The organism is Shewanella sp. 10B (genome assembly GCF_023475885.1).
Lineage (GTDB): Bacteria > Pseudomonadota > Gammaproteobacteria > Enterobacterales > Shewanellaceae > Shewanella > Shewanella mangrovisoli.
On sequence record NZ_JAMDJO010000002.1, the window covers coordinates 519,043 to 576,713 of the forward strand.

The 57,671-nt window shown below is 47.5% G+C and carries 51 protein-coding genes (2 of these 51 only partly in view); 28 read left to right on the top strand and 23 right to left on the bottom strand.

Annotation, left to right across the window (positions count from 1 at the left end; translation table 11 throughout):
- The 6 genes from M0415_RS09725 to M0415_RS09750 all read left to right on the top strand — a co-directional run.
- Positions 1 to 1,216, top strand: the 3' portion of a protein-coding gene (locus tag M0415_RS09725) for a polyamine aminopropyltransferase (protein WP_249554028.1). Its footprint begins 518 nt before the window's first position; only the last 1,216 of its 1,734 coding nucleotides appear in the window; its start codon lies beyond the left edge, outside the window; it ends in the stop codon at positions 1,214 to 1,216.
- A 78-nt stretch (positions 1,217 to 1,294) separates the two neighbouring features.
- Positions 1,295 to 1,708 (top strand): YjfI family protein, encoded by a 414-nt coding sequence (locus M0415_RS09730; protein WP_007645549.1) that lies wholly within the window; start codon positions 1,295 to 1,297, stop codon positions 1,706 to 1,708.
- Positions 1,709 to 1,720: 12 nt separating this feature from the next.
- Positions 1,721 to 2,410, top strand: coding sequence for a PspA/IM30 family protein (locus M0415_RS09735; RefSeq protein ID WP_011715973.1), 690 nt, complete (start codon positions 1,721 to 1,723; stop codon positions 2,408 to 2,410).
- A 145-nt stretch (positions 2,411 to 2,555) separates the two neighbouring features.
- Entirely contained in the window at positions 2,556 to 3,209 is a 654-nt protein-coding gene (locus M0415_RS09740; RefSeq protein ID WP_249554026.1) for a DUF4178 domain-containing protein, read from the top strand.
- Positions 3,210 to 3,315: 106 nt separating this feature from the next.
- Positions 3,316 to 3,645, top strand: coding sequence for a hypothetical protein (locus M0415_RS09745; RefSeq protein ID WP_011715971.1), 330 nt, complete (start codon positions 3,316 to 3,318; stop codon positions 3,643 to 3,645).
- 133 nt (positions 3,646 to 3,778) lie between these two features.
- Positions 3,779 to 4,603 carry an ion transporter gene (locus tag M0415_RS09750; RefSeq protein ID WP_249554024.1) on the top strand — a complete coding sequence of 275 codons (825 nt, stop codon included), beginning with the start codon at positions 3,779 to 3,781 and terminating at the stop codon, positions 4,601 to 4,603.
- A gap of 49 nt (positions 4,604 to 4,652) precedes the next feature.
- Here M0415_RS09750 and M0415_RS09755 read toward each other — a convergent pair whose 3' ends face one another.
- Positions 4,653 to 6,164, bottom strand: coding sequence for a CYTH domain-containing protein (locus tag M0415_RS09755; protein ID WP_249554022.1), 1,512 nt, complete (start codon positions 6,162 to 6,164; stop codon positions 4,653 to 4,655).
- Positions 6,165 to 6,395: 231 nt separating this feature from the next.
- Between M0415_RS09755 and M0415_RS09760 the strand changes: the two genes are divergently transcribed.
- The 4 genes from M0415_RS09760 (at position 6,396) to putA (ending at position 12,587) form a co-directional block, all read left to right on the top strand.
- On the top strand, positions 6,396 to 7,076 hold the full coding sequence (locus M0415_RS09760) for a TIGR00153 family protein (RefSeq protein ID WP_011623862.1): 681 nt from the start codon (positions 6,396 to 6,398) through the stop codon (positions 7,074 to 7,076).
- Positions 7,077 to 7,101: 25 nt separating this feature from the next.
- Entirely contained in the window at positions 7,102 to 8,391 is a 1,290-nt protein-coding gene (locus M0415_RS09765; protein WP_086902064.1) for an inorganic phosphate transporter, read from the top strand.
- A 194-nt stretch (positions 8,392 to 8,585) separates the two neighbouring features.
- Positions 8,586 to 9,134: a TIGR04211 family SH3 domain-containing protein gene (locus M0415_RS09770; RefSeq protein WP_164717988.1), complete on the top strand. Its 549-nt coding sequence runs from the start codon at positions 8,586 to 8,588 to the stop codon at positions 9,132 to 9,134.
- A gap of 258 nt (positions 9,135 to 9,392) precedes the next feature.
- Positions 9,393 to 12,587 carry a bifunctional proline dehydrogenase/L-glutamate gamma-semialdehyde dehydrogenase PutA gene (gene putA / locus M0415_RS09775; RefSeq protein ID WP_249554020.1) on the top strand — a complete coding sequence of 1,065 codons (3,195 nt, stop codon included), beginning with the start codon at positions 9,393 to 9,395 and terminating at the stop codon, positions 12,585 to 12,587.
- Between the two features lie 58 nt (positions 12,588 to 12,645).
- Here putA and M0415_RS09780 read toward each other — a convergent pair whose 3' ends face one another.
- From M0415_RS09780 to M0415_RS09790, 3 genes are read right to left on the bottom strand one after another with little or no spacing between them, the layout of a single operon-like run.
- Positions 12,646 to 13,503: a hypothetical protein gene (locus M0415_RS09780; RefSeq protein ID WP_249554018.1), complete on the bottom strand. Its 858-nt coding sequence runs from the start codon at positions 13,501 to 13,503 to the stop codon at positions 12,646 to 12,648.
- Positions 13,503 to 15,101 carry a hypothetical protein gene (locus M0415_RS09785; RefSeq protein ID WP_249554016.1) on the bottom strand — a complete coding sequence of 533 codons (1,599 nt, stop codon included), beginning with the start codon at positions 15,099 to 15,101 and terminating at the stop codon, positions 13,503 to 13,505. Before M0415_RS09785 ends, M0415_RS09780 begins: the two co-directional genes overlap by 1 nt.
- Positions 15,102 to 15,123: 22 nt before the next feature.
- Complete coding sequence (locus M0415_RS09790) at positions 15,124 to 16,671, bottom strand: OmpA family protein (protein WP_249554014.1); 1,548 nt, start codon at positions 16,669 to 16,671, stop codon at positions 15,124 to 15,126.
- A 354-nt stretch (positions 16,672 to 17,025) separates the two neighbouring features.
- On the opposite strand from M0415_RS09790, the gene M0415_RS09795 reads away from it, so the two are divergent.
- Together M0415_RS09795 and M0415_RS09800 are read left to right on the top strand one after the other, a co-directional pair.
- A complete protein-coding gene (locus M0415_RS09795) occupies positions 17,026 to 17,760 on the top strand; it encodes a DUF599 domain-containing protein (protein ID WP_088211014.1) in 735 nt (244 codons plus the stop codon).
- 96 nt (positions 17,761 to 17,856) lie between these two features.
- Positions 17,857 to 18,036, top strand: a complete 180-nt coding sequence (locus M0415_RS09800) for a helix-turn-helix domain-containing protein (RefSeq protein WP_011623867.1) — start codon at positions 17,857 to 17,859, stop codon at positions 18,034 to 18,036.
- 51 nt (positions 18,037 to 18,087) lie between these two features.
- Here M0415_RS09800 and cyaB read toward each other — a convergent pair whose 3' ends face one another.
- Genes cyaB through cydD form a run of 3 tightly spaced genes read right to left on the bottom strand, consistent with a single transcriptional unit; the run spans position 18,088 to position 22,431 of the window.
- Complete coding sequence (cyaB, locus tag M0415_RS09805; RefSeq protein ID WP_249554012.1) at positions 18,088 to 18,687, bottom strand: class IV adenylate cyclase; 600 nt, start codon at positions 18,685 to 18,687, stop codon at positions 18,088 to 18,090.
- Positions 18,688 to 18,739: 52 nt separating this feature from the next.
- Complete coding sequence (gene cydC, locus M0415_RS09810; RefSeq protein ID WP_249554010.1) at positions 18,740 to 20,491, bottom strand: heme ABC transporter ATP-binding protein/permease CydC; 1,752 nt, start codon at positions 20,489 to 20,491, stop codon at positions 18,740 to 18,742.
- A complete protein-coding gene (gene cydD, locus M0415_RS09815) occupies positions 20,488 to 22,431 on the bottom strand; it encodes a heme ABC transporter permease/ATP-binding protein CydD (protein ID WP_249554008.1) in 1,944 nt (647 codons plus the stop codon). The genes cydC and cydD overlap by 4 nt, the downstream gene beginning before the upstream one ends.
- 386 nt (positions 22,432 to 22,817) lie before the next feature.
- Between cydD and M0415_RS09820 the strand changes: the two genes are divergently transcribed.
- Positions 22,818 to 23,336, top strand: a complete 519-nt coding sequence (locus M0415_RS09820; protein ID WP_023268465.1) for a type II secretion system protein — start codon at positions 22,818 to 22,820, stop codon at positions 23,334 to 23,336.
- A gap of 83 nt (positions 23,337 to 23,419) precedes the next feature.
- On the opposite strand, the gene M0415_RS09825 is transcribed toward M0415_RS09820, so the two are convergent.
- On the bottom strand, positions 23,420 to 24,469 hold the full coding sequence (locus M0415_RS09825; RefSeq protein ID WP_249554006.1) for a DUF3626 domain-containing protein: 1,050 nt from the start codon (positions 24,467 to 24,469) through the stop codon (positions 23,420 to 23,422).
- 405 nt (positions 24,470 to 24,874) lie between these two features.
- Here M0415_RS09825 and M0415_RS09830 point away from each other — a divergent pair, with 405 nt between their 5' ends.
- Positions 24,875 to 26,536 (top strand): DEAD/DEAH box helicase, encoded by a 1,662-nt coding sequence (locus M0415_RS09830; protein ID WP_249554004.1) that lies wholly within the window; start codon positions 24,875 to 24,877, stop codon positions 26,534 to 26,536.
- A 129-nt stretch (positions 26,537 to 26,665) separates the two neighbouring features.
- Here the strand turns inward: M0415_RS09830 and M0415_RS09835 are convergent, their stop codons facing one another.
- Positions 26,666 to 28,366 carry a methyl-accepting chemotaxis protein gene (locus M0415_RS09835; RefSeq protein WP_249554002.1) on the bottom strand — a complete coding sequence of 567 codons (1,701 nt, stop codon included), beginning with the start codon at positions 28,364 to 28,366 and terminating at the stop codon, positions 26,666 to 26,668.
- 269 nt (positions 28,367 to 28,635) lie between these two features.
- On the opposite strand from M0415_RS09835, the gene M0415_RS09840 reads away from it, so the two are divergent.
- The 4 genes from M0415_RS09840 to M0415_RS09855 all read left to right on the top strand — a co-directional run bounded on the left by M0415_RS09840 (position 28,636) and on the right by M0415_RS09855 (position 32,900).
- Positions 28,636 to 29,883, top strand: a complete 1,248-nt coding sequence (locus M0415_RS09840; protein ID WP_249554000.1) for an aminotransferase class V-fold PLP-dependent enzyme — start codon at positions 28,636 to 28,638, stop codon at positions 29,881 to 29,883.
- A 67-nt stretch (positions 29,884 to 29,950) separates the two neighbouring features.
- Positions 29,951 to 30,394, top strand: a complete 444-nt coding sequence (locus tag M0415_RS09845) for a SufE family protein (protein WP_249553998.1) — start codon at positions 29,951 to 29,953, stop codon at positions 30,392 to 30,394.
- A 110-nt stretch (positions 30,395 to 30,504) separates the two neighbouring features.
- On the top strand, positions 30,505 to 31,668 hold the full coding sequence (locus M0415_RS09850; protein ID WP_249553996.1) for a membrane dipeptidase: 1,164 nt from the start codon (positions 30,505 to 30,507) through the stop codon (positions 31,666 to 31,668).
- 59 nt (positions 31,669 to 31,727) lie between these two features.
- Positions 31,728 to 32,900: an AAA family ATPase gene (locus M0415_RS09855; protein WP_011623877.1), complete on the top strand. Its 1,173-nt coding sequence runs from the start codon at positions 31,728 to 31,730 to the stop codon at positions 32,898 to 32,900.
- Positions 32,901 to 32,924: 24 nt separating this feature from the next.
- Here M0415_RS09855 and M0415_RS09860 read toward each other — a convergent pair whose 3' ends face one another.
- On the bottom strand, positions 32,925 to 33,254 hold the full coding sequence (locus tag M0415_RS09860; RefSeq protein ID WP_249553994.1) for a cupin domain-containing protein: 330 nt from the start codon (positions 33,252 to 33,254) through the stop codon (positions 32,925 to 32,927).
- A gap of 146 nt (positions 33,255 to 33,400) precedes the next feature.
- Here M0415_RS09860 and M0415_RS09865 point away from each other — a divergent pair, with 146 nt between their 5' ends.
- On the top strand, positions 33,401 to 35,668 hold the full coding sequence (locus tag M0415_RS09865) for a toxin-antitoxin system YwqK family antitoxin (protein WP_249553992.1): 2,268 nt from the start codon (positions 33,401 to 33,403) through the stop codon (positions 35,666 to 35,668).
- Positions 35,669 to 35,674: 6 nt separating this feature from the next.
- Here M0415_RS09865 and M0415_RS09870 read toward each other — a convergent pair whose 3' ends face one another.
- The 3 genes from M0415_RS09870 to M0415_RS09880 form a co-directional block, all read right to left on the bottom strand.
- The gene (locus M0415_RS09870) at positions 35,675 to 36,427 is read right to left on the bottom strand and encodes a CPBP family glutamic-type intramembrane protease (RefSeq protein WP_249553990.1); all 753 of its coding nucleotides are present in this window, start codon (positions 36,425 to 36,427) and stop codon (positions 35,675 to 35,677) included.
- Positions 36,428 to 36,452: 25 nt separating this feature from the next.
- Complete coding sequence (locus tag M0415_RS09875) at positions 36,453 to 36,827, bottom strand: PH domain-containing protein (protein ID WP_220057378.1); 375 nt, start codon at positions 36,825 to 36,827, stop codon at positions 36,453 to 36,455.
- Between the two features lie 141 nt (positions 36,828 to 36,968).
- A complete protein-coding gene (locus M0415_RS09880) occupies positions 36,969 to 38,885 on the bottom strand; it encodes a peptidase U32 family protein (protein WP_249553983.1) in 1,917 nt (638 codons plus the stop codon).
- A 187-nt stretch (positions 38,886 to 39,072) separates the two neighbouring features.
- On the opposite strand from M0415_RS09880, the gene rluA reads away from it, so the two are divergent.
- The 3 genes from rluA (at position 39,073) to M0415_RS09895 (ending at position 44,133) form a co-directional block, all read left to right on the top strand.
- Positions 39,073 to 39,750 carry a bifunctional tRNA pseudouridine(32) synthase/23S rRNA pseudouridine(746) synthase RluA gene (gene rluA, locus M0415_RS09885; RefSeq protein ID WP_249553977.1) on the top strand — a complete coding sequence of 226 codons (678 nt, stop codon included), beginning with the start codon at positions 39,073 to 39,075 and terminating at the stop codon, positions 39,748 to 39,750.
- A gap of 95 nt (positions 39,751 to 39,845) precedes the next feature.
- Positions 39,846 to 40,307, top strand: a complete 462-nt coding sequence (gene asnC, locus M0415_RS09890) for a transcriptional regulator AsnC (protein WP_011073571.1) — start codon at positions 39,846 to 39,848, stop codon at positions 40,305 to 40,307.
- Positions 40,308 to 40,515: 208 nt separating this feature from the next.
- A complete protein-coding gene (locus tag M0415_RS09895; RefSeq protein ID WP_249553975.1) occupies positions 40,516 to 44,133 on the top strand; it encodes a S8 family serine peptidase in 3,618 nt (1,205 codons plus the stop codon).
- An 88-nt stretch (positions 44,134 to 44,221) separates the two neighbouring features.
- On the opposite strand, the gene M0415_RS09900 is transcribed toward M0415_RS09895, so the two are convergent.
- From M0415_RS09900 to M0415_RS09940, 9 genes are all read right to left on the bottom strand, one after another.
- Positions 44,222 to 44,992: an ABC transporter permease gene (locus tag M0415_RS09900; protein WP_133178503.1), complete on the bottom strand. Its 771-nt coding sequence runs from the start codon at positions 44,990 to 44,992 to the stop codon at positions 44,222 to 44,224.
- Entirely contained in the window at positions 44,989 to 45,927 is a 939-nt protein-coding gene (locus tag M0415_RS09905; protein WP_249553973.1) for an ABC transporter ATP-binding protein, read from the bottom strand. The genes M0415_RS09900 and M0415_RS09905 overlap by 4 nt, the downstream gene beginning before the upstream one ends.
- A 251-nt stretch (positions 45,928 to 46,178) precedes the next feature.
- Positions 46,179 to 46,709, bottom strand: a complete 531-nt coding sequence (gene hpt, locus M0415_RS09910) for a hypoxanthine phosphoribosyltransferase (RefSeq protein ID WP_011623888.1) — start codon at positions 46,707 to 46,709, stop codon at positions 46,179 to 46,181.
- A 7-nt stretch (positions 46,710 to 46,716) separates the two neighbouring features.
- On the bottom strand, positions 46,717 to 47,376 hold the full coding sequence (locus tag M0415_RS09915; RefSeq protein WP_249553971.1) for a flavin prenyltransferase UbiX: 660 nt from the start codon (positions 47,374 to 47,376) through the stop codon (positions 46,717 to 46,719).
- A gap of 1 nt (position 47,377) precedes the next feature.
- Complete coding sequence (gene mpl / locus M0415_RS09920; protein ID WP_249553968.1) at positions 47,378 to 48,775, bottom strand: UDP-N-acetylmuramate:L-alanyl-gamma-D-glutamyl-meso-diaminopimelate ligase; 1,398 nt, start codon at positions 48,773 to 48,775, stop codon at positions 47,378 to 47,380.
- A 168-nt stretch (positions 48,776 to 48,943) separates the two neighbouring features.
- Entirely contained in the window at positions 48,944 to 49,579 is a 636-nt protein-coding gene (locus M0415_RS09925; RefSeq protein ID WP_249553966.1) for a hypothetical protein, read from the bottom strand.
- 197 nt (positions 49,580 to 49,776) lie between these two features.
- Positions 49,777 to 50,640, bottom strand: a complete 864-nt coding sequence (locus M0415_RS09930) for a sterol desaturase family protein (protein ID WP_249553964.1) — start codon at positions 50,638 to 50,640, stop codon at positions 49,777 to 49,779.
- Between the two features lie 44 nt (positions 50,641 to 50,684).
- Positions 50,685 to 51,716, bottom strand: a complete 1,032-nt coding sequence (locus M0415_RS09935; protein ID WP_249553962.1) for a DUF2804 domain-containing protein — start codon at positions 51,714 to 51,716, stop codon at positions 50,685 to 50,687.
- A gap of 267 nt (positions 51,717 to 51,983) precedes the next feature.
- Positions 51,984 to 52,547, bottom strand: coding sequence for a porin family protein (locus M0415_RS09940; RefSeq protein ID WP_249553960.1), 564 nt, complete (start codon positions 52,545 to 52,547; stop codon positions 51,984 to 51,986).
- Between the two features lie 136 nt (positions 52,548 to 52,683).
- Here M0415_RS09940 and M0415_RS09945 point away from each other — a divergent pair, with 136 nt between their 5' ends.
- From M0415_RS09945 to M0415_RS09960, 4 genes are all read left to right on the top strand, one after another.
- Positions 52,684 to 53,250, top strand: coding sequence for a YajG family lipoprotein (locus M0415_RS09945; protein WP_041412552.1), 567 nt, complete (start codon positions 52,684 to 52,686; stop codon positions 53,248 to 53,250).
- 33 nt (positions 53,251 to 53,283) lie between these two features.
- On the top strand, positions 53,284 to 53,871 hold the full coding sequence (locus M0415_RS09950) for a peptidylprolyl isomerase (RefSeq protein WP_011625277.1): 588 nt from the start codon (positions 53,284 to 53,286) through the stop codon (positions 53,869 to 53,871).
- A gap of 69 nt (positions 53,872 to 53,940) precedes the next feature.
- Positions 53,941 to 54,261: a hypothetical protein gene (locus tag M0415_RS09955; protein ID WP_011715936.1), complete on the top strand. Its 321-nt coding sequence runs from the start codon at positions 53,941 to 53,943 to the stop codon at positions 54,259 to 54,261.
- A gap of 151 nt (positions 54,262 to 54,412) precedes the next feature.
- Positions 54,413 to 55,804: an AmpG family muropeptide MFS transporter gene (locus tag M0415_RS09960; protein WP_249553958.1), complete on the top strand. Its 1,392-nt coding sequence runs from the start codon at positions 54,413 to 54,415 to the stop codon at positions 55,802 to 55,804.
- Between the two features lie 97 nt (positions 55,805 to 55,901).
- Here the strand turns inward: M0415_RS09960 and M0415_RS09965 are convergent, their stop codons facing one another.
- A complete protein-coding gene (locus tag M0415_RS09965; protein ID WP_011715934.1) occupies positions 55,902 to 56,387 on the bottom strand; it encodes a YajQ family cyclic di-GMP-binding protein in 486 nt (161 codons plus the stop codon).
- A gap of 162 nt (positions 56,388 to 56,549) precedes the next feature.
- On the opposite strand from M0415_RS09965, the gene M0415_RS09970 reads away from it, so the two are divergent.
- Together M0415_RS09970 and M0415_RS09975 are read left to right on the top strand one after the other, a co-directional pair.
- On the top strand, positions 56,550 to 56,912 hold the full coding sequence (locus M0415_RS09970; protein WP_011623900.1) for a VanZ family protein: 363 nt from the start codon (positions 56,550 to 56,552) through the stop codon (positions 56,910 to 56,912).
- A protein-coding gene (locus M0415_RS09975) for a ketopantoate reductase family protein (protein ID WP_249553956.1) crosses the window boundary here: on the top strand, positions 56,912 to 57,671 show its 5' portion. The gene runs 224 nt beyond the window's last position; 760 of the gene's 984 nt are visible here — the first part of the coding sequence; its start codon is at positions 56,912 to 56,914; the stop codon falls past the right edge of the window. Before M0415_RS09970 ends, M0415_RS09975 begins: the two co-directional genes overlap by 1 nt.

The following is a 57,671-nucleotide window of genomic DNA, read 5'->3' on the forward strand; positions in this document are numbered from 1 at the left end:
GTCTGATGAACACTTACTGCATAATGCCGGTACTATTTATGGCGCCGACTATATTGGCGCAGGGATTGGTGCGGCCATTTGGGTCGGCTTTATGCTGGCCATCGATATTCAACTCGCCGCCGCGCTGACCGCTAGCTTTAACTTGCTCGCCGGCTTTGTGTTTATCTGGCGTTTTTGGCCCAAGATCCAAAGGGCGAAATTATTGCTCGCGGGGCATTTTGTGGTCACGGGCGTATTATTATTGCTCGCCATTCAAGGGCCGAGTTGGGAGCAACAGTTCAACAATCTGCTCTATAAAGACAAAGTGGTTTACGCTAAGGCCACGCGCTTTCAACAACTCACCTTTACCGAACGCTTACGCGGCAATGGCCTCTCCCCCATATACTCTTTGTATATCAATGGCCGACTACAGTTTTCGAGTATCGATGAACACATCTACCATGCGTTTTTAGTTCACCCAACGCTTGCAGCCAGCGCTCGCCACAACAATGTATTAATCATTGGCGGTGGTGATGGGTTGGGCCTAAAGCAAGTGCTGCGTTGGGAGCCTGAGCAAGTGACCTTACTCGATCTTGATGCCGCATTGGTGCAACTCTTTAAAACGCCCGATACGGATATGCCTAAGCGCCTAAGCCAAGCCCTGTTAGCTCTCAATGGCAATGCCTTTAACGATCCTCGCGTTAACGTGATCCACGACGACGCCTTTAATGGTGTCGATAAACTGATTGCCGCAGGGGATAAATACGATGCCATTATTGTGGATCTGCCCGATCCTAGCCACCCCGATTTAAATAAGCTCTATTCGGATTATTTCTATCGCAAGCTCAAGGAACTAATGAGCAGTGACGGCGCTCTGACTGTACAGTCAACCTCGCCCTATCACGCGCAAAAGGCCTTTATCTCGGTAGCCAAAACCTTGGCCTTAGCGGGGTTTGACGTAAAACAGTATCACCATAACGTCCCAAGCTTTGGAGAATGGGGCTGGAGCATTGCCACCCTATCGGGAAAGGATGCTCAGCATCGCCTTGGCGAGCTGACAGCACTACCGATAGCGGATGACTGGTTAACCTTAGGTTTAGTCAAAGGCGCCTTTGAATTTCCTGCCAATTTTTATCAGGACGCCGCCAGTATTAAGCCTAACGAACTCGGTTCGTTACAGTTGTACCATTATCATCAACAGGCATGGTCCGAAACCCAAGGACTGGATCTTTTTTAACGGATAAAGATAGTGCTTGACATATTATGTCTCGGTGCTATCTTTGAACACAGACATAATATGTCAATAAGGACAAATATGAATATCCATACTCTTGCTAATCACCTCAACAGCCTTGGCAATAACAGCCAGACCGGCTTCCAATTCGATTGTTATCCAATTGATGGTGAAGTCGAAGTGTTGCAAGTGAATGTGGTCGGCCGTGAAGAAATCCCGGTATTCGTATCGGTGACGGACAACCAAATTCTCTGCATCAGCTACCTGTGGGGCGAGAACGAAGTAAACCAAGAACGTCGCAGCGAAATGTTTGAAACCATGCTCGAATTAAACATTCCAATGCCATTGTCAGCCTTTGCCAAAATCGATGACAAATACGTGGTTTACGGCGCACTGTCTCTGCAATCTAGCATGCTCGAAATCGAGCAAGAGTTAGCAGTCTTATCCGATAACTGCTTAGAAGTTATCGATGAAATGGTCGACTATCTGAAATAAGGAGCCACAATCATGGGCATTCTGAACAAAATTTTAACAGCGTTTCGCGGTGGTGCCACCGAAGTTGGCCAAAGCATCGTAGACGCAAACTCGACTCGTATTTTCGAACAGGAAATCCGTGATGCCGAGAAACACTTAACCAACGCCAAGCGCGAACTGACCGATGTGATGGCGAAAGAAATGCAAGCCAGCCGTGAAGTTGACCGCTTAAAGCGCTCAATTGCCGAACATGAAGGCTATGCAACGCAAGCTTTAGATAAAGGCAATGAAGCCTTAGCCATTGAAGTGGCTGAAAAAATTGCTCAATTAGAGCAAGAGTTAGCTGAGCAGCAAACTGCTAATGATAGCTTCAGCGCCCATGCAGTACGCTTGAAAGATTTAGTGAAGAAGACCGAGCGTCAACTGTCTGATTATCAACGTCAGTTAAGCATGGTTAAAACCACTGAAAGCGTACAAAAGGCGACGGCGACCATTACCGACTCTTTTGCCTCAAGCAACTCTAAGCTGCTGAATGCCAAAGATTCATTAGAGCGTATCAAGGCGCGTCAACAACAGTTTGACGACAGATTGAAAGCCGCTGAAACCTTAGCCGAAGAAGGCAGCGATAAATCATTGCAGGCCAAATTAGCCGAAGCAGGCATTGGTGAGCAAAAATCGAATGCCAACGCCGTGCTCGAACGTATCAAGGCACGTAAAAGCTAATTCATGATTGACCAAACGCCGAGCACCGATGGGACCATCACCCCCTATTGTGCTCGGCTTTTTTGTTTTTTGTTTTAGACACGCGAATATGTCCAATCACCCATAGCGTGAGCTTTGGCATTGTGCGCACTGTTTAGGAGCGAATATGGGATTTTTTAACAGTATTTTTGGTAAAAAGGCGCCGCCAGCGCGTGAACTCAATCATCCCTCTGCGCTCAAGATCGGCGATATGATCTCCATCGACAATAGTTTTGCTCTGCCGCCACAATTGCGCGGTCAACAACTGAAAGTCGAAGCGGTGAATACCTATGAGTTTGAACGCAATCAGCAAACCGAGTGGGTGCTAAAAGGGCATGGTAGCGAGACGCTATTTTTGAGTCTTGAAGAAGACGATGAAACTTACCTCGCCTTCTCCCTTAAAATTACCCGCGCACAGGTGGAACAGTTATTCGATTTAGAGCAATTCAGCACTCTGTTCGATGAACCAGGCCACGCCGAACTCACCACCCAAGAGTTATCGCCACAGCTAGCCGAGCAGCTCGAACAATGGCTGGGTAAGCAATATCATCAAGTAACCTTTGCGCTGTTTGGCTATTTTCACCGTGAAGACTACCGCGGCCTAAAACCACCGCAGGATGCCAATGGTGCAACCGGCGAGCCCTTCGAATATTATTTACTGCTCGATGATGACGAAAGCCGCGCGGTAGAAGTCGAAGTGTACGAGGGAGGCGATACCGATGTAGTACTGACCTTATACCGCCCCTTGTCGGACATTCGCGACTACTGGCCCGGTCAGTAAGCTTTAGCATACGATAAAGTGCGCGACTCGCACTTTATCGCTTAAGCCATTACAATCCCAATAAATTCGCTCGAAATGTACGGTTGATAGCAACAGGTAACGCCTAATGAGTAAAACGAAACACCCTCTCCCAGAGCAATGGCAAAAGAACCAGCAAGCCGCAAAAGCGACGCAAGTGGCCTTCGATCTCGATGAAAAGTTTCAATATTCTATTCGTAAAGCCGCGCTCGATGCGGGTGTCAGCCCTTCCGATCAGATCCGTACCATTTTGGGCTTAAGTGTTTCAAAACGTCCGACGCGTCCCCGCTTAACCGTCTCACTCAACGCCGAAGATTATGTACAACTCGCTGAAAAATACGGCCTTAGCGCCGATTCTCAGCTCGAGATTAAACGCCGCGTACTCGAAGACTTAGTACGCTTTGTCGCCGAAGATTAATTGTGGTTACGCCTCTAAGCATTTAAGCGCCCGATAAACCTAAGTCGGGCAATTTATCACAAAGTTAATTTACTCATAGCGTAAACTCTTTTACCTTAGACATTCGCCTTAAAACACAGGGATCATGTTAGGCATGACAGATAAAACCCCTTGGTCGCTCCGCTCTTTGGGTAATCCATCTCCCTTCGAATTCGCCATGATGCTGTTGTCGCTGCTCTCGGTCATCATAGTGTTAGTGATGACCTTTGGCCGACTCGACAAAGAAACCTACCGATTACTGTTTTTTATCGATACCACGATTTGCATGATTTTTATGGTCAACTTTTTCGTTGGCCTGTTTCGCGCACGCGATAAAGTTTTTTATCTGCGCCATCATTGGATCGATTTTATCGCCAGTATTCCCGCCATCGAGGCACTACGCATCGCGAGGGTGTTCCAAATTTTGCGGGTAATTCGTTTAATCCGCATGAGTCGCTCTTACCTTATTCCCTTGATAAAGCAGCGTAAACAAGCCACCCTCGCCAGTTTACTGGTCGCGATGGTGACCATTTTAACCTTCGCTTCTATCATCATTCTGATTGTCGAAAGTGGTACCGAAGGTGCCAATATCCAAACCGCCGAGCAGGCCATTTGGTGGGCCTTAGTGACGATTTCGACCGTGGGTTATGGCGATTTTTATCCCGTCAGCACCGCAGGGCATATTGTGGGCGGCATAGTAATTGTCAGTGGCGTCAGTTTTTTCGGGGTGATTTCGGGTTATATGGCCTCGGTATTTGTCGCCCCCGATGAAAGTGAGCGCCAAGAACGCCAGAACGCGCATAAGGCAGAAATTAAAAGCGAACTCGAAATGGCTCTTGCCAGAATGGAAGAAAACCAGCGGCAGATGGAGCAGAATCAGGCGCAAATGTTGGCCAAAATTGCCGAGTTAAAACAAGCATTAGAAGCCCAAAAGAATTAGGAAGGCATTGCCTTCCTAAGCCTTATTCAAAGTGGTGTCGACCAATCGGCTACCAATAGGTTGTTTGCGTCATCGCGTTTTGTCTCGACGCCTCCATCGCAAAGAGTAAGCTTTGCTGCTTAGCCTCAAGCCAGTCGCTTAAGTCGATGCCAAGGGTTTGCGCCGCCAGCGTTAATTGCTGATAACAGGCCAAGGTTCTAATCCCTAACACTAAATCCTGCCAAGGTGCCCTGAAAGCATCGCGAGATTTTGCCTCATACAAAAGCCCATAGGCTTGCCCGACTTGAATGCTCTCATCGAGTAACGCTGCACACTGCAAATAATCCTCGGCTGTCATGGTCTTATCGCTTGGCATCGCAGCCAAAACCGCCTGCCATGAGGCTTCCTGCGCATGATCAGCATGCTGGGACAACCCAAGCTCTGCGGGCAGCTCGAGTTTACCCGCGCTGAGCGCCAATAGGATCTCGACAATTGCTAACTGCAATTGACCGTATTCAAGACTTTGCCAAAGTGAGTTTAACCGCCCAGAGATATCCGTGGCCTCAAATTGCAGCTGTAGTTGTTGCATCAAGGCTTGACGGGCGTCGTGCCGAGTGAATAAGCCTTTTTGACTACCGAGCAAAGCTGCTAGGGCCTGTGCCTCCTCAATGAACACCTGCTGGGATTCAATCAGAGTAAAGTGCCGCATCAAAGTAGCATTAGCGAGGCCAAACTGGCTCAGCGTCATCCGTAATAAACGGATACAGGCGCGCATCCGCCACCACAGGGCAATGACGGCTTCGTTATCTTGTTCTTCTGTAATCATGGCTTCGAGCAACTGCCAACGCTCGAGCGCGGTTTCCAATAGCACTTGGCAAGTAGCGGTTAAGTCCTGTTGGTGAGGCTGATGAAGATTGAGATCCTCAGGCACAGGCAACAGTAAAAACTCGAGTGCACTCAAGGTTAACGGTTTAGATTGCCCCGCGAGTCGATAGCCGCGCTGCGCCTTACTGGCTTTACCTAAACGAACAGGAACGCTGTCGGCCACTTGTGTCGCCAAGGTTAATAAGGCACTGGCATCCCCCGACAATAGCTCAAATTCGAGTTCGCAGAGGGCTTCATGCTGACCATTAGCGGTAATGTCCCCAGTATCCAAGGCAACCTCAATAAGGCTCTCTCCGAGACTCACATGCCAAGCTCGGCGATAAAAATCGGTGTGAAATACGCAGCCCAGCGCCGCTTGCACTGAGGCTAAATCGGCATTCGCGGGCCAGATACCGGCGGGAAAGAGGCTTAAATTTGGGCTGTCGGCTTCAATGGTGACGTTATATTCGGGACGCGAATGGATCCCGCCAACCACTTGCCCCGCCGTCTTAATGGTTTGCTCTTTGTGACCATCGAACCCGCGCACCCTTAACCCCATGTCCCATTGGCGTAATTGTAATCCGGGTGTATCAAAGTAACCGTTGCTTAAGCGGCGCTTTCCCTGCGGAGTGGCGTTTGGCAGGCTATCTAACTTATTTATCAAGGATTCTTGAAACTTAGGGAGGAAAAACAGTTTTAATTCTATCTCTGCATTCATTGCGGCACCGCTCATTTTGTCATCAAAGATTCATTGATGCGTCACTTTTAGTTCATAATGTCACAAATGTGTCATAAAAATCCCGTAGGATTTGGTTTTGAAGTTGGTATATAACCCGTTAGAATAAAGCTGTGATTTTTTCTCAAAAAACACAGTTTCAATACGCGGACGCATAGGGTAACATGCGCCCGCTTTTTCCAATCATGGAACAATCTAAATAGGTAAACGGCAATGCCAGTAAACTCTATTTTGGGCGTGTTTGCAAAATCGCCAATCAAGCCTCTTCAAGAGCACATGGACAAAGTCTACGATTGCGCATCGTTACTGGTCCCCTTTTTCGAAGCCACCATCACAGGTAACTGGGATGGCGCAGTTCAACTACGCAAGCAAATCAGTTTAGCGGAAAAGCAAGGTGACTCACTCAAGCGTGAAATTCGCCTCACTCTGCCAAGCGGTTTGTTTATGCCAGTTGAGCGTACAGATCTATTGGAACTACTGACTCAACAAGACAAAATCGCTAACAAAGCAAAAGATATCTCTGGTCGTGTTATCGGCCGTCAATTATTAATCCCTCAGGTCATGCAAGTGCCCTTTATTGCGTATCTACAACGTTGTATCGACGCAGTAGGTCTTGCAAAACAAGTCATTAACGAACTCGAAGATTTGCTCGAAGCAGGTTTCCGCGGTCGTGAAGTCGACTTAGTGGCTAAAATGATCAACGAACTCGATATCATCGAAGAAGATACTGACGATCTGCAAATTCAATTGCGTCGTCAACTATTTGCATTGGAATCAGAATTGAATCCTGTCGATGTGATGTTCCTCTATAAAACGATTGAATGGGTCGGCGGTCTTGCAGATCTTGCCGAACGAGTCGGTTCGCGTCTTGAGCTTATGCTGGCTCGCGTTTAATAAATAAGGTTATCAAGGTATCAATATGGTTGATGCAGGTATGGAGGTGGCTAACGTCTTAGCCACTAATGGGCCGTGGCTTATTGCCATTGCGGCCGCGTTTGGTTTTCTAATGGCGTGGGGTATTGGTGCGAACGACGTGGCCAATGCAATGGGAACCTCTGTGGGTTCCAACGCGATTACTATTAAACAAGCGATTATTATCGCAATGATCTTCGAATTTGCTGGTGCTTACTTAGCCGGCGGCGAAGTAACCAGTACGATCCGTAACGGTATTATTGATTCAAGCTACTTTACCCAAACCCCTGAATTGCTGGTATACGGCATGATTGGCTCGCTGTTAGCCGCAGGGATTTGGTTAGTTGTCGCATCAGCCTTAGGCTGGCCAGTATCGACCACTCACTCAATCGTGGGTGCGATTATCGGCTTCGCGGCTGTGGGTGTTGGCACTGATTCAGTCGCTTGGGAAAAAGTCGGTGGTATCGTTGGCTCTTGGGTCATCACCCCTGCAATCTCTGGCTTTATGGCTTTCATTCTGTTCCAAAGCACGCAAAAACTGATTTTCAACACAGATAACCCACTCGCTAACGCGAAACGCTATGTGCCTTTCTACATGGCATTTGCGGGCTTTATCATGTCGTTAGTCACCATCCTTAAGGGTTTATCACACGTTGGTATTCACTTAAAAGGTGCCGAAGCGTACATGTTAGCCGGCGTGATTGCGCTGATCGTGGGTATCGTGGGTAAAGTGGTAATTTCTCGTTTAAAAATGGATGAGAAAGCCACCCACAAAACCATGTACGCTAACGTTGAAAAAGTGTTTGCTATCCTGATGGTGCTCACTGCCTGTTGTATGGCGTTTGCCCACGGTTCAAACGACGTAGCTAACGCGATTGGCCCATTAGCGGCGGTTGTCTCTGTGGTAAACAGTGGCGGTCAAATTGCGTCTAAGTCTCCGTTAGTTTGGTGGATCCTGCCTTTAGGTGCCGTTGGTATCGTGATGGGTCTGGCAATCTTCGGTAAGCGCGTGATGCAAACCATTGGTAAAAACATCACTCACTTAACGCCAAGCCGTGGTTTTGCTGCCGAATTAGCCGCAGCCTCGACTGTCGTTATTGCTTCTGGTACTGGTTTACCTATCTCTACCACACAAACCTTAGTGGGTGCGGTATTAGGTGTGGGTATGGCCCGTGGTATTGCTGCAATCAATATCGGCGTAGTGCGTAATATCGTTGTGTCTTGGGTGGTCACCTTACCTGCGGGTGCGGGTCTGTCGATCATCTTCTTCTTTATGATTAAAGGTATCTTTAACTAAGAAGCCCAAGGTGACTATGGCAAGCTTGCCTTAGAAACGCACAAACACACAGGAATCGCTAGCATGGATGCGGCAAAGTTGAGGGAAGTCTATGACTTCCCTCTTGCATTGCAGGCCTCAAATCCCTAGCATGTGGTCACTATTTCGTTGATGAGAATACAAAAGTGTTAAGAATGCTGACTCTGGTGGGAATGATGTTACTCTCCCCCAACCTGCTGGCCGAAGGCCAACCCCGCTATATCTCGGACAACGTGTTTCTTTATATTCTCAATGGTCCGAGTACAGACTACCGTATCTTAGGCTCAATTGAAGCGGGTCAACCAATTACCTTATTAGGCGAAACTCAAGGCGATTACTCCAAAATTGTCGACCACAAGGGCCGTGAAGGTTGGATACCGACTAACATGATTAGCTCGGCACCCAGTTTCCGCGAGCAAGTATCGTCACTCACCAGTGAACTGGCTGAAGCCAAAGCTAAACTGGACGAAGTGATGAGCTCAACCGATAACCATGCCGATGAAGTGGCCGAGCTTAAAGCCAAGCTGACCGAAGCCGAAACTATGCTCAGCAAAACTACTCAAGAGCGTGATAGTTTGAAAGTGGCCGTGGATCGCAGCGCTCAGGAAGCTCAATTTGCCCTATGGCGTGAAGGTGGACTGATCGCCGCCGCCGGTTTAGTGGTCGGGGTGATTTTGGTTTATCTGCCAAGACCGCAACGCCGTAATAAAAAGCGTTGGATGTAAATTTTTACGCGAATCCACTGAAAGTAAAATCAAAAGCCAGTGTTTTCAAACACTGGCTTTTTTGTCAATTGAGCGTTACATCTGGTGCGTAACAAGCTAATCAAACAATCTTCACATTCTTTCACGCTATAGTGTTGTCCGTCACATTTTGGTTGTATAATCTGCGCGCGCAAAGCTTCATATTGTATACAAAATATCAAATGCGTTTCGCGCCCCCCATTTTTGTTTCAACAATAGAGCCCAAAACAACTGGCCAAGATGGAAGCGATTACTATGTTCAAAGCGAGTGAAGTGCTGGCAGGCCGCTACGATTCTGCCAATCTCGACGAACTGTTCAAAGCCGTCACCGACAACTACATTGTCGATGAAGAACAATACTTGTCAGAGCTAATCAAACTAGTGCCCTCCAGTGATGAAGCCATCGAGCGCGTCACTCGTCGTGCCCACGAACTGGTCAACAAAGTTCGTCAATTCGATAAGAAAGGTTTAATGGTTGGCATCGACGCCTTCCTGCAGCAATACAGCTTAGAAACACAGGAAGGGATTATCCTGATGTGTTTAGCCGAAGCCCTGCTGCGTATTCCCGATGCGGCCACTGCCGATGCTTTAATTGAAGATAAACTCTCAGGCGCGAAATGGGATGAACACTTAAGCAAGAGCGATTCGGTACTGGTTAACGCCTCCACTTGGGGCTTAATGCTCACTGGCAAAATCGTCAAACTCGATAAAAAAATCGATGGCACGCCAAGCAACCTGTTAAGCCGTTTAGTGAATCGCTTAGGTGAACCAGTGATCCGCCAAGCCATGATGGCAGCGATGAAGATCATGGGTAAGCAGTTCGTTCTCGGTCGCACCATGAAAGAAGCGCTCAAGAACAGCGAAGACAAGCGTAAATTAGGTTACACCCACTCCTACGACATGCTGGGTGAAGCCGCACTGACGCGTAAAGATGCCGAAAAATACTTTAACGATTATGCCAATGCGATTACCGAGTTAGGCGCGCAAAGCTATAACGAAAACGAATCTCCACGCCCAACCATTTCTATCAAGCTGTCGGCACTGCACCCACGTTACGAAGTCGCTAACGAAGACCGTGTACTGACCGAGCTGTATGACACAGTTATTCGCCTGATTAAGTTAGCCCGTGGCTTAAATATCGGTATTTCTATCGACGCCGAAGAAGTTGACCGCCTCGAACTGTCGCTCAAACTGTTCCAAAAACTGTTTAATTCTGACGCCACTCAGGGTTGGGGCTTACTCGGTATCGTAGTGCAAGCTTACTCTAAGCGCGCTCTGCCGGTGCTGGTATGGTTAACCCGCCTAGCGAAAGAACAAGGTGACGAAATTCCAGTTCGCTTAGTGAAAGGCGCCTACTGGGATAGCGAGCTGAAATGGGCACAACAAGCTGGCGAAGCTGCTTACCCACTCTACACCCGCAAAGCCGGTACCGACGTGTCTTACTTAGCCTGTGCGCGTTACCTGTTATCCGACGCCACCCGCGGCGCGATTTACCCACAATTTGCCAGCCACAACGCGCAAACGGTTGCGGCAATTTCCGATATGGCGGGCGATCGTAACCACGAATTCCAACGTCTACACGGCATGGGACAAGAGCTGTACGACACCATTCTGTCGGAAGCTGGCGCGAAAGCGGTACGTATCTACGCCCCTATCGGTGCCCATAAAGATCTGCTGCCCTACTTAGTGCGTCGCCTGCTGGAAAACGGTGCGAACACCTCGTTCGTACACAAGCTGGTCGACCCGAAAACCCCTATCGAGTCTTTAGTGGTTCACCCACTGAAAACCCTGACAGGCTACAAAACCCTGGCTAACAACAAAATCGTTTTACCTACCGACATCTTCGGTAGCGATCGCAAAAATTCCAAGGGACTCAATATGAACATCATTTCAGAAGCAGAGCCATTCTTCGCGGCCTTAGACAAATTCAAATCGACGCAGTGGCAAGCGGGCCCTCTAGTTAATGGTCAAACCTTAACTGGCGAGCACAAAACCGTGGTGAGCCCATTCGATACTACTCAAACCGTGGGTCAAGTGGCCTTTGCCGACAAAGCGGCTATCGAACAAGCTGTCGCCTCTGCCGATGCGGCGTTTGCAACTTGGACTCGTACTCCGGTTGAAGTGCGCGCCTCTGCCCTGCAAAAGCTTGCTGATCTGTTAGAAGAAAACCGCGAAGAACTGATTGCTCTGTGTACCCGTGAAGCGGGCAAGAGCATTCAAGACGGTATCGACGAAGTGCGTGAAGCCGTAGACTTCTGCCGCTACTACGCGGTGCAAGCTAAGAAGTTGATGTCAAAGCCTGAACTGCTCCCAGGCCCAACGGGTGAGTTAAACGAACTCTTCCTCCAAGGTCGCGGTGTCTTCGTGTGTATCAGCCCATGGAACTTCCCACTCGCTATCTTCTTAGGCCAAGTATCAGCAGCCCTAGCAGCGGGTAACACTGTAGTAGCTAAACCTGCAGAGCAAACCTCTATCATTGGTTACCGCGCAGTGCAGCTTGCACACCAAGCGGGTATTCCAACGGACGTGCTGCAATATCTACCCGGCACAGGCGCTACCGTAGGTAACGCACTGACGGCAGATGAGCGCATCGGCGGCGTATGTTTTACCGGTTCAACGGGCACAGCCAAACTCATCAACCGCACACTGGCCAACCGTGAAGGCGCAATTATTCCATTAATCGCCGAAACCGGTGGTCAAAACGCTATGGTGGTTGACTCTACTTCTCAGCCAGAACAAGTGGTTAACGATGTAGTGTCTTCATCCTTCACCAGTGCGGGTCAACGCTGCTCGGCGCTGCGTGTACTCTTCCTACAGGAAGATATTGCAGACCGCGTTATCGATGTACTCCAAGGTGCGATGGATGAGCTAGTGATTGGCAATCCAAGTTCAGTGAAAACTGACGTAGGCCCAGTTATCGATGCGACCGCGAAGGCTAACCTTGACGCCCATATCGACCACATCAAGCAAGTCGGTAAGTTGATCAAGCAAATGTCACTGCCAGCGGGTACCGAGAATGGTCACTTTGTGTCACCAACCGCCGTTGAAATTGATTCAATCAAAGTGCTTGAAAAAGAACACTTTGGTCCAATCCTGCACGTGATCCGTTACAAGGCATCTGAACTTGCCCATGTGATCGATGAAATCAACAGCACAGGCTTTGGCTTAACCTTAGGTATCCACAGCCGTAACGAAGGCCACGCCCTCGAAGTAGCTGACAAGGTTAACGTAGGTAACGTGTACATCAACCGTAACCAAATCGGCGCAGTCGTTGGCGTACAGCCTTTCGGCGGTCAAGGTCTGTCAGGCACAGGTCCAAAAGCCGGTGGTCCACACTACTTAACTCGCTTCGTGACTGAAAAGACGCGCACTAACAACATCACCGCTATCGGTGGTAACGCGACATTGCTGTCACTGGGTGATAGCGAAGCCTAAGTCCTAATGACTTATTGATAAACGAAAGCCAGACTCAGTCTGGCTTTTTTATTGCTTATTACATATCACTGACTAAAACAGGTTGGCCAAACTCCTTTAAATGAGCATTAGATGCCTCGAAGTATTGTTGCCAAAACTGTTTCAGCGGGATCATGACCTGACTACCTCTAAATCCTTTTGACGTAGCAGGAACCCAACCAGCCCCTAATACGTAAACATCAGCTTGCTTAAAATCGCTTAACGTTTCCGTTTTTTGGACTCTCTGCATTTCTTGTTCTGGTATTATGACTTTCACTGCACTCTTACTGTAAAAACTCGTGATATCTGAATTTTCAACCATATCAGAAACCAACAGAAGTACCCGCCGCTCGCCTTGGTTTGCTGCTATTTGCGGTGCAATAACTTGGGATAAATTGGTGAGTATTTCTGTTTTAGGTACATCAGAATCATTGGGTTTAAAAGCATGCTTTATATGAGCATCTACTTTAGCCCTAACAAACTGAGCCTGTTTAACCATACAACTATCAAAGGTCATCAAGCTCTTTTTAGAAACATCATCCCTTTGTTCTATATCAGTGTCTAATCTTCCACTAAATAAAACATCAGTATAAAAATCTTTTACATAGGCACTGAAGCTAATGATGGTGATTTTATCACCAGGCTGCAAAAAGCGATGCACTTTTTCATGCACCAACTTTTTAATATTTATATCTGGTGAAAACGTACCATCAATAGCAACAAATAAATGTCTACCAGAAACAACCTTAGCTGTTGATGGCTCGATTTTCGCAAAATCGTAACAACTTATAATATCATTTCTTTCACCCGCAATAACAGGCAAGCACCCTGATACTATGGCAATCGTACCAAACAAGCCACGAAGTACATACTTAGAGAGTTTTGTTATTCGAGGCATCAGCTTAATTCTCCAAGCAGTTCTTTTCGTAAGCGCTCTCGCATTTGTTCTTCAGTTTCAGCCACCTTTTTTTGCTGAGCGATTTCAGCCAGTAACTCCTGCCGAATACGTTGTTCTACCTGCTCAGGAGTCTCTATTTTCGCGGCTTTTTTAGCATTAATCTCTGCAAGAATTTCGGCTTGTAATCTTGCCTCCATTGACTCTGGTGTTTCTAGATTAGCCACTTTGTTAGCTGTAACAACTGTTGGACGAATTGTTTCTTGCGGGTTATGGATTCCTTGATGTTCACGTAAACGTGCGGATTGTGTATATTTATTCTCAGCATTACCTAAGTCATCCATATAAGTAAGAAATGAACGACGTCCGCACCCCTCAAGCATCTCTAACACCTTTGGATCTTGACAATTTACTTCGGCTTTTTGGTTCATTCGTTGTTGCAAATTAGTTAGGCGTTTCTGCGCTACACGTGCAACCTGCTGCTTTAAACGAGAATAATGAGTTTTAAACTCACGTTCACTCTTAAAGTTACCAATTTCTTTACGAGCATCTTTCGAATGCTTGCCTGCAAAACCTGTTTTAAAGCCAATTAAAATTCCAAAAATTTGCAGAAGAATAAATAAGAATGCTAAAAATATAAATGTCCCCCAGCCTCCTTTTTGCTCACGCTCCCAAACATCATCACCAGCTTTATCAACTGCATTTTTTGCTTCTTGAACCAATATAGCGGGAGGAGCTTCAGCATAAGGGTCTTGCTCTTGAAAAACTACACCAGACTGTTTGATATTCACTTCATCTATATGCATTTTTTCTAAAACTTGACCACGTACATAAGTCGCTAATACTGCTATCACTATAATCGCAATCACGGTGATTGTTGTAATCAAATAGCGTGGTTTTACTTCTGCATTAGTTGAAATTCGACTGATGAGTTGTTTGTACTGAGGTTCATCATCATCTTCAAAGGTTTTATCTAAATTAATTCGGGTATTGGGAGCTAGTTCAGATGTAGTTTTATCTCGATTTTTCGCATTTTTCCACCATACTTTAGCTTTTATTATTAACGAATTAGCGTGTAATTCATGCCCAGTAAAATGCGTTAAACCAACAAGTAAAACTGAAATAATAAAAGCTATACCAATAGCACCTTGCTGTTGTAGCTTTTCAGAAGCCCCTGGAATAGTAAAACCAGAAAGAACATAACTAAACCCCATTGCTTCAACGAAGACTAAAGCAGCAATCAGTATCCAACCCAATATATGGAGATTATTACGTCCATTTTCAGTCACTTTACCTAAGTAATCCTGACTCTTACTAAAAAGCTCTTCATCTTTATTGACTTTTTCATAGTGAGCAGCAAAATCGGCACATAATGCGACCTCACTATTAAGCCACTCTTTATCATGATTTTTAACCTGAGTTTCATAATCTTTAGCTAAGCGACTTTCCTTACCGATTAACGGAAATGCATACCAAGTATTAAGCCACCAAAAACTTACTTGCTCCCACCAAACCGTAATAATCACGATTAACGCCATCATAGAAAGTAGCAACACGACAAGTGTACGATACTCGTTCAACAGCATTGATATAAAATCCATTTTCTACTCCTAAGCGTATTTTTTATAATAATTTAGGTTCAAAACCTGCTTCATATATGGTCTTATTTTTTTCATAATATAACTTACCTGTGATTGCTGTAGTAGACCTGTCAATCGGCATTACTACATCCATACAACGCACAGGAGACTCTTTATCTGTAGTAAAAATCCGGTATAGCAACCCTCTATCTCCATAGTAAGTCTCAACATGGCTTGATAACTGATAACTAGGTAATTCTTTGCTCGCTCCCTTATAGTTTTTCCAAATATTTACTGTTGGAGCAGAAACTGCCGTGCCGCTATCTTTAATGACAGCAACAGGGGCTAAACCAATATAATGACCATTTACTTTATTAACCCAAACAGTGCCGTTCATTCCTGGTAGATAATCAGCAGTATTGTAATCTTGACGATTATACCTTTCTCCAGTGGCTAAGCTCTTTACTTCACCATCCACTCTTGGTCCTTCAACAGCACAGTTGAGACTCGATATTTCTGATGCGTATGCATTACTAAATAATGCAAAACCACTCTCTTTTTTTACCCCGACCAATTGAACAAAATTGGTTGAAGGATCTGTCATTTTCTCACCACCAAAATCAACTAAAGCCTTTTGTTGATGTGATGGTTTAACTAATTTCCCTATCTCAGATTGGGTCATCATTATCTGTGAGTTGTCTTCGCTTACAACTACTGGAGATTTAGGAGAGGTTTCACTCGGTTTAACCGTAGCAACCTTATCCTGAGAACGACGTGATAAATAACTAAGGTTGGTTTTCTGTTTATTAGAATAAGCCAACAACTGATCTGGCTTACCATCAATCTCCACAATTTCTACTCGGCGATTTTTAGCCTTACCCTCTTCTAATGTATTGGCCGCGACAGGTTGCGATTCCCCCGCACCTTGGAAAAATAATCTTTCTGTTGGGATACCCGCCTGATGAAAAAGGGTAGCAACATAACGAGCCCTCGCCTCACTTAGCGCCTGATTTAATGATTCACTCCCACTTGAATCAGTGTGACCAGTAATCAGGATATTCTGCTGAGAATCTTTATAAATTGCTGCCAGTTTTTGCAATTTTTGCCTTGCTTTGGTTGTCGCCTCAGCAGAGCCAGAGTTAAACATCATTTCATCTGTACTAGAAATAGTTGCAGCCATACCCACAACTTGATAATCAGCATATTTTTCCTGTTCCTCCTTAGACATAGTTGTGTTGTTAGCACTAATCAATAGATTTTTTTGTTGATTATCAGCATTAACTGATGTGCTGATTGAAGTAAATTGAATATCAAGATTTTCAGTTTTAGCTAATGCTTCCAGTGCTTCACGTTTCTTTTGAAAATCGTAACCAACTGTGCACCCAATTGCAGCCCCTGCGGCTGCACCATAAGCCATCCCCTTCTTACCACCTAAGTAGTTACCAATTAATGCACCTAAACCAGTACCAATCGCACAACCAATGACTGTTTCTTTATTATTTTCGACTGATTGTGTAACAGCACAACTACTAAGTAACAATGCAGAAGCGACTGCAACTGCGATAGGCTTGAAATTAGATGTCATAGTCATCCCTAACTCTTTAAAAGATAAAATTTAAGTTGATATGTAAGAATTAACCTAGAAATTAGAAGGAATTGCTATTTGAATGTCAATCTAAAGTTTGCACAAATGAGAACAACGTGTTGTAAGAAAATTGCAAATGAGAGATTTGTAACGCCGTAGGTTAAGCTCTTTAGAGCTAAAGGTCATGATGATGACTAACACGCACACATAACTATAATTGTGAACAGGTAATCATTATTTTAAAAAATATCTTCAGAATTTATCTCTAAGTTGCCTTCAGTATTTCTCTCCACGCATAATCTATAATCTGTTCCTAAACAGGCTGTAATTTAACTTGTTCAACAACGAACTAAGGCAACTATGACATTCTCGCTACTAGATATTTCTGCATTGACGTGGTTTATCGTTTCTTGGGCTGGCTATACCGCCTTTGCCCGACGTAAGGCGAAGGATACCGACTGTATTGCCCGTGGCCTGCATAAACATCGAATTTACTGGATGCTCGAGCTGATGACTCGAGGTGTGCGCGTCGGTGATGCGGCGTTATTAGCGAACCTTGAGCGTAATATTGCCTTTTTTGCCTCGACCACACTGTTCGTGCTCGCGGGGGTATTAACCTTATTTGCCCAGGTTGAACGCCTCGAGGCCGTGATAGCCACAATTCCCTATGCTACGCCGCCGAACCACTCCTTAGTCCAAGTGAAGTTGGCGCTATTGGTGGTTATCTTCGTGATGGCATTTTTCCAATTTACCTGGTCGATGCGCCAATATGGCTTTGTAAACGTGATGATTGGCGCAGGCCCCATGGATAGCGAAGGCGCCAACGACAACCTCAAAGCCTACGCGCGGCAAATGGCGACGGTGCAAGACCAAGCCGCCCATTCCTATAACTATGGCCTGCGGGCTTACTACTTTTCGATGGCCGTGCTCTGCTGGTTCGTGCACCCGATACTGTTTATTTTGGCCAGCCTGTTTGTGGTGGTCACCCTCTATCGCCGCGAATTTAAATCCCGCGCCGTGATGGCCATTACCGCCGCCAAGGCACATTTAGGCAGCGAATATCAAGCGCGAGAAGCCCAGCGCCAATCCAAGTAGTTGCCAGCCAACCCCAGACTGCGCCCGCCAAAGCGCAGTCTTATTCTTGTTCTATACTCATTGGGTTAATCACCAATCAATAAGTGGGAGTGAGCCATGAGTGATAATCTGTTAACTGTGGATGAAGTGTGCAAGTTGCTGGATAAGAGTCCAGCAACGATTAAACGCTATGCGCGGGAAAACCTGCTCAGCAGCGTGAAAGACGGTGAAGAATTGCGATTCCCCGAAGAAGAGGTCAAACGTTACTTAGCCTTTTCGCAGCGCTTAGGAAGATAAGCCGCCGCACCTTGTATCGATTCATCCCCAAATGGATTTGGGATGCCTCGCTTATCCTTGTATAGCCATCTGTAACTGCCTGTAAGATAAGAATTCCCGTTGTGATTCCTCTAGCCCAAGCTCAGCGGCTAAGGCGAGGAGCTGCGCCTCATAGATTGGCAACTTAGCTTCATCATTAGTCATGATTGCAAGCTCGGCAAAATCACCTAAGCCTTCGAGCCAATCAAGCGTTAAGTGAAATTCCCCGAGAAAATACACGCTGCGGCGTTTTTTAATCTCAAGCACACATTGATAACCTAAAGTCCGTAGCATACTTTTGGCTTTGTCTGCATCCGTAATATTGACCGCCTCACAGCGGTCTTTCTCGGGCCCTTTCACAATCCACAGCATGATGCCGGAGGGCTGCATCTCGCGAATACACAGGCTTTTATGCTCAGCCGCTAAAGAGGCTATAGGTGAATCAAAATAGCAGTCATGCTCAAGATTATCCTCAAGCATCCCCTCAGGAGATTTAGCGCTTAGACGTTCCCAAAAGGCCTCGCGGTCTGTGAGTCGATACTTAAGCTCAACCTCAAACTTGCCATTAAAATGGGCGTTAATTTGCGGGGCTAATTCTTTTGGTGCTGGATCTGCTTGCATAGGGTTATTCATCTAACGGCTTTACTCCTGCTGCACATATTTCTCACCCAGTCGACATCCTGACTCAAGCTAAACGACGATAGAGCGCCTGATAGGCGGGACAAGTTTGCAGTAACTGCTGATGATCGCCCGATGCCGCAATTTGCCCCTCGGCGAGGAGGTGAATTTGGTCCATCTTGGCCATCGCCGTTAATCTGTGGCTGATCATTAGCAAGGTTTTATCCTTTGCAAATTCAAATAGTAAACTTAAGATTTCCCGCTCGGTGCGCTTATCTAAGCCCTCGGTTGGCTCATCTAACAATAACAAAGGCGCATCACGTAGCAGTGCCCTCGCCACGCCGATACGGCGCTGCTCGCCGCCCGATAACTGCCGGCCACCCTCACCAATCCACATATCGAGAGGCTTGTCGCCTTTAAGTAATTCGCCTAAACCAACCTGCTGTAAGACTTGGATAAAACGCTCGTCATTGGCGGTGCGCTTTTGCCCTTCTGGCACAGGCAAGGCAATGGCAAGGTTCTCCCGCAGCGTGCCCGCGTACAGGTAAATCCTCTGGCTTACCACAGTCATCGCCGATCTTAAGGCGGCCTCGCTATAGTCCGTCAGCGGCTGACCATCGAGGCAAATTTCGCCACGCTGCGCCTGCCATTCCCGGGTGATTAAGGACAATAAACTGGATTTGCCGCAGCCCGTGGCGCCCAATAATGCCACCTTTTGCCCAGGCTCTACCGTTAAGGATAAGCCCTGTAGTACGCTCTGGTTGTCGTGATAGCCAAAGTGGATATCCGTCATCTGCAGCCCGCCCGATGTCGCCTTGAGCGTTGAATCTTCGCTAAAACGAATATCGCTTTCCTGCTCGGTGATTTCGTGAATACGGGTCGCCGCCAGCACACAGCCCGACAAATGTTGGAAAGCGCCGGCGATTGGCATCATCATTTCGACACAGGCCATAGTGGCAAACACCATCAAGGCGAACATCGGGCCGGGAGGCACGGCATCGCCCACGCCATTGGCGGCTAAAAACAGCATCATGATGAGTGCCGAGCCCGTCGCGAGGATCAGCATGGCTTGGCTTAAGGCGGTGATATTCGCCATCGCCCCTTGGCTGGCAAATAACGCCTGCTCGGCTTCATCGAGCTTGTGTCTGTATCTCGCGTTCGCACCAAATAAACTCAGTTCTGCTTGGCCCTGCAGCATCTCAAGCAACTGCACCCGATATTGGCGTTTGGTCTCCAGCATATTGCGACTTGGCTCGTGCCCAAGCCGATAAAACAGCAGTGGTAGCAACAGCCAAACCACCACTAAAAACAGGCATAAACTTAGGGCCAGCTTGGCATCAAACCATGCGAGGAACAGATACAACAACGCCGTCATCAGCAAGGAAGCCGCCATCGGCGTCAACAACCGTAAATACAGATGGTCGAGTGTATCTATATCCGCCACAAGGCGGTTGAGCATATCCGCGCGGCGCAGCCCCTGCAGATTTTTAGCGCTGAGTGGGAAGAGTTTTCGCCACGCCCAAACTCTGAGTTCTGTCAGTAATTTAAAGGTCGCCTCATGGGTGGCGAGACGCTCACCGTAACGACTGGCCGTTCGCGCGATAGAAAGAAAACGCACGCCACCCGCGGGAGTAAAAAAGTTAAAGGATTGGGAGCCGATAACCGTTAATCCCGCCACCGCCGTCGCCGATAAAAACCAACCCGACAGCGACAATAAACCAATCCCCGCCATGAGTGTGGTTAGGGTGAGTACAAGCCCAACGGCCATCATCAACCATTGGTGGGAGAACAACCGAATAAAGGGAAGGAGTATTTTCATTGTGCGGCTCCTTCGGTTGTCCCTAACGCAATATCGCTGTGGGTATCAGGCATGGGCGATTCCAGCCCAATATCGGCTACTGACTCAGTATTTTCATGCAACATGATTTGGAATAACCCCGCCTCAGTAGACAGCGTCGCAAAATCCCCCCGCTGGACTATCTTGCCTTTATCGAGCACCAGGATGGACGACATATGATCCAGCTGTTCGACCCTGTGGGTCACCATAATGCCCATCTTACCCACCATCGCCGCTTGTAAGGTGCGGCTGACGAGTTGTTCGCTGACACTGTCTAAACTCGCCGTCGGTTCATCGAGAATAAAGACCTGCGCCGCCTGCCCCAATGCCCGCGCGAGCGCAATACGTTGCGCCTGTCCGACCGATAAGGTCGATGACTGCTCGCCTATCGGCGTGGCTAAACCAAGGGGTTGGCTGCGGACAAACTCATGGATATTGGCCTGCTCCAGCAATTGCCATATCTGCTCATCCGTCATTTCGGGATTGGCTAAGGCGACGTTTTCCCGCACTGTGCCATGGAATAACTGCGGTTCTTGCCCAAGCCATGCTAATTGCTGTCGCCAATGGGCAAGGTCGAGGCTTGCGAGCTCAACACCATCGATTAGCAGTTTGCCTTTATATGGCAAAAATCCTAATAAGGCATTGAGTAAACTGGTTTTACCTGCGCCACTTGGACCAACCAGAGCCAAGTGTTCCCCCTGCTTCAACTCAAAGCTAATAGGGCCGAGCAAACGACAGCCATCGGTACTAAAGACCTCCAAATCTTTTACGCTAAGGTGAGTCAGCTTATCGAGTCGCGTTTGCTGCCCTAGCTTGTCCTGCGAAAAACTCGACTCGGGCTCAGGATGTTCCAGCAGTGTCATCAATGCTTGGGCGGCGCCAATCGCCTGCGCTTTTGCGTGGTAGTGAGTGCCCATATCCCTAAGAGGCTGATAAAACTCAGGCGCCAAGATTAAGATAAATAAGCCGACAAACAGGCTAAAAGGTAAACCTTCATTCGCATTAGGCCCAAGCTGAGCATGCGCGCCATAGTAACCAAAATCGAGGTGCCCTAAATAACTGAAACCAAAGTAAACCGCTAATACGGCAATCGATACTGCGGCAAAAAACTCTAGCACCGCCGAGCTTAAAAAGGCCATGCGCAACACAGACATTGTACGGCTACGGAACTCCTCCGAGGCTTTTTCGATAACCTTAAGTTCAGCATCCCCCCTATGGAACAGTTTTAAGGTCGCAAGCCCTTTTAATCTATCCATAAAATGGCCGCTTAATCTAGCTAACGCATTGAAGTTTTTACGGTTAGCATCGGCCGCCCCCATACCAACGAGGATCATAAACAGCGGGATAAGTGGTGCCGTTAACAGCAAAATCAGCCCCGCCGCCCAGTTGATGGGAAACACAGCGATGAGGATCAATAAGGGGATCACGCCGGCAAGGGTCATTTGCGGTAGATAACGGGCATAAAAATCTTGTAAATCTTCCACTTGCTCTAAGACTATGCTCGCCCAACTGCCTGCGGGTTTACCTTTAATAAACGCGGGACCGAGCCGAGTTAACTTATCCATTACCGCACCGCGGATCTGTTGGCGTAAGCGCTTACCCGCTTCAAAACTGGCGCGCTCGCGGCCATAGGCGAGTAAGGCTCGCAGCAACATTAACCCAATCAAGGCCATAAAATGTGGCAGATAATCGCTCGCACCCACAGCAGACTGGATTGGCGTGCTATTCCCTCCCTCAGTAAAAGCCTGTAATGCATTGCCAACAATGACGCCATCGAGGAGTGTGGCTATCAGATAAGCCTGTGCTATCAATGCAATAGCACTTAACATTCCACACCATACGGAGAGCTTAACAAACCAGCCACAGGCTTTTTTTTGCGACTTGAGCCAAACGAGAAGGGACTTTTCTAACGACTTATCCATGGTGCTCCAACAAAACCAACACTGCAGTAAATTGTAGAAATCGATCTAACGCTTACCAATCCATGCCAAGAACTTGCAATAAGCGAAAAGGTTCGATAGGGACGCAGTATCGCAGGCATCCCCAACAGATGAAACCTTGGACGTACCTTTTGCCAAAAGATTCATAAAAATGCGATAACGATCAATAAATTCAGATTTAGCTCACACAGATAAACACTGCACGCCTATAAACACGTATTCGCACTCTCACATATCATCAAACTTAACAGTCTTTGTTGATTGCGGATAACCCTATTTAGCAAGGATAAAGACTAAAATCTTAGCTAACTGGTCATTAGCGAAATAGTTAGCTAAGATAGGAATATTTTTCAAGGAGTTAGATAGCAATGACAAACAAGCATTCCGGTTTCACGTTAATAGAACTTGTTGTTGTGATTATTATTTTGGGCATTTTAGCCGTAGTGGCCGTCCCCAAATTTGTGAATTTACAGTCTGATGCGTACAAAAGTCAGTTGTCTGGTGCATTGGCATCAATGAAGTCTGCCGTCACCTTATTCAAGGCAAAATCAGAAATCGCCAACACAGGTACCACTAATCGTGTAGTTTTTGATGGCATTCGGGGTGAGAATTACCAACCTTGGGCCGCAAGTAGCAGTGGCACAGTACCTAGTGCGGGCTACACAACACCACCTGAAATTTTTAATGCAGCAGGCTTAAACGTTAATGATTGGTCCTACCGTATTTATACATCCAACGGCACCTATCAAGTTATAGCAACCCCAAAGCAAAAGTTAAATCTGGCGACACCGACTCAAGCGGAGGTATCAGCAACTAATTGTTATATAGACTATAAATGGGAGACAACTGGTGTTCCAACTTATACGAAGGTTGACACAGGTTGCTAATCATACAGACGTGTTGACGTTTTGGGCGCTATCAAAACGTCAACAATGCGCAAGTCGCCATATTGAGTGGCCCTATTTCTGCGCTAAGGCTGAGTACCACCATATTTAACTAACACATGCCAGAGTAGCTTGAGTTCGTGTGCCACCTGAGCGCGGTTCCCCCGATCACGCCAATGTTGGGGCGAATGGTATAAATCCCGCGCTGCCACGCCAATCGCATAGGCGTCAACACGTTCATCAATTGCAATACGACTTGCCAAAGATGGCATTGTCGGCCCACGAAAATCACTGGGGATCTGCGCCGTGTGCAAGCTAAAGCCATTATGGTAATGCAGCTCAATATCATAACGATCACAGAGCTTACTTAAGGTGGTGCCGATTTCAGTCCCTTTAAAACTTGGATCGGCCACCAGCATGGCAATGTCTTCATCGAGGGATACATCACCGTGGATTTGCGCTTCGATATAATGATCGAGATTCGTCGACATCGGCCGTTCAAACCGCGACAGCATGGAGGCGTTAAGCTGATGCGCCAAATACTGGATCACGTTTAACGGTTTAAAATCCACTTTACCCAAGGCATAGTGGCGCTCAAAACTCTCGGTGAGCAGCGCCGCTAATACATCATCAAAACAGGATAACGTGCCCTTTTCCTTTGGATTACGGTAGGAATCTAAATAAGTGAACGTCGAGCGCGTAAGCAACTGCGAATGAGTTAGCAAATAACAGCTGCCAAAACGTGGGGCAGGACCATCCTGCCACATCCCTAAATCCAAGGCGCCATACTTAGGCCGAGACTTAGTCCCCTTGTAAGCATCGCCAAAGAGTTGATTTTCCCAGTGATCCCTTGGCCCACCTAACTCAGGAGATAACTGCCCATTGGAGATATGGGTTTCGAATTGACTACGGTATTGACCATCACGTAATAACCCCTCGGCCACAGTGAGACCACGGCTATCGATTCTGTCCGGATGAAAATGCAATGCCACTCGGCCACAGTACAACAATTGCTTCAGTGCCGCTTGCATCTCCTGCATCGGAATGTTGGACATCTGCTGCACGTTTCGAATAACTGCCACAGCCTGTTCACTTCGACTACGCGCTAGGCGCTCAATATGCTGTATTGCTGTCATAATCCACCTGCCATGGAGCGTCAATATTCCTAAGAGAACCCATCCTAAGAATTCAATGGTGCAGAGTTCAAGCTGCAAAGGGAAAATTCCCCGATTACCTTTACCAATCCGATTTACAACAACGCCATACTAATGTCTTTGCAACCTATTGAGGAAGTTTGTTAATTTTACTCCAAGTTAGCTTACTTAGAAGCAATGAAATTAACACAAGCGTGATCTTTCCCTAAATACTGAACAAGATACTGATAGGTCGATAAATTAGCCACTCCTGAATAGGCTTTTGCGCCAGATAAACAACAAACGACTTTCAAACATGGCGATCTAGCGCCTGTTCATGTAAGCTGCACGCCCGCCAATTTGGCCATACTACTGCTGCGAACTTTTGCCGCCACAAGAGACCCATTAATGAGTTTTTCCTCCCTAGGTTTATCTGCTCCAATCCAAAAAGCCGTGACTGAACAAGGTTATGACACACCCTCTCCCATTCAAGCACAGGCGATTCCCGCCGTTCTGATGGGTAAAGACGTGATGGCTGCAGCCCAAACGGGGACGGGGAAAACCGCAGGCTTTACCCTGCCGCTGCTCGAATTACTCTCTAAAGGCCATAAAGCGAAGGCGGGGCAAATTCGCGCCTTAGTACTAACCCCCACGCGCGAGTTAGCGGCTCAGGTCAGCGAAAGTGTTGAAACCTATGGTAAATATCTGCCATTACGCTCAGCGGTTGTCTTTGGTGGCGTGCCGATTAATCCCCAAATTCAAAAACTACGCCACGGGGTAGATGTACTGGTCGCCACGCCAGGCCGCTTATTAGATCTTGAGCAGCAAAAGGCGGTGAAGTTTAATCAACTCGAAGTCTTAGTGCTGGATGAAGCGGATCGCATGCTTGACATGGGCTTTATCCGCGATATCAAAAAAATCCTCGCCATGTTGCCCACTCAGCGACAAAACCTGATGTTTTCGGCGACCTTCTCCGATGAAATCCGCGAGCTTGCCAAAGGCCTAGTGAATCAACCAGTAGAAATTTCAGTTACGCCACGTAACGCTGCGGCAAACACAGTCAAACAATGGATTTGTCCCGTCGATAAGAATCAAAAATCGGCGCTGCTTATTCAGCTCATCAAGCAGGAAAACTGGCAGCAAGTCTTAGTGTTTTCACGCACTAAACACGGCGCCAACAGACTGGCTAAGAGTCTTATTCAAGCCGAGATCAGTGCCGCCGCTATCCACGGCAACAAGAGCCAAGGCGCACGTACTAAAGCCTTAGCCGACTTTAAGAGTGGTGAAGTACGAGTACTTGTGGCGACCGACATTGCGGCACGCGGGCTCGATATCGACCAATTGCCACAAGTGGTGAACTTCGATCTGCCCAATGTGCCCGAAGATTACGTGCACCGTATTGGCCGTACAGGGCGCGCGGGCGCCTTAGGCCAAGCCGTTTCCTTAGTCAGTAACGAAGAAACTAAGCTACTCAGGGACATTGAGCGTTTGATCAATCGCGTGCTTGAAAGGCAGGAAGTTGAAGGCTTCAGCCCTGCTCATGCGCTCCCCGAATCGACCTTAAATGCCCATGGTAAAGAGAACAAAATCAAAGCCGTGGCGAGCCAACGTAAGCATCGCAGCGCAGGTAAACCAACGCCAAGATCGGGTACGGGCCGCGATGGTCGTAAAACGTCTGAGAATAGTAGCAACCCCGCTACTCAGCAAAAGAGCGCAAAAACGCAACCAAACCAAGGGCAGCGCAATACGCAACACCAGCGCACTCAGCCCCCAGAGCAACAAAATCAGCAAGGTGAGCATAAGCGTCCCCAAGCTGCAAAAAACGCTGAGCATAAAAACTCGCACTCAAGTACCGAACAAGGCCGCTCACCAAAACCGCAGCATAAACATTCGCAACGCGGTAAAAGCGCAGCTAGCTCAACCAACGGCGAACACAAACCCGCTAAATCTCGTCCACAACAGACGGATAATGCTAAAGCTAGGCATCAAGATCGTCGCCAGCCGAGCGCAAAACCCACCCGCAATGCGCCAAAAAAAGAATTGTCTTCAGTAAGCAATAAGGTGACGTAATAGAGTGTAAGGATTGAGATATCGCTGCAAACTTCAGTGCTAAACCACATCCGCTCTTGCACTTTGTTCATATAAAATGCCCAAACTATATAGGTTGGGCATTTTTATTATGTGAGTAAAAGCAAAGTATTAACCTGCTCTAACCTTGAACTGATGCATTGCTTCACGTAACGCATTGGCTTGCTGAGATAGCGATTCACTGGCCTTTGTTGTCTCGAAGGCACTATTGAGAACAGACTCACCTGAATCACGAATGGTATTAATCCGCTCGCTAATATCCTCAGCAGTTACTGCTTGTTCCTCACTCGCAGTAGCAACCTGCGTATTTGCCTGAGACAATTGAGTTAAGGCGTCTGATATATCAAATAAATTTTGTTTTATTTGATTAACGAGTAAAGATGACTCATTGATTTGTTGCTCATTTTTACCAAATGAGTCGACGGCCGACTGAGCGTCGAGCACTAAGGTTTGAATAAGCTGACTGATTTCCTGGGTGGCGGTTTGGCTGCGCGTCGCGAGGGCGCGCACCTCGTCGGCAACGACGGCAAAACCCCGTCCCTGATCGCCCGCCCTAGCCGCCTCAATGGAGGCGTTTAACGCCAGTAAATTTGTCTGCCCCGCAATGGCATCCACCACGGAAACAAAGTTTAAAATTTTGCCTGTGCTGGCTTGGAGTTGCTGGATAAGTTGGCTCGATTGCTGGGCACTCTCCACTAGTTGCTGAGTGATCCGCTCGCTGGCCTCCACAACGGCGCAGCTGTCCTTGGCTCGGCCTTCCGCTTGGCCCGCCGAAAAAGATGCCGTCTCGGCGCTGCTAGCAACCTCGGTAATGGTCGCCGCCATTTGTGTCATCGAGGCGGCGACTTGGTCAGTATCTTCCTGTTGGCTGAGTATTGCCCTGCGATTATTTTCTGCCACCGCATTGAGCTCTGTCACCATAGAGGCGATTTCTTCGCTGCGCCCAATCACATGCCCCACGGTTTGGCTCAGGGTCAAGGCCATTTGATTCATGCTTAGGGTTAACTCGCCAAGCTCATCCTTAGATTCTGCTTGCAGCACTCGGCTAAAGTTGCCTGACTCCATCATGGCGGCAGCATTACGCAAACGCGTAATAGACCGCACTATGTACTGACTAAATAACATGCCTATACCTAATCCCAAGATGAGGGCGACCGACGAAATCACCATCAGGCCGTAAATCGCGCTTTTCTCCTCATCCTCGGTGATGGATACCGCGGTTTGGGTCATTTGCTCTAAACGCTGCGCAAATTGGCTGAGCTGGGTATTGAATTGGGATTGAGTTCGCTCAAGGTCGCTCACCTGCTGCACCAACGCCGTGGCCTGAGTATGTTGCTGTATCGCATTCACCACAGTCGCTAGCTGGGCATCATAGTCGCGATAAACGCGAATGATGTCGGTGACCTCTTGGATCAATTGTTGGGTTTTATCACGTAGTTCAGGCGGTTGAGGGAGGGTTAACGCCTCATTTAGCATGGTCTGTGTGGAGAGTAACTCGCCGTTAATGCGCTCTTTATGTTGGATCACTTCCCCGATAAAACCTTCGATTAATCGCTCCTGGGCTGAGACTGGGATCTCTGAAGCGCGAAAAGCCTTTTCAAGGCTAATCGAACTCTCGAGCTGCAAAATAGTGACCTCACTCGATAACTTCACTAGGGGGAGGTTTTCGGCGGTAATAGTGTGGATTTCATCCGTTACCCGCTTCATCTTTAGTAGGCTAAAAGATGCTAATAACAACATGAGTAGCAGCATGATGCCGATAAGGCTGCCCATCTTATATTTGATCCGTAAATCTTTTAAAAAACCAAGCATAAGCTGTGAACTCCAACCACCAAGGATCCCTTTGTCTGTATTTAGCATAGTTGGAGTTTTACGCTTTGCCGCTTAGGCTAAGCGCTTATAAACGAAAAATAAAACCTTTAGCATCCCCTATTCACCTAATCCAAGTAGGCAACTGAGGGTCAATCCCTTACCGGCCCTAGCGTCCCCTCGCAAACCACACGCCTCCAACCGATGAAAACTTGCATTCAGGTGAGAGATAACCGAAGATCCAAAAGCCTTTTTATTGCGTTAAGCCCCAGATGACACACTCAGCCTCGACCGACACAACATTGCCCGATAGCCATAGCCAAATCCGCTCGCAATTTCCAACCCTCTCGCAAATGTTGGGCGACTATCCCCTGTGTTATCTCGATACTGCGGCCACCAGCCAAAAGCCACAATCAGTGTTAGATGCCATGGCGCAGTATTACCTGAACGACAATGCCAATGTGCACCGTGCAGCGCACCAGTTATCGGCGCGCGCGACCTCTAGCTACGAGAAGGTCCGCGATGAGTTACAAGGATTTATTAATGCAATGCGCCGTGAAGAAATCATCTTCACCCACGGTACCACTGAGTCGATCAATCTAGTCGCCTATGGCTTAACGCCACAGATTGCAGCGGGCGATCTGATTTTGATCGATACCGCCGCCCACCACGCCAACATAGTGCCGTGGCAAGAATTGGCAAAACGCACGGGCGCGATCATTAAACCTATCCCTCTCGATCAAGATGGCAGGCTCGATCGCCATGCCTATCAAGCACTGCTCGCCCTCAAGCCCAAGGTAGTTGCCCTGTGCCATGTGTCGAACGCCTTAGGCACAGTGAATCCAGTTGTCGAGTTAGTGCAGCAAGCCAAGGCTCAAGGTGCGATCACCTTAGTCGATGGGGCGCAGGCGGTTGCACACTTAAGCTTAGATATGGCCGCCATCGATTGTGATTTTTATGTGTTTTCAGGCCATAAGATGTATGGCCCAACCGGCATTGGTGTGCTTTACGGCCGCTTCGATAAGTTAGATACGCTCACCCCGCTGTTAACGGGCGGTGAGATGATTAAACGAGTAAGTTTCGATGGCACCGAATTTGGCAGTTTGCCTAATCGCTTAGAGGCAGGCACACCACCCATCAGTGAAGTCATCGGCCTAGGCGCCGCTATCCGCTTTTTGCAACAACACTTAACGCCAGCGGTTCAGGCCCACGAGGCAGAACTACTGCAGTATTTACAGCAGCAGCTACGCGCCCTCGGAGATGTGCATCTCTATGCTGCCCATAGTGATAATCTCGGTGCAGTCGCCTTTAATCTGGGCGATGAACACCATCAAGATGTCGGGATTTTATTAGACCAACAAGGCGTTGCCGTGCGCTGTGGTCATCACTGTGCCATGCCCTTGATGCAAAGCCTTAACCTGAAGGGTTGCTGCCGCGCATCGATTGGGATCTACACCAATAAAGCCGATATCGACCGCTTTATTGCCGCCTTAGCCTCAGTCAAAGAGTTGCTGCTCTAATCCGCTCGCTAAGGGTTAATATCATTGCGCCATCAGGCAACACGCTTAAGAAGAGGACATTTTCCCCATGACATTGTCAATCATGCCCGCTGCCACCGAGTTTGATTACTCCGTTGAGGATTCATCAAGCCTGTTAGCCCGTTTTGAGCAAGCGCCAAACTGGCAAGAAAGATATCGCCAAATCATGTTATTAGGTAAAACCTTACCGAGTTTAGCGGATGAGTTTCGCCTTGAGGCCGCCCAAGTCAAAGGCTGCGAGAGCGATGCTTGGCTGTACCATATTGAGCAAGACGCTAAGCATTATTTTCTGGCCGATAGCGATGCACGCATCGTGAAGGGGTTAATCGGTTTACTGCTGATTGCCTGTCACGGCAAACAGAGCGACGAGATACTCGCCTTCGACCCTTCTACCTATTTCAAACAATTAGGGCTAGAGGGCCAATTAAGTCCCTCGCGCACCAATGGCTTACATGCCTTAGCCAAGGCGATGATTGATGCGGTAAAACCCTAAATCAATCTGCGGGTTAAATCGGTAAAAGAGGGATTTAATCAAAGACTTCTACACCTTAACAGGGTATAAAGAAGTAAAAATTAGCTTTATCTGAAGGAGAGCGCACGCCCATGAAGGCTGTCAATCAAGATCGTCGAACGCTGTTAAAAGGGATTGGCGCCGCCACGCTACTTTGTCCCTTTGCCAGTTTCTCCAGCCTTGCTGCGCCGCGCTCTCGGCGCTTATATATCGATGGTTTATCCTTTTTGCCCGATGACTTAGCCGATGTTCCGGCATCGGGGCTCGATGCCTTTCTATGTGATATCTCTGCCATCGAAACCATTGAACAAGCCGACGGCACCTTAAACTACAAACGCACCTACAAAGCCTGTATGGAAAGCATCCAGCAAGCCGCGAAACGCGTCAGCGAGCACCCTGATATTCTCCTGCAAGGCTTAACTGGACGCGATATCCAATTGGCGCGGGAGAGCAATCGCACTGCGGTTTTCTTCCAAATCCAAGGCGCAGATTGCGTTGAAGAAGACAGCGAGGCCAACCAATGGGCCCGCGTCGATGAGTTTCACCGTCAAGGTCTGCGAGCACTGCAACTTACCCACCATTACGGCAATACCTTTGCGGGCGGCGCCCTCGATAACGATGCCAATGGCGGACTCAATAAACCTCTTACCGCCCATGGCCGTGGACTGATTGAAAAACTCAACCATGCCAATATCTTAGTCGATGTCAGCCACTCGAGTGCCCAAACCGCGTTAGATGTAGCTAAACTCAGCCGCGCGCCCATAGTCCAAAGCCATGGTGCCGCGCGCGGTATTGTCAAACATGCCCGTTGTAGCCCCGATGAAGTGATCCGCGCCATTGCTGACTCAGGCGGCGTATTCGGGGTCTTTATGATGAGCTTTTGGCTCACTAATAATGCCGTTCCAACTGTCGATGACTATATCCGCCAGTTAGAATATGTCGCCCGAGTCGGCGGGGTCGATTGTGTTGCCATCGCCAATGATTATCCGCTCAGAGGCCAAGAAAATCTGTTAGCCCTGAATAACGACAATGCCCAGGGCGTGAAGGAATATAAGGAATGGTGGTACAGCCTAAGGGCTAAAAAAGTGTTAGGTTTTGATGCAGAGCCAAGACATGTGGTCATTCCCGAACTAAACCATATCGAGCGTATGAGCCGTATCGACGATGCCTTAGCTAAGGCCCGTTTTAAGTCGACCGATCGCGACCGCTTTATGGGCGGAAACTGGCAAAGAGTGCTCAATCAGGTACTCATCTAAGCCCGCGCTAACTCAGTCAGGGTTAAATTGCGAAAAATTACTCGAGAAAACGGACCGTCATGCTGACCACCCTAGCCATCTCTAACTATCGTACCTTGCGGGAGATAGTCTTACCCCTTGGGCGCTTAAACTTAGTGACCGGCGCTAACGGGAGTGGCAAATCCAATTTATACAAAGCATTACGACTACTCGCTCAAACAGCGCAGGGTGGCGTTGTTAATGCTTTGGCGCAGGAGGGCGGCTTAGACTCCTGTTTTTGGGCAGGACCAGAAAATCTCACCAAGGGCATGTTAGCGGGCGATACGCCAATTGAAGCTACAGTCAGACAAGCGCCAAAACGCCTAAAACTCGGATTTGCGGGCGAAGATTTTAGTTATCTGATCGAGCTTGGCCTCCCCAAACCCGACTCCACCACCCTATTTGGATTAGATCCGCAAATTAAACGCGAAGCGATTTGGAATGGCCCCAAATATCGCTCCGCCAGCGTGTTGGTGGAGCGGCGCGGTCCTATGGTGAAGAGTCGCAGCCCAGAGGGACAAGGTTGGCTCACCTTGAGCGCCCATCTGCAAAGCGGTGACAGTATTTTTACCGAACTTGCCGATCCTGAACGTAGCCCTGAAGTATTAACGCTAAGGGACAGCATTCGCGCCTGGCGCTTTTACGATCATTTTCGAACCGATGCCGAAGCCCCGGCGCGTCGTCCACAGCTCGGGACCGCCACGCCCGTATTGCACCATGACGGTCGAGATCTCCCCTCTGCCATACAAACTATTTTTGAGATTGGCGATAAAGCGGCATTTGATCATGCGGTGACCGATGCTTTTCCGGGGGCCAAGGTGCGTATCACGCCCCAAGCGGGCGGGATACTCCAACTCGAATTCCACCAGCAGGGCTTATTAAGGCCACTACATGCCAGTGAACTCTCCGACGGCACCCTGAGGTATTTATTGCTTATTGCCGCATTACTCACCCCTAGGCCACCCGAGCTAATGGTATTAAACGAGCCCGAAACCAGCCTGCACCCCGATTTATTGCCTGCTTTAGCTCGGCTTATCGCTAAGGCTTCCGAGGTGTGTCAGCTTTGGGTCGTGTCCCACGCTAACCGTTTGATTAATGCCTTGAGCCAGTTTGAGCACTGCAATACTTTGGCACTGGATAAAAATCTAGGGCAAACCCAAATCGTGGGGCAGGATTTACTCAATACGCCGAGCTGGCAATGGCAACTCAAATAGCCGCCAAGATATAGCGTCTTTGCATCATACCGTTTCAGCATCGTAAAATACTGCCAGCCATAGGGTTTCGCCCTCTGAACTGGTCGAAGCGACTCTGTGCTTTTGATGCGGCGCTAGGGTGAGATAATCCCCAGGTTTAAGGGTAACTAACTGAGCATCTTCGAATTCGAGCTGCGCCTCCCCTTTGAGCAACATCACCCACTCATATTGAGATTGATCGTACCACTCCCCCACTGGCGTCGAATGGCCTTGCGAGATAATACGCTCTATCTTCACCTTGCCATTGCCAGCAAGGGTTTCGAACACTTCTTTTGATAAATCATCGGGGAGTGACTGATAAAAATTTTGTAGCATCTTGAATCCTTATCATGGCTCGAGTGCAAGATAATCTATTGAGAAACCAAAGTATAAACCGTTATCATAGGCGCTCTTAGGGCTAAGAGCCTTATGAGATGACAAGATAAGACAGTTGTATCATATGGATATGGAGAAGTTGACCTATGTCGTTGTTTCGCGCGTTTAAAGCTAAATTATTTAATACCAAAGAAAAAAGCTGCGCCCATCAAGACATACCTCTTCAAACCTCACCCAATCCCACTCCACTCCCATCCAGTACCTTCAAACCCTATTTTAGTCTTGCCATTCAAGCGACTCCGGCGCAAGCCTCTCATTCAGAAACCCACGAAAAATTTACCCGCCACGACTTCGACAGCCCGCAAACGATCGAGCTGCTCGGTTGGGAGCGAGAGCATGAATCCTGCACCTTTCACGAGACCCAATTTGACCGCATCGAGATACACGGCCCTGTGCAAGATTTTTATCTCGGTCAGGATAAGACCTGTAGCCTAGCGCAGGATTCTGATGCAGCGACAACTCAAGCCCGCTGGCAAGTGGCACTGGTAAACCCGAATGAATTAGTGATCTGCCGTTTTTATATCGATGCAGAGTATAGAGTACAAGGCGATATGCAGGACTTCGGCAGTCTCACTGGCAAACTGCAACGGACATTCCATCAGATTGAGACAGAGCAAGGTCAGAATCTACTCAGAATCGTCACCCAATCCCCCAACCTCACTCAGGCCGTCGATTGCAATTACTTTGGTGAGCGCAACGGCATCACTCGCCAATTCAATGCCTTAGGTGTATTGCAGTTCGAAGGGCATTTTATTGAGGAGCAACAGCTCGGACGCCAGACTTGGTATGACAATGAGGGCAAAATCAATCAAGTCGAGGAGCGCCACGCCGAGGGAATGTTACTGACCCGCTACTATAGCAATGGTCAGATAAAAGAAACCGCCGAAAAGGATAGCGAAGATAATTATATCAATCAGTTAACTCGCTATTATGAATCAGGCGCCCTGTGGCTAATACGCCCCATGCAGGCGGGAAAAATCCATGGCACAGAGCATATCTACTATGAAGATGGCAAGCTGCAGGCCGAGCTAACCTATGACATGGGGGAGTTGGTTAAAGAGCTTTGGTATCATACCAACGGCAATCTTAAGCAAGAAGTCCATCTTGATGCCGCGGGAAAAAGCCTCGAAACCTATTACGAAGATGGCCAACTCGCCTGGCGAGAACACCTCAATCCACAGGGGTTAAATTGCGGTCTACGTCAGGAATGGCACCCCAATGGCGTGCTGGCAAATAAACTCAATTTTGTTGATGGCGTTGCCCATGGCAACAGCGAGAAATGGTATCCGAACGGACAGCTTGAACAATGCATCCCCTTTGAAAATGGCCATGAGCAGGGGCTTGCCACTTGGTACCATGAAAATGGTCAACTCTCCCTTGAGATTTACCTTGAAAAGGGCCTAAGAGAAGGCCTTTTCCGCAGCTATTATGCAAGCGGCGTATTGTCAGCCGAGGGCCAATATCAGCGTAACCTCTCCGTCGCGCCCTTTATCGAATACTATGAAAACCAGCAAATTCAAATGTATCTGCCCCACACTCAAGGCAATCGCGATGGCACGGCCCGCTGGTTTTATGAAGACGGTACTATCAAGACGATTGCTGAATATTTTGTCCGCGACGGCCAAGGTTACCTTAAGGAAAGCTCCTCCTATAACAAGCAAGGGGTTCTCGAATCCTTTGAGAGCCACTCCAGCACCCGTTGTGGCTATCAACTTGAGGATAATCAACGGGAATATTATCAAACGGGCCACCCTGATACTCGCATCGAATACTATGAGGATGGAGCTATCCGTTGGCTGCTCACTCGCCTAGACGAGAACCTATTCAGCTCAAAAGCCTTTTCAAAACAAGGCGAATTGCTCGAATCTGGCTTTGTGAAAGTGATAGATAACGATTATCAGGATGTCGGCCACTGGCAACGTTTTACACCGCAAGGCCAACTGCAGCGGGAAGCCTGGCTCAGTGACGATGGCAAGCTCAATGAAACCCGTCACTATTTTGATGCCACCGAGCAGCAACAGACGATGGCAGCGGAAACTAAGGTCGATGACAATAACATTGTCGAAGCAATGGCTAAGTCTAACGATACTAAGGAGCCCCAAACGTCGGCGCCTATCCTTAGTTACCATTTGAAATTTGACCCAGATAGCCAACTCTATGCCATGAAACGCTATCATCCGAATCGTCAAATCGCCGAAGAAGGCAACTTACATTTTCGGGGACAAGAGCATTTTTGGGTGGGGATCCACAATCAGTACGATCAACAAGGCCGACTCGAATTATCCGAAACCTATACGATGAATGGTGAACCGATAGAACACACAACAGAGTCAAATACCATTCGTTTAAATTAACTAGTTTTACAGAAAACTAAGGATGACTAAATGTGCAATCATATGGGCACCAATTGCACACTCTAAACCTCGCTTCCAATACAGGTAGCCAGCGATCAAGCCAAAGCCAGCATTACCAAAAATAATATACAAAACTAAGGCTAAATTAACCTCAGAACTAAGCGCAAAGGCAACGGGTAAGTGACCAACTCCGAACAGAAAAGCAGATAACACTATTGCGAATAGATAATTATGAGATTGAATAACAGAGTCTTTTGCTTGGGTTAATCGATAGCAACACCAAGTGATGAACGACATTAATCCCCATCGAATTAATATCTCTTCAGTTATTCCACCATAGATAACTTTCGAATACCAAGGAGGGGTAAGTTTCTCTGCTGCACGAATAAAATCTTCAGGTAGATAGCCAACCAAAACAGCCATAAACCCCAAAACAAACAGTCCCCCTAATACTCCGCCGATCACGGCTGGAATCACCTGCGATTGCAGAATACTGTAGGGCTCCTTTCCCTCTGCATAAGCAGCAATAACGGGTGCATGCAAGCCAACTTTGGATGAGAAAACAGAACCGATTAACATCATCAGTACTAACATCAACGATGACTGTATTACCGTTAGTAAAACCAATAGAAAAACGGGAATTGCTAACTGAGTAGAATGTGTTTCGAGTAGTTTCGAAACAAAAGGGATAATTGAAATTATCCCTAAAAAACCAAAGCTAAATAATAGCTTATTAAAACGCCATGTTTTTACATCCATGTATCTTATTCAAACCTCTTAGAAGTTAGAGCGCGAACGTCGCTATGGTCTTTTGGATCCCCACCACATCGGTGCCGCGTTTGAGCTCTTTGACCAGAGGCTCACTTTGGCCAGAGATCCAGATCCTAAGCTCGGCATCCATATCGAAATGGCCTGTGGTTTCCACTTCGAAATGGGTGATGGATTTATAGGGCACTGAGTGATAGCTGGTTTTCTTGCCCGTCAGTCCTTGCTTATCGATTAAAATCAAGCGTTTGTTGGTAAATACAAACAGATCGCGGATCACTTTATAGGCCAGTTTTAATTCTTCCTGAATCCCCATAATTGGGCGCAACTCTTCGGCCAGTTCCTGTAAATCAACCTCAGACGCATTCCCCAGTAACCCATCTAACAATCCCATGCTGACATCCTTTTTTATTGAAATTTTTCAATAAAATATCCTGTAGTTAACCAAGTGGCAACATAGAGAGCGGCAACGGCGCTAAAAACAAAAAGGGAGCATTGAATACTCAATGCTCCCTTGATAGCCATTCAAGCTGAATTAAACGGCTTTTTGACCGCGAACCTGACGGTTTTCACCGACGACCATCATCTCGCATTTTGGACAGTCGAAGACCAACTTCAACACATCGTTACCTATCTCAAGCACCATAGGATCCGCCTTAATGCCCGGCACTTCCTTAGGACAGAGATTGAAGTTAAATCGCAGGCAATGCTTAGTGATCATTAACGGCACATCTTCGGTCACGCCGTTTTTCTCGTAGGTGTCCTGAATTTCAATCACGCCATGGCGTTGATAAAAGTCCTTCGCCTTTTCGTTTGCCACGTTACCTAAATAACTTAAGTGTTTGAAGGGATAAACGGCATCTTGGTTATATTTCCAAGGTTTGGGACGCTGGTAGCCTTCAACACGGGCAAGTTCTAATGCTGCTACCGCATCACGGCGCAGACCGTTGAGCACAGATGCAGGCAGGAACCAAGGCTGAGCGGTTTCGATACTAATCTGGCGCGCCGTAAAATCGGTACTGCCAAGTTTCGACAATTGAGTACGAATAGTCTGCAAGGTTTTTTCAGCGTCGGTGGCGGGCGTCTTTTCGACTGCAAGCTCAACGGTCGCACTCAGGCCGTACACATCCGTCATCGTTAACGCCACGCCCGTAGCGGTATCAGTTAAACGCATATCGACGCCGATAATACGCTTGGCAGACTCCTTAGAAAGTAAAGTCTCGAAGGCTTGGTTATGGTTACGATACAGCGTCATACCAACACGCAGATCGCGCGGCACCTGCAATACATGCAGCTTATGGCCTTCGGCACGGTTAACACGCAGTCCCTGCAATTTGTCATCGGACTGTTTGGCCATCGCATAGTTTGGTGGGAAATAGGCTAAACCATCACCGTTATTAAATTCGTGGGTTGAACTGACTTGAATAAAGTCTTTGCCGATGGCGACCACTTTACCCACATCTTGACCGATATATTTTGGCGAGCGGAAATCTTTAATCCCTTGGCTACGCTCATTCACAAAGTAATCAGTGCTGCCACGGTTAAAGGTTTTTTCGGGATCCGGAGTAAAAGTATGTTCAGTACGGCCGTGGGATGACGCCACGAACTCAGGGCGACGCACCATAATGGCATCAAGCTTTTGGCGATAATGGGCAGTAACGTTTTTAACGTAACTTAAGTCCTTTAAACGCCCCTCAATTTTGAAGGAGCGTACGCCGGCATCAATCAAGGCTTCGAGGTTATCGGTTTGGTTATTGTCTTTTAATGAGAGTAAATGCTCGTTTTGCGCCAACACATCCCCTTGGCGGGTCTTAAGATTGCCCGGCAGACGACACATTTGCGAACATTCACCGCGGTTTGCACTTCGATTACTAAAGGCATGACTTAAGTTACATAATCCACTGTAGGCCACACACAGTGCGCCGTGGATAAAGAACTCAATCTGCATATTGGTATGAGCTGCAACCTCACGGATTTGGCTTAAGCCTAACTCGCGCGCCAATACCACTTGTGAAAAACCCACTTGCTCTAAGAAGGCGACTTTCTCGGGATTACGGTTATCCATTTGCGTACTAGCGTGCAACGCAATAGGTGGTAGGTTAAGTTGCAATACGCCCATGTCCTGCACAATCAGTGCATCGGCGCCTGCGTTATATACATCCCAAATCAGCTTTTCAGCGGTTTCGAGCTCATCGTCCATCAGAATAGTGTTAATGGCCACAAACACTTGCGCATGATACTTATGAGCAAAAGTACACAGACGGGCGATATCTTCCACACTGTTACCCGCGGTCGCACGTGCTCCAAATGCGGGACCACCGATATAAACCGCGTCGGCACCATGGCGAATGGCTTCAATGCCATAATCGGCATTTTTTGCAGGCGCCAATAACTCTAAGCGGTTATTAACGTGAGAAAGTGTCTCAGGTGTGTAAATCTCTGGCTGGCTCATACTTCACAGGCTCAAAATGAACAATCACGAAAAAGGTGACGAGTATAACAAAAACTCAAATCCAGCTCTATCTGCAAATCATTTTTCGCTGGATTAAAGCGAGGCGAGATAAAGAGGAGAGACAACAAACTTGCGCCCTAGAGCCGAGCAGAGTATCTTTGCCGCGCATTGTTTAATAGGCGCGATTATGACTGATTTTATTTACCAACCACCGACAACTCCCTGGCTCGATGTGCTTTACCAAGATAAAGATATTATCGTGGTCAACAAGCCATCTGGATTATTGTCCGTGCCCGGTCGCGATCCTGCCCATTACGACAGTGTGTATGCCCGAGTCAAAGCCGAGCATCCCCATTGCCAAATCGTCCATCGCCTCGATATGGCAACCTCGGGTGTCATGGTGGTTGCGCTCATTCGTAGCGCCGAGCGCGAGCTAAAACGTCAATTCCACGATAGAGAAACCAGCAAAACTTATCTTGCCAGAGTCGCGGGACACGTTAAAAATGCGACGGGTAGCGTGGATTATCCGCTGATCTGCGACTGGCCCAATCGCCCAAAACAGAAAGTTGACCACGAAATAGGTAAACCCTCTTTAACCCACTTTGAAGTGTTAAGCCGCGCCAAACGCTCGACGCTGGTAAAGCTAAAGCCGATTACAGGGCGCTCACACCAACTCAGGGTACATATGATGGCGCTGGGGCATCCGATCCTCGGCGACGGTTTTTATGCCGATCCTTTAGCAAAATCCTTAGCACCGCGATTATTACTCCACGCCGCAGAGCTCACCATTAAACACCCGTACACGGGTGAGAGCATGACGTTCAGTGCCGATGCCCCCTTTTGTGAGCCTGAAGGTGAGCAATGATCACTAAAAACAATAAAAACACCTAAAAGCAGTAGCCATTCACCATAAAAGAACGTAACTTTATGACAATTCATTATGTTATAGAGAGTTTATTTATGGAAACCGCATTTCAGCGCGATCAGCTTGATAACCATATCCTCGAAGCCTTAATGCAAGACGCACGCACCCCGTTTGCCGAGCTTGCCAAACGTTTCGGCGTGAGTGCGGGGACTATCCATGTGCGTGTCGAGAAAATGAAACAAGCAGGGATTATCACGGGTGCCCAGATCACCATCAATCCCAAGGCTCTCGGGTACGATGTCTGCTGTTTTATCGGAATTAATCTCAAAAGTGCCGGCGACTACCCCGCCGCCATCGCCAAGCTAAACGCCTTAGAAGAAGTGGTAGAAGCCTACTACACCACAGGCAACTACAGTATTTTTGTCAAAGTCATGTGCCAATCCATTGATGGCCTTCAACACGTGCTAATTAACCGCATCCAATCCATCGACGAAATTCAATCAACTGAAACCCTTATCAGCCTGCAAAACCCTATCACAAGAGCGGTAAAGCCTTAGTTACTACTCTCACAAAAAAGCCTTCAAACAGAATGCTATATCGCAAAAAGATGACTTAAGTCTTTTTTCTGACAAAAGTGTTAACCGAACGATATTTTTGTGTTACAACCTCATTGCTAGCCATCAAAATGCGCAGCATAACAATAACAATTTAGCTACATGGTGCAATCGCAAGTACCAAAAGCATTAATTGACAAGGAATGAAGTTGTGAAGACAAAATTATCTATCGCTATCTCGGCAGCACTATTATCAGGGGCAGCCGTTGCAGGTACACCAGCTCAGTACAATACAACCAACCAAACAACTGATAAATATGCAGGTTTAAGCGTTACCAAAAATGATAGCAACGAGCAAAAACAAGCTGTAGCTTGGATGGTAAAACTAAAGTCACCTTCTCTTGCAGAACAAAGCCAATCAAAGGGATTTAATCGACAGTCGGTCATGAGCCAAATTGAAAGCTCTCAAACCAAAGTCAAAAATGCGATTAACAGCATGGATGCTGATTTAAAAATCGTTGCAACAACATCAAAATTAGTAAACTCGATTGTTGTGGAAGGTAATCATAAGCAAATTGCATCCCTACTTAACAACGCTGAAGTAGCTGCTATTCTGCCAATCTATGACTACAAATTAGATGTTGCCGCAAGCGCTGAATACATCAAAGCCAAAGCAGTGATTGATGCAGGTATCGCCTCAGGTAAAGGTCAACGAGTTGCCGTACTCGATACAGGTGTTGACTACACTCATAAAGCACTTGGTGGTTCAGGCCTAGTGGCTGACTATCAAGCTGCAGTTGCTGCCAAAAGCGAAATGCCAAACTGGCCACAAGGCAAAGTGATTGGAGGTTGGGACTTTGTAAATAATGATCCAAACCCAATTGATGTTACAACCAATCATGGTACGCATGTAAGCCATTCAGTTGTTGGAACAGCTCCAGATGTTGAGCTGCTAGTATATTCAGTATGTAACTCTGGCTGTTCTGGTATCGCTCAATTAAACGCGCTTGAAGCCTCTATGGATCCAAACGGTGATGGAGACATCAGCGATCGCGTCGACACTGTTAACATGTCGTTAGGCGGTGATTTTGGTGATGTTGAGGATGGCGCCGTTCAAGCCATGATCAATGAAATGGTCAAACTAGGTGTAAACCTTGTGATCTCAGCTGGTAACGATGGTCCAACACCTTTCGTTGTTGGCGGCCCAAGTACAACAAACAGTGCACTTTCTGTTGGTGCAATGACTCACCCAACAACCAAAGTTGGTAAAGTGGAAGCATCCATTGCGGGTAATACAGTCACAGCAATTGGTGCCGGATTTAACAAATCTAATGCCTATAGCTTTACAAATACCGTTGCACCAATTGTTTATCCTGCCGCCAATAAAAATGGCTGTGCGGCTTACACTGAAGATTTAACAGGCAAAACAGTTCTAATTGACCGCGGAACCTGTGGATTCGTTGTTAAAGTACTGAATGCTCAGTTAAAAGGAGCGTCATTTGTTATTGTTGCCAACAACGCAGCCAATGCTGGTGCAATTGTTATGGGCGGAACTGATGACAATATCACCATCCCATCAGTGATGGTTTCTAAAGAGGATGGTGATGCAATTAAAGCTGCACTCGCATCTGGCGATGTTCCATTTAGTATTACATCAACAGAAGTCACTACCGCAGGTGCCATTGCAACCTTTACGTCGAGAGGGCCATCAATCGGCGGAACCTTAAAACCTGAGATCACAGCACCTGGTACTGATATCCTCACGGCACACCCAGGATTAGGTGAAGGATTAACGCCGATCAGTGGAACATCATTCTCTAGCCCAATTACTGCAGGTGCCGTCAGTATTATTCGTGAAGCATTACCGCATCGCAATGCGTTTGAGGTTAAAGCAACGATAATGAACGCGGCAAACCTTGACGTAACGCTGGAACCTAAAGAAATCAACCCAGATACAGAGCTTGCACCTATCAGCTATATCGGTTCAGGTTTAGTTGACGTAGAAAAAGCCGTTAATCTTCCTGTGGCTGCTTGGAACAAAGATACCAAGCAAGCAGCATTAGCATTTGGTTTATTGGCACTTAACAAAATTACATCAATCACAAAAACCGTTACAGTTAAAAACTTCTCTACGGCTGAAAAAACGTATACGTTAAAAGTCGAACAACGTTTTCAAAACGATATCGACTCTGGTGCCTTAAGCTTTGCGTTACCAGCTAGTATCACAATCCCAGCCGGACAAACCGTTGATTTTAATGTTACTGCGACAATTGATCCGACTAAGTTACCAGAATGGACTCTAACCTCATCATATGAGCTTGACGGAACAGCTGCAGATGCATCAGCAGCCCTGACGCTATCAGAATATGATGGTGCTATTGAGTTCATGGATGGTGAATCAAAAGCACTCCACTTGGTATACCACGTGTTACCTAAAGCAGCGGCGGCAATTTCAGTCGAAACTGAAGTCACTGAAGACGGCTTAGTTCGTACACTAACCAACGTTGGTGCAACCTCAATCACCGATCCATTTACAGCTCCATTGATCGCAACAAGCCCTGTCGACGAATCTAAACGCCATGACTTGTTAAATGCATCAAGTGAACTGTTGCTTAGTAGCTCATGTGATACTGGCATTGCCATCTATAACACCTTACAAATGCGCGATCCTATCGTTCATGCGTTAGTGGCCAGTTATGACGTAGACTATGACCTAAACAATGACGGTGTTTGGGACTATACAGCAGCAACCGCAAACCTAAACTGGTTTAATGATGCCTATCCAAGATCCATCTATGGTTTAGTGGCTAAATACGGCACCTCATCAGGGACTTTAGAACCTGTTTTCCACGTTACAGGTAATGATTTCCTAACCAGCAAAGTGTGTTTTGAAGACATTGGTTTAACTGAAGCTGACTTAGGTAAAACCATTAAAGTTCGCTACCGTGTCGAAGACAGTGATTGGGCTCCGACACCTTCTGGTGATGAAGATAGTGTTGTTGCATCGCTTGTTCTGGATGGATCAGGTACATCGGCAATGCTAGTTGATGCTGATGGCAAAGAAGTCACGGAGCTCAAACCAGGTGAAAGTGCGATTTTAGAAGCGCAAGTTGGTGATAACGCTAAAGGCTTTATGTTACTGTCGGACTCAGGCTCCATGTCTGTTGTGGCCAATACTACTGATGAAGGCAACTCAGCCCCAACCGTAGCAAACGTCACCCTATCAGTGAATAAAGGCACTGCCGGCGGCACTGTATTAGGACAGATTGAAGCCACAGATCCAGATATGCTGACCAGTCCGTTCTCTGAGTTTGTAACAACTAACTCTAACAGCAGTATGGTACTCGTTGAGAAAGATGGAACTGTTCGTCTAAGTGACGATGCTGTGATTAATCAACAAAGTAAAACCATGGAAGTTGAAGTTATTGCTCTAGATACGATGGGAAATGCCTCTGCACCAGCCAAAGTGACAGTGTTGATTAATAACACTAAACCAACTGTTGCCCCGACAAACATAGTTATTACTGAGAATACAGCAACTTCAATCAAGGCAAATGGCGTAGATGCCGATAATGACGTATTAACCTATAACTGGGTGCAAACAAGTGGTACGCCAGTATCGTTCACAAATGGTGGAAACCAAATTACCTTTACTACACCAAATGGACCTCAAGAGTTAACCTTCTCTGTAATTGCAACGGATGGAAAGCTTGAGAGTGACATTGGAACTGTAAAAGTGACAGTTTTAGATAACCCATCCGGCGGTGCACTGGGTTGGTTAAGTGCATTGTTATTACCTCTGGCGGCAATGCGTCGTCGTATGAAATAAGCAGTTCATCAATAATCAAAAGGGAGTCTATATGACTCCCTTTTTTATTGTGATGTGTGGGATCTCGATGATATCAACGAAAACCGAATTACGAGCGCAGCCCTATGCCTCTGGATATCAGGTAATACGCAACGCCCCAAAGCACTACACAAAAGCCCACCATAATGCTAATAGAAAGTGGAATGCTGATATCGGCAAAACCTAAGAAACCGTAACGGAAGACGTTGATCATATAGACCACAGGGTTCAGTGCCGACACACCTTGCCAAAAGGATGGCAGCAACGACAGAGAATAAAATACGCCACCAAGATAAGTTAATGGCGTGAGCACAAACGTCGGGATGATGCTGATATCATCGAAACTCTTGGCAAATACCGCGTTAATTAATCCCCCTAAGGAGAACAGCACTGAGGTTAAAAATACCGTCATCACCACAAGGCCTGCATGGTGCAAGCTGATGTCGACAAAGAACATGGCGACTAACGTCACGATTAACCCAACGCACAAGCCCCGCGCGACACCGCCACCCACGTAGCCTGCGATCATCACGTAGTGAGGTACGGGCGCGACCATTAACTCCTCGAGATTGCGCTGAAATTTGGCGCTATAGAAAGAGCTCGCCACATTCGAATAGGAGTTAGTAATCACCGACATCATGATTAGACCTGGCGCGATAAACTCCATATAAGATACGCCCCCCATATCGCCAATACGGCTACCGACCAAGTTACCAAAAATCAAAAAATACAAGGTCATAGTGATTGCAGGTGGGACTAAGGTCTGGATCCAGATCCGGGTAAAACGATTAATTTCCTTAGTTAATATGCTTTTGAAGGCGATAAAATACAGCTGTTTCATGCCTTAGCTCCTTGGGTTTTCTTTACTAATTCGACGAAGAGTTCTTCTAAGCGATTGGATTTATTACGCATCGACAGAACCTCCACCTTAGCGGCGGTTAACTGCGTAAATACATCATTGAGGTTGTGGTCCTTCGCCACATCCACCTCTAAGGTATGCGGATCGGTTAAACGGCACACCATGCCCTCGAGAGTAGGGGCGACATCAATATCGCGTCGCAGGTCAAGGATAAAAGTTTCTAAGTTCAGCTTGCTCAGCAGGGCCTTCATGCTAGTGCACTCCACCAGCACGCCCTTATCGATAATGCCAATATTGCGACACAGCATTTCTGCTTCTTCAAGGTAGTGGGTGGTTAGAATGATAGTCACGCCCTGCTGGTTGATTTGCTTGAGGAATTCCCACATTGAGCGGCGCAGCTCAATATCGACCCCTGCCGTTGGTTCGTCTAAGATCAATAACTTAGGTTCGTGCATCAGGGCGCGGGCAATCATTAATCGCCGCTTCATTCCCCCTGAGAGTGTGCGAGATTGGCTGTTACGCTTATCCCACAAATCCAGCTGGCTTAAGTATTTTTGGGCTCGCTCAAGAGCCACAGCCTTAGGCACACCATAATAACCTGCCTGATTCAAGACGATTTGCAACACCGTTTCAAACTGGTTGAAGTTAAACTCCTGTGGTACTAAACCGATGCACAGCTTGGCTTCCTCAAGCTGCTTATCGATATCAAAATCAAACACCTGCACAGAGCCTGAGGTTTTCTGCACCAAGGAGCTGATAATACCAATGGTAGTCGACTTACCCGCGCCGTTCGGGCCGAGTAGAGCAAAAAAGTCTCCCTGTTCAACGGTAAGGCTAATCCCCTTTACCGCCTCAACGCCGCCTTTGTAGGTTTTTTTAAGCCCCTCGATTACGAGAGCATGGGCATGATTGGCCATAGTGCTACCTGATCCTGAAAGAATGAACAAAACAATAAGATGGTGTCGAAAACATCAAATGCAATACGCCAAGCTGTATAAAAACGAAGTATGACTCTAGTTGATTGAATCGATAAAGATTAATTCATTAAATATAACTAATAGATCACCAAACGCGGTTAAGTGACCCCAAACAACATTTGCGTCGCCAACTTACAGCACAAAAACAAAACTCCCGCCTAGGCGGGAGTTTGAGTCATAACACATCGGGCTTATTCGAGCGGTACCACTTTGGCGATATAAGGCAAATTGCGGTATTGCTCAGCATAATCGATGCCGTAACCCACAATAAACTCGTCTGGAATGGTAAAACCGATAAAGTCGACTTTAACATCTACTTCACGGCGCTCGGGTTTATCCAAAAGAGTGCACAGGGCTAAGCTCTTTGGCTCACGCAATAACAGCATTTCGCGCACTTTGTTTAAGGTGTTACCTGAGTCAATTAAGTCTTCCACAATCAGCACGTCGCGGCCTGCGATATCCGATTGCACATCCTTCAGCACTTTCACATCCCGTGAGCTGGTCATGGCATTGCCATAGCTCGAAACCGACATAAAATCGATTTCAACATGGCCTTTAATACGGCGGCACAGATCAGCCATAAATACGACTGAACCTTTTAACAATCCCACCATCAGCAAACGCTCGCTGTTGGCATAGTGGGCATTGATTTGCTCGGCCATTTGATCCAATTTTTGGCTGATCTCTTCGGCGGAGATCATCACTTCGGTGGTGTGTTTCATATCAGTCTCAATTGTCGATGTCATTGGGGGAGTGTTTGTCATAGCCCCAGCGACTCGTTAATGCATGGTCAACGCCCAAATGATCGAGGATTCGAGCGACCATGAAGTCTACCAGATCTTCTACGGATTTGGGATTATGATAAAAGCCCGGCGCCGCAGGCATAATAGTAACGCCTAAGCGCGATAGGGTTAGCATATGTTCTAAGTGTATGGCATTAAACGGAGTTTCACGCGGAACTAGGATCAGCTGACCGCGCTCTTTTAATACCACGTCCGCCGCCCGTTCGAGCAAATTATTGCTCATGCCGGTGGCAACAGCCGCGAGAGTCCCGGTCGAACAAGGGCAAATCACCATTTGTTTAGGTGCGGCACTGCCCGAAGCTGGCGGCGAAAACCACTCATCCTTGCCTAATACCACTAACTCGCCAGATAAGGTTATCTGCTTCTTTGCTAGCACATCGAGCAATTGTGCCTTAGCTTTATCGCTATTAGCACTGAGCTGCAGGCCATGTTCAGTGGCCAGCACCACACGTGCGGCGCTCGAGATCATTAGAAATACTTGATAGCCAGAGACCAGCAAACATTCTAATAATTTCAAGCCATAGGGCGCGCCCGAGGCTCCCGTCCAGGCTAAGCTAATGGCTTTCTCTGATTTGGCGTAGGCCATATTAGTCCGCCTGCTGAACAAACTGAGGGCTAACTTCGAGCGCTGCCAACAGTTTCTTATGTAAGCCGCCAAAGCCGCCGTTACTCATCACCACGATAGTGTCACCCGCTTTTGCCGAGGCAGAGACTTTAGCCACAACATCATCAATCTGATGCAGGACAGTCACAGGGATCACCGCCGCTTCCATCGCCTCTTTCATATTCCAATCGATAGTATCGGCTTGATATAAAAAGGCTTCGTCCGCTTGCAGCATAGAATGAGCCAGAGTGTCTTTGTGCACACCACTCTTCATGGTGTTCGAGCGCGGCTCTAATACGATAGTGATTTTGCTTTGACCGACCTTGGCACGCATGCCTTTGATGGTGGTCGCAATCGCTGTTGGATGGTGGGCAAAATCATCGTATACGCTCACGCCGTGGACAGTACCCAACAGCTCCAGACGACGTTTCGGCGGCACAAAGCGAGTTAATGCCGCGATAGCGGCACTCGGTTTAACCCCAACATGGCGCGCGGCCGCGATGGCCATTAGCGCGTTTTCAATATTGTGCTGACCAATCAGCGCCCATTCGAGCACACCTTGGGATTCACCGTCGAAGAAGACTTCAAACTCGTGGCAATCATCACTTAAGGCTTTTGCATGCCAGCCCTTAGTGACTTCAGCGGTGTGGAAAGTCTCTTGCTCGCTCCAGCAGCCCATCTCAATGGTTTGTTTTACCGCGTGGGAATAGGCAGGCCAAATCACTTTGCCTTGCCCTGGCACAGTACGGATCAGATGATGGAACTGTTTTTGGATCGCCGCTAAATCGGCAAAAATATCGGCATGGTCAAATTCGAGGTTATTGATCACCAGCGTACGGGGATGATAATGCACAAATTTAGAACGCTTATCGAAGAAGGCGCTGTCGTACTCATCGGCTTCGACCACAAAAAACGCCGATTCCCCTAAACGGGCCGACACGCCAAAGTTTTGTGGCACACCACCAATCAAGAAACCAGGTTGATAACCACAATCCTCTAAGATCCACGCCAGCATGCTTGAGGTGGACGTTTTTCCATGGGTACCAGATACGGCTAACACCCAACGCTCAGGCAGAATATGATCGGCTAAAAACTGTGGTCCAGAGGTGTAAGGGATCCCAAGGTTTAATACCGCTTCGACGCAAGGATTACCTCGGCTCATGGCATTACCAATCACCACGAGATCGGGATAACTGCCCGCTTCACCTAACTGGCTTGGATCAAAACCTTGAATGAGTTCAATACCTTGCTCTTCAAGCTGCGTACTCATCGGTGGATAGACGTTGGCATCCGAGCCTGTCACTCTGTGCCCTTTTGCCCTAGCCAAGAGTGCTAGACCACCCATGAAGGTTCCACAAATTCCTAAAATATGTACGTGCATACCGCTCGCTCTGATGTTTTTGAATTCAAGGCTATTCTAATCCATAGCACCGCAGATTGGCAGGTTAGGATCTCGGAAAAGCCACTTGTTTGGCAAAGATACTGATAGAGAAAGGGATTTTTACAATTGAGTGAAGTTTAGCTAACAGAATTGTGCCACTCAGCTCACTTATCCGCGCAAGCTGGCATAGAGCTTTGGATATTGACTGCGGTGACGATTAAAGAGGAACTGACGCAGGGCTTCTCGCTCTTCGGCTTCGGCCTGAAACCTGACAATCGCCAGTCCCTCTTCATGGCGAATAGGCTCGATTTTAACCCGCATGGTTTCACCATCGGGCAACTGTAATTGCAGTTCTTGACTATCGACTAAGCGCTCAAACTGTTGTGGTGATTTAGCACGGATCGCCATGCCAGAACTCGATAAAGATACCACAGACCATTGTTCACCCCGATCTTGGTCGAAGATCCACACATCTTCTGGCTGAGTCAAACGCCAACTTCGCTCCGCGCCAGTCGCATCAAACACTTCAGGCACCCCTAAGGTCGGCTGCAATTGGCCAAAATCATCGAGGCGCATCTCTAAGGGAAACCAGAGTTTATAGGGGCCGACTTCGGCCAGTAGGGTCAACTTGGCCTTACCCAATAGCGAAGCCAGCGCTTGCGGCACATCGGTTTTGACCGTTAATACATGGTTAACCAAGGGCTCAGGATGAGCATCCTCGGCGTTATGGGTTATGCGATTAGGAGAAAATAGCTCTCTAAAATAAGCCAATTCCTCTAAGGTTAAATGCGGCTCATCGACCATACTGCAACCTACTCAGATGAATCCCTTGTACAAAAAATTACCACCAAAGCATGGTGCTGTACATTTTTTCATCTGTAAATTTGCAAAAAAAGAAAAGTAGGCTAGCAAGGCTAAGGTCTGACTCCTATTAGCCATTTGCACTATTTAATGAAGAGCGAATCACTCGTTAAGGGCTACAGCTCGCGTATTGAGCTAAATCACTTATCCTTTTGCTGACTGGCAGGGGGCGCGAAGAGGATTTTACAGCGCTCCGAGAATGTCAGCCACCGCGTCGTCACCTCGCTGAACATATCGTGCCATTCGCTAAAGGTCACTTTGAGTGGATTAAAACTGTTGACGGGTTTAGTGATCCCGTAAATCACTGTTTCCTCTTCGGGTACAAAGGTACCAAATAGTTTGTCCCAGATGATTAAAATACCAGCATAATTTTTATCAATATATTGTGGATTACGCCCATGGTGCACTCTGTGATGTGATGGCGTATTAAACAGCCATTCTAATGGGCCTAGTTTTTTCACCGCTTGGGTATGCACAAAAAACTGTAACCCTAAGTTCAGCAGTACCACAAAAACCACCCAATTAGGGTCGAAGCCTAAGATCACCAGCGGCAACCAAAACACCCACATACCAGCAAAGGGATACATCAAACTCTGGCGAAACGCAGTGCTAAAATTCATATTCTCCGAGCTATGGTGCACCACATGAGCCGCCCACATCCAACGCACTCTATGGCTCGCACGATGGAACCAGTAATAGCAAAAATCTTGGGCAATCATCAGCAGTACAAAGCTGAGTGGCCCCATTTGAATATCGAATAATTTCCAACCAAATACCGCCAGATACAACTTAGCGATCAGCAAACCCGTGAGGATATCCGCGCCTTGGTGCATGGCGGCGAGACTAAAATTACACAGCACTTCCTTGGTGTGGTAACGGGCACTCACTGGCAGTTTTTGTCTTCTGTCGCCGAAATACCACTCCAGCAAAATGCAGACAAAAAACAGTGGAGCCAATACCAGCAGCAACACCTCGGGATGATTGATTAACGCGGCGATATCCATATACCTTTATCCTATTGTTATTATTCTATTAAAGCGTAAATCGCCTACCAGCGGGCGTAATGGTCCTCGGTCAATCCCAACACATTGTTGAGTTGGAATTTACGTCCCTGATGGTCAATGATAAAACCGCTAAAAAGCCCCAGATATTGACGGAAGTTACTCTTCAGCAAGATAAAATTGCGTTTCTCACTGCGGCAATTTCGCGCCGTAAACTCTAAATCGACGCAGCCATCGTGACTATGTATACGCCAGAGATCTGTGCCCTGCTGGCCATGACGGTCAAATTCAAATTGCACCGGCCCGAGTAAATGCCGCTCGCCGTTGATCCAAAACACGTTTTCATTGGCACCGGTTTCATTAACGCCCGCCGCAAGATTTAATCCGATCACCCCTTCATCTATTTGGGCATTGATAGATGCCCAGCGCCAGCTGGTATCACGGCGCATAAAGCCCGCGGAAAAATCATAGCCTGCGAGGGCAAAATTTAATGGTTGCGGTTCATGGTCTATGGTGAGTTGTCCTTTGACCGATAAACCATTGTGCTTTTGGGTATAGGTCCAGCCGTTGTATCCCGAGGGGCTACACATGGCCATAGGTAAACTTAAGGGTAAGGCATGCAGGGTTAAATCGGCTTGAATGCTTTTAGTATCAATCACTAGATGCCAATTCCCCTCTTGGATCTCAAAGGTCACGCTAGCACCTTTGCCGCCGATAGCGGCTGTGCCGTTCGCGGGAGAAGGCGTCATCCGATAACCAAACCCAAAGGGTTTTAACCAGTCCTGCTGAGTTAACCTATTGTTTTTAATGTCATATAAATAACAGAAACCACTGCCCAGATAGGCGATATCCGCCAGTGCGATGCCAAGGATATAGCGCGGCGTGATAATCGAAATAAACTGGAACTGCTTAAAATCAAACCGTTTTGCCCAAGCCGATGCGGGCTTATCCATGGTATCGAAATAGGCAAAATCCGCTAAACCTAAGCTACCCACTATGCCGTCGAAATGGCCGAAATGTGGCTGACCTTTGGCATTGATTAAACTGTCGGGGGCGATTTGGGTAATAATCCTAGACATAAACTCGCCTTTGCTTGTGCAATCGAAGGAGCATTTATGCTCTCTTATTTAATGTTGAATTTTTACTCTAACCTGTCGCCCATTGCATTAAAAGAGTGCAAGCTCAAATTGTTGTGATTTTGTTGCCGACTGGAATTCGGTTTAATCCCACTGCGGATCATAAAAAAGCGCCCGAAGGCGCTTAATCGACACAGACTCACCCGCTAAATGGTAGTGAATAACTCAGTAAACCTGATTCCGTAAACCTAATTCCGCAAACCTAAGTCGTTAGAAACGATAACTCATGCCAAAGTTTACCCCTTGTAGTTCGAGTTCTTTCATTGGCACATATTGGTATTCAAGGTTTAGCCCAAAGCCCGACTGAAACCGATATTGCCAACCGACCGCGCCGTAAAAGCCTACATCGTCCGAATCCATCTCTTGCTTATCCATTTCATAACTCACTTGGGTGTAAGCCGCGCCGAGTTTGGCGTACAGACTATTACCACGGGAGAGCGCATATTCGCCGTAGGCGGTAGCTCTAACACCTTGGAAGCGTAAATTTTTTATCTCGCTGAATGTACTAACGAGCGCACTTGCCACACCACCAGAGCCCGTTAAATACCCAGCTTCAACGCCAAAGTTGTCGTTAAGCATATAGCGATAATATAAGTCGCTGGTGAAGGTATCTCCCGCGTCATATTTGCCGCTCTTAGTTTCAAACTCTTGAGTGCCGTAGCCTAAGCTGCCACCCAACACATGGGGAGAATCGCCGGCATGCGCCTTGCCCACGACAGACCCCGCCAACAGTGCAAACGACAACAGCCAAGTATTAATTGTTAAGTATTTCATATTGTTTAAATTCAGTATCCAGATGTAGGCACATCATAACCTTTGCACCTGTATCGGTACTGAACCCGAGTGCATTGTGGTAACGGGGGGGATTTCTGGTATGCTGTAGCCACTTTTTACTTGCATGAGATCCCCCATGAAAAAGTTATTATTGACGCTGACTTTCCCCCTGCTCTTCGTGGGCTGCGCGAGCCAAAATCCAACTCATATGGCATTTAGCCCTCAGGTTCCCGATATTAGCCAACAGACCACCAGACCCGTACAGATCTCATTGGATACCATTGATACCCGTAACGTTGAGTACGTGGCGCGTTTTATCGAAGAAGGCACTAAGACTCGCCTCGTCGGCCCGAGTGAGCCACCTAAATTATTGCTCGATGAAGTTTTCCGTAACGGTTTTACCCAAGCGGGCTACCAGATTGACCCAAGCGCGACCAACTCAGTGCAAGTTCAGTTAGAAGAGCTGCAAATGGATGTCACCAAAAAGACCTTCGGTTATGAGGCCAAACACAGCGTGCTGATTGCCGTGCAAGCCCGTAATTCAAGTCAAGAATTGGTCAAACGCTATAAAGCCAAGGGCACTTTAAAAGGCCCATTAACGCCAGACTTTGCCACTCTAGAGCTGGATATGAACAAGTTACTCGGCCAACTCACAGGGGAAATTTTGAATGACCCTGAGTTAAACCAGTTCCTGCAACAATAATAGTGCTAATCGATAATTAATAAGGAAATCATAATGTTTCGTTGGATATCTGCACTCTTAGTTCTGTGTGCCAGCTATAGCAGCTGGGCGGCAATCGACATTCAACCCGATACCTTGTATCCCCAAGTCGAGTTTGATACCAGCCTAGGTAAGATTGTGGTCGAACTCGATAGAACCCGCGCACCGATTACCGTCGATAACTTCCTGACCTATGTGGTCAAAGGCGAGTACAACAACACGATTTTCCACCGTATTATCAGTGACTTTGTCGTTCAAGGCGGCGGGCTAAACCCACAATTAGAAGAGTTACCCGCGGGTAAGCCTATCGTTAACGAGTCTGGCAACGGCCTATCCAACAGTATGGGCACGATTGCGATGGCGCGCGACAACGATCCCCACTCTGCTACTCGCCAGTTTTACTTCAATGTGGCGGATAACACTAAGCTGGATCCATCCAAACGTCGTTGGGGTTATGCGGTATTTGGCGAAGTGATTGAGGGTAAACAAGTGCTGGAAGCCATGGCCGTGGTCGAGACCACCACCAATGCGAAACTCAATTGGCCCGATGTGCCCGTGACACCTATCATATTGAAAACAGCTAAATTACTGCCGAAAAAATAATCGAAAATAATTTGAGCAAAAGCCCTAATCCTCTGTCTATACTCAAAAGGCAACAGAAAGGAGGCAAGGGTGACGATTGAAGAATTTATCGATAATAAAGCGCCCCAGCTTGCTATGTATGGCAAAGCATTTTTGAGTGACGAGCTCGATTTCCATGAAGTCCAGCTCTATCTTTGGGACACACTCGAGGAATGGCAATTACTCATTCCAAGTAGTGAAGCGCAAACAGAAACAGAAACCGTGTTTTGGCATTTGCTCCATAGTTTTAACAAGTGGCCAGACTGGATGATCCGCGGCAATCAGTATCTGTGTCAGCAGTTGCATGCGTGCTGTGACTTCCTTAGTTTGGGAGGCCAAATGCCCTCGGGGTGCATTGGTGTTCGACCTTGAGCAATACACTCGCTAAAGACTCAGCTTGCTGGGTCTTTTTTATTTTCAGTCCTTTCGGACAGAAACCCAGCGAGCATCAAAAGGATACGCATTAATCCTTGAATCCCACCGCATCTTCCCCGTAAGCTAGGCGGATTCGACTCCTCGGCCCATGCTTATGTTCGTAATCGGTTTAAATCGACGCATCTTAGAATTCTTCAGCGTTTACTACCATAAGCGCGTGTTGATTCTGTTGTTACTCGGCTTTTCTGCCGGCCTGCCATTAATGCTGGTCTTTTCAACCTTGTCTTTTTGGCTACGGGAAGCGGGAGTCGACCGCACTTCTATCGGGTATTTCAGTTGGATAGCCCTGGCCTATGCCTTCAAATGGGCCTGGTCACCCTTAGTGGACAGATTATCTCTGCCCATACTGACGCGCTTTTTAGGCAGGCGACGCAGTTGGATGCTGTTCGCTCAGCTGTTGCTAGTCGGCGCCATTTTGGGTATGTCCTTTAGCGACCCACTGCAAGATCTCGAACGCTTGGCCGTATTTGCCCTCATGGTCGCCTTTGCATCCGCCACCCAAGATATTGTGATTGACGCCTTTCGTATCGAATCTGCCCCCGAAAAAATGCAGGCCGCGCTTGCCGCCGCCTATCAGGTGGGCTATCGCAGCGCTATGATTGTGGCGACGGCTGGAGCCTTGAGCATCGCCGCTTGGGTTGAGCCCGGCAATACCGAATATAACCTACTCGCTTGGCAAACATCCTATTTGGTGATGGCAGGACTGATGTTTGTCGGGGTGTTAACAACGCTTTTTAGCCGCGAGCCACAGGTTGATACTCGCGCCGCCGATGAAACCGAATTAGCGGTAAAACAACGCTTGAGCGAGCGTTACCCCAAGCCGCTTGCGGCGAGCCTCTCATGGATTTATACCGCCAGCATACTGCCCTTTATCGACTTTTTTAAACGCTATGGTCGCAGCGCCATTTTGATTCTATTGCTGATTTCCTGCTATCGCATTTCGGATATCGTAATGGGGATTATGGCCAACGTGTTCTACGTGGACATGGGATTTAGCAAAGAAGAAATTGCTTATCTGAGTAAGATCTACGGTCTTATCATGACCTTAGTTGGCGCAGCCTTCGGCGGTATCCTATTAGCCCGCTTCGGCACCATGAAGATTTTATTCCTTGGCGCCCTCTTGGTCGCTGTCACCAATTTGCTATTTGCTTGGCAGGCGATGATTGGTTACAACGTCCAATTTTTAACCTTTGCGATCTCGGTCGATAACTTTAGCGCCGGTATTGCCACCGCCGCCTTTATCGCCTATCTCTCGAGCCTCACCAGCAGCGGCTATAGCGCGACCCAATATGCACTGCTCTCCTCAATTATGTTGCTCTTCCCAAAATTTATTGCTGGCTTCTCGGGCGCCTATGTTGATGCCTATGGCTATGTGAACTTCTTTGTCGCCGCCAGTGTAATTGGTTTTCCCGTGTTGCTGCTTATTCATTTAGTGAATAAATACGTACCCCATAACAGCAAGGGCGACGCCGAATCCTAAGTAATAAAAAAGCCCCTCGCCTTTGATAGCAAGGGGCTTTTAAGTGTCTATCAACACATCGACTCAAAGTGAATCAAATGCTGGATAGGCTTTTCGATTAATCGCGGAAGTTATTGAACTGGAAAGGCTGACCCAGATCCGCTTGACGCACTAACGCCATCACAGCTTGTAAATCATCGCGGGCTTTACCCGTCACACGCACTGTGTCGCCTTGGATCTGAGATTGCACTTTAATCTTGCTATCTTTGACCATCTTAACGATTTTCTTGGCAATATCCGTCTCGATACCCTGCTTAAAGCGCACTTTCAGGGAGAAGGTCTTGCCGCTGTGAACCGACTTTTCGTCGACATCCATAGTCGAAGGCTCAACATTACGTTTGCTCAATTGGGTACGCAGAATATCGACCAACTGTTTGCATTGGAAATCATCTTCCGCGGTGAGAGTCACCACATGATCTTTATATTCGATGCTGGCCTCTTTACCACGAAAATCGAATCGGCTGCTGAGTTCACGGCGGGAGTTTTCGACCGCGTTACGTAATTCAACCTCATCCACTTCAGACACAATATCAAATGAAGGCATAGTTGCCGCCCCTTAGGTGATTGTAAATGCCCATAGTTTACCGACTCCCTCCCCCAAGTTGAAGGTTAACTTTACCCAAGCAAGATAAAACTCGGGTTATGGATGACTTTGGCGGCACATTTTCCTATTATGGCGTCACACTAAGATAATCAAATTGTATTTGTGATAACTAAAAACACCCTATTCAAATTGGCTTTAGCCGTAGCCTTTGTCGTGATCAGTTATCTGGTGTTTTCCAGACCAACCTATTCGCAAAGTATCCCCAATATCGATAAGGTAGGACATCTTGGGAGCTTCTTCTGCCTCTCTTATCTGACCTTTCTCGCCTTTCGCCCCAAGTGGTATTGGCTCTCGCTGGTGCTTGCCGCATACGCGATTTTGATTGAGCTAGTGCAATCGCGTTTACCCTACCGCAGCGCCTCTGTGGGCGACGTGTTAGCGGACTTTGCGGGTATCGCTTTGTTTTACTTCTGTCTTTGGGCCTATCGAAAATACTTTAGCGCCGCCCAACTCAAGGAAGAATAATGTTCGGCCAAGGTGCGTCATCGACTGTAGAGTCTCAAGTCACCGATATCGCGATTTTAGGTGCTGGCGCCGTGGGACAATTGATTTGTCATCAACTGCATTCGGCGGGGTTAGCCGTAGGCTTGATAGCGCGTGAGACCTCTGCATCCACCTCTGAGGCGACGGATTGGCAAGACCTCGTGTTTTGCCCTCTGCCATCAACGGATGCTGATACCGACTCAGTGTCATACCGAGTGCCTACATTTAGTCTAGACGGCACAAGCTTACTGCAGATCAGGCTGCTAATTGTGTGCGTTAAGGCTTATCAAGTCATTGATGCCATTAGCCCTTTACTCGACAAACTCTCGCCCCAGTGTCATATCCTGTTACTGCATAATGGCATGGGTCCACACTTGGCACTGGCGCCCAAATTACAGGGTCGTGGCTTAAGCCTTGGTACTACCTCCCAAGGCGTGATGCGCCAGTCCCGCTGGCAAATCAAACAAACTGGCCAAGGCTTAACCCAGTTTGGCCACTTTATCGGCCCCGCATTACCGCAAGCACTGCGTGACGGGCTGCTCAACGCTATCCCCAACAGTGAATGGGTTGAGGCAATTATCCCTAGTCTTTGGCAAAAGCTCGCGGTAAACGCTGCAATTAATCCCCTGACGGCCCTGCATCAATGTCCCAATGGCACATTGGCTCAGGCGCAATTTACCCAGACCATAACCAGTATCTTAGATGAGCTGGTCGAGGTGGCCGCCCACGATGGCATAGCAC

Coding starts and splice junctions, on each gene's coding strand:
- M0415_RS09745 (WP_011715971.1), top strand. CDS start 3,316: ATGAGTAAAACGAAACACCCTCTCCCAGAGCAATGGCAAAAGAACCAG.
- cydD (WP_249554008.1), bottom strand. CDS start 22,431: ATGGATAAGTCGTTAGAAAAGTCCCTTCTCGTTTGGCTCAAGTCGCAA.
- M0415_RS09730 (WP_007645549.1), top strand. CDS start 1,295: ATGAATATCCATACTCTTGCTAATCACCTCAACAGCCTTGGCAATAAC.
- M0415_RS09930 (WP_249553964.1), bottom strand. CDS start 50,640: ATGGATATCGCCGCGTTAATCAATCATCCCGAGGTGTTGCTGCTGGTA.
- M0415_RS09820 (WP_023268465.1), top strand. CDS start 22,818: ATGACAAACAAGCATTCCGGTTTCACGTTAATAGAACTTGTTGTTGTG.
- M0415_RS09770 (WP_164717988.1), top strand. CDS start 8,586: ATGTTACTCTCCCCCAACCTGCTGGCCGAAGGCCAACCCCGCTATATC.
- hpt (WP_011623888.1), bottom strand. CDS start 46,709: ATGAAACACACCACCGAAGTGATGATCTCCGCCGAAGAGATCAGCCAA.
- M0415_RS09905 (WP_249553973.1), bottom strand. CDS start 45,927: ATGGCCAATCATGCCCATGCTCTCGTAATCGAGGGGCTTAAAAAAACC.
- M0415_RS09740 (WP_249554026.1), top strand. CDS start 2,556: ATGGGATTTTTTAACAGTATTTTTGGTAAAAAGGCGCCGCCAGCGCGT.
- asnC (WP_011073571.1), top strand. CDS start 39,846: ATGGAAACCGCATTTCAGCGCGATCAGCTTGATAACCATATCCTCGAA.
- M0415_RS09870 (WP_249553990.1), bottom strand. CDS start 36,427: ATGGATGTAAAAACATGGCGTTTTAATAAGCTATTATTTAGCTTTGGT.
- M0415_RS09835 (WP_249554002.1), bottom strand. CDS start 28,366: ATGCTTGGTTTTTTAAAAGATTTACGGATCAAATATAAGATGGGCAGC.
- M0415_RS09855 (WP_011623877.1), top strand. CDS start 31,728: ATGCTGACCACCCTAGCCATCTCTAACTATCGTACCTTGCGGGAGATA.
- M0415_RS09825 (WP_249554006.1), bottom strand. CDS start 24,469: ATGACAGCAATACAGCATATTGAGCGCCTAGCGCGTAGTCGAAGTGAA.
- rluA (WP_249553977.1), top strand. CDS start 39,073: ATGACTGATTTTATTTACCAACCACCGACAACTCCCTGGCTCGATGTG.
- M0415_RS09785 (WP_249554016.1), bottom strand. CDS start 15,101: ATGGATTTTATATCAATGCTGTTGAACGAGTATCGTACACTTGTCGTG.
- M0415_RS09780 (WP_249554018.1), bottom strand. CDS start 13,503: ATGCCTCGAATAACAAAACTCTCTAAGTATGTACTTCGTGGCTTGTTT.
- M0415_RS09765 (WP_086902064.1), top strand. CDS start 7,102: ATGGTTGATGCAGGTATGGAGGTGGCTAACGTCTTAGCCACTAATGGG.
- cydC (WP_249554010.1), bottom strand. CDS start 20,491: ATGAAAATACTCCTTCCCTTTATTCGGTTGTTCTCCCACCAATGGTTG.
- M0415_RS09945 (WP_041412552.1), top strand. CDS start 52,684: ATGAAAAAGTTATTATTGACGCTGACTTTCCCCCTGCTCTTCGTGGGC.
- M0415_RS09950 (WP_011625277.1), top strand. CDS start 53,284: ATGTTTCGTTGGATATCTGCACTCTTAGTTCTGTGTGCCAGCTATAGC.
- M0415_RS09800 (WP_011623867.1), top strand. CDS start 17,857: ATGAGTGATAATCTGTTAACTGTGGATGAAGTGTGCAAGTTGCTGGAT.
- M0415_RS09915 (WP_249553971.1), bottom strand. CDS start 47,376: ATGGCCTACGCCAAATCAGAGAAAGCCATTAGCTTAGCCTGGACGGGA.
- M0415_RS09940 (WP_249553960.1), bottom strand. CDS start 52,547: ATGAAATACTTAACAATTAATACTTGGCTGTTGTCGTTTGCACTGTTG.
- M0415_RS09755 (WP_249554022.1), bottom strand. CDS start 6,164: ATGAATGCAGAGATAGAATTAAAACTGTTTTTCCTCCCTAAGTTTCAA.
- cyaB (WP_249554012.1), bottom strand. CDS start 18,687: ATGAATAACCCTATGCAAGCAGATCCAGCACCAAAAGAATTAGCCCCG.
- M0415_RS09900 (WP_133178503.1), bottom strand. CDS start 44,992: ATGAAACAGCTGTATTTTATCGCCTTCAAAAGCATATTAACTAAGGAA.
- M0415_RS09880 (WP_249553983.1), bottom strand. CDS start 38,885: ATGAGCCAGCCAGAGATTTACACACCTGAGACACTTTCTCACGTTAAT.
- M0415_RS09865 (WP_249553992.1), top strand. CDS start 33,401: ATGTCGTTGTTTCGCGCGTTTAAAGCTAAATTATTTAATACCAAAGAA.
- M0415_RS09925 (WP_249553966.1), bottom strand. CDS start 49,579: ATGGTCGATGAGCCGCATTTAACCTTAGAGGAATTGGCTTATTTTAGA.
- M0415_RS09750 (WP_249554024.1), top strand. CDS start 3,779: ATGACAGATAAAACCCCTTGGTCGCTCCGCTCTTTGGGTAATCCATCT.
- M0415_RS09875 (WP_220057378.1), bottom strand. CDS start 36,827: ATGGGATTGTTAGATGGGTTACTGGGGAATGCGTCTGAGGTTGATTTA.
- M0415_RS09935 (WP_249553962.1), bottom strand. CDS start 51,716: ATGTCTAGGATTATTACCCAAATCGCCCCCGACAGTTTAATCAATGCC.
- M0415_RS09850 (WP_249553996.1), top strand. CDS start 30,505: ATGAAGGCTGTCAATCAAGATCGTCGAACGCTGTTAAAAGGGATTGGC.
- M0415_RS09860 (WP_249553994.1), bottom strand. CDS start 33,254: ATGCTACAAAATTTTTATCAGTCACTCCCCGATGATTTATCAAAAGAA.
- M0415_RS09830 (WP_249554004.1), top strand. CDS start 24,875: ATGAGTTTTTCCTCCCTAGGTTTATCTGCTCCAATCCAAAAAGCCGTG.
- M0415_RS09840 (WP_249554000.1), top strand. CDS start 28,636: ATGACACACTCAGCCTCGACCGACACAACATTGCCCGATAGCCATAGC.
- putA (WP_249554020.1), top strand. CDS start 9,393: ATGGAAGCGATTACTATGTTCAAAGCGAGTGAAGTGCTGGCAGGCCGC.
- M0415_RS09960 (WP_249553958.1), top strand. CDS start 54,413: ATGCTTATGTTCGTAATCGGTTTAAATCGACGCATCTTAGAATTCTTC.
- M0415_RS09735 (WP_011715973.1), top strand. CDS start 1,721: ATGGGCATTCTGAACAAAATTTTAACAGCGTTTCGCGGTGGTGCCACC.
- M0415_RS09760 (WP_011623862.1), top strand. CDS start 6,396: ATGCCAGTAAACTCTATTTTGGGCGTGTTTGCAAAATCGCCAATCAAG.
- M0415_RS09965 (WP_011715934.1), bottom strand. CDS start 56,387: ATGCCTTCATTTGATATTGTGTCTGAAGTGGATGAGGTTGAATTACGT.
- M0415_RS09790 (WP_249554014.1), bottom strand. CDS start 16,671: ATGACTATGACATCTAATTTCAAGCCTATCGCAGTTGCAGTCGCTTCT.
- mpl (WP_249553968.1), bottom strand. CDS start 48,775: ATGCACGTACATATTTTAGGAATTTGTGGAACCTTCATGGGTGGTCTA.
- M0415_RS09795 (WP_088211014.1), top strand. CDS start 17,026: ATGACATTCTCGCTACTAGATATTTCTGCATTGACGTGGTTTATCGTT.
- M0415_RS09845 (WP_249553998.1), top strand. CDS start 29,951: ATGACATTGTCAATCATGCCCGCTGCCACCGAGTTTGATTACTCCGTT.